Source organism: Polyangium sp. y55x31 (genome assembly GCF_029946505.1).
Classification (GTDB): Bacteria; Myxococcota_A; Polyangia; order Polyangiales; family Polyangiaceae; genus Polyangium.
The window spans coordinates 1-57,671 of record NZ_JARZHG010000036.1 but is presented as its reverse complement, the minus strand read 5'-3'; the positions used below and the strand labels follow the sequence as shown (position 1 = coordinate 57,671).

Annotated in this window: 38 protein-coding genes (1 of these 38 running past the window's edge); 16 read left to right on the top strand and 22 right to left on the bottom strand. The window is 69.7% G+C overall.

Annotation, left to right across the window (positions count from 1 at the left end):
* From QHF84_RS39595 to QHF84_RS39560, 8 genes are all read right to left on the bottom strand, one after another.
* Positions 1 to 800, bottom strand: the start of a protein-coding gene (locus QHF84_RS39595; protein ID WP_281318752.1) for a serine/threonine-protein kinase. It extends 1,804 nt beyond the left edge of the window; 800 of the gene's 2,604 nt are visible here — the first part of the coding sequence; it begins with the start codon at positions 798 to 800; its stop codon lies off the left edge, out of view.
* Between the two features lie 3 nt (positions 801 to 803).
* Entirely contained in the window at positions 804 to 3,527 is a 2,724-nt protein-coding gene (locus QHF84_RS39590; RefSeq protein ID WP_281318751.1) for a protein kinase, read from the bottom strand.
* Positions 3,528 to 3,581: 54 nt separating this feature from the next.
* Positions 3,582 to 4,379, bottom strand: coding sequence for an SAM-dependent methyltransferase (locus QHF84_RS39585; RefSeq protein WP_281318750.1), 798 nt, complete (start codon positions 4,377 to 4,379; stop codon positions 3,582 to 3,584).
* Positions 4,380 to 4,425: 46 nt separating this feature from the next.
* Positions 4,426 to 7,359, bottom strand: a complete 2,934-nt coding sequence (locus tag QHF84_RS39580) for a serine/threonine-protein kinase (RefSeq protein WP_281318749.1) — start codon at positions 7,357 to 7,359, stop codon at positions 4,426 to 4,428.
* A 163-nt stretch (positions 7,360 to 7,522) separates the two neighbouring features.
* On the bottom strand, positions 7,523 to 7,750 hold the full coding sequence (locus tag QHF84_RS39575; RefSeq protein ID WP_281318748.1) for a hypothetical protein: 228 nt from the start codon (positions 7,748 to 7,750) through the stop codon (positions 7,523 to 7,525).
* Between the two features lie 152 nt (positions 7,751 to 7,902).
* Complete coding sequence (locus QHF84_RS39570) at positions 7,903 to 9,654, bottom strand: methylmalonyl-CoA mutase family protein (RefSeq protein ID WP_281318747.1); 1,752 nt, start codon at positions 9,652 to 9,654, stop codon at positions 7,903 to 7,905.
* A gap of 65 nt (positions 9,655 to 9,719) precedes the next feature.
* Entirely contained in the window at positions 9,720 to 10,214 is a 495-nt protein-coding gene (locus tag QHF84_RS39565) for a hypothetical protein (RefSeq protein ID WP_281318746.1), read from the bottom strand.
* Positions 10,215 to 10,353: 139 nt separating this feature from the next.
* Positions 10,354 to 12,240, bottom strand: a complete 1,887-nt coding sequence (locus QHF84_RS39560; protein ID WP_281318745.1) for an OmpA family protein — start codon at positions 12,238 to 12,240, stop codon at positions 10,354 to 10,356.
* Between the two features lie 152 nt (positions 12,241 to 12,392).
* Between QHF84_RS39560 and QHF84_RS39555 the strand changes: the two genes are divergently transcribed.
* The 3 genes from QHF84_RS39555 to QHF84_RS39545 all read left to right on the top strand — a co-directional run bounded on the left by QHF84_RS39555 (position 12,393) and on the right by QHF84_RS39545 (position 16,819).
* Entirely contained in the window at positions 12,393 to 13,790 is a 1,398-nt protein-coding gene (locus tag QHF84_RS39555; protein ID WP_281318744.1) for a hypothetical protein, read from the top strand.
* Positions 13,791 to 13,988: 198 nt separating this feature from the next.
* On the top strand, positions 13,989 to 15,584 hold the full coding sequence (locus tag QHF84_RS39550; RefSeq protein ID WP_281318743.1) for a zinc-ribbon domain-containing protein: 1,596 nt from the start codon (positions 13,989 to 13,991) through the stop codon (positions 15,582 to 15,584).
* Positions 15,585 to 15,631: 47 nt separating this feature from the next.
* Entirely contained in the window at positions 15,632 to 16,819 is a 1,188-nt protein-coding gene (locus QHF84_RS39545; protein WP_281318742.1) for a DUF4384 domain-containing protein, read from the top strand.
* Between the two features lie 17 nt (positions 16,820 to 16,836).
* On the opposite strand, the gene QHF84_RS39540 is transcribed toward QHF84_RS39545, so the two are convergent.
* From QHF84_RS39540 to QHF84_RS39520, 5 genes are all read right to left on the bottom strand, one after another.
* Positions 16,837 to 20,190 carry an AAA family ATPase gene (locus tag QHF84_RS39540; RefSeq protein ID WP_281318741.1) on the bottom strand — a complete coding sequence of 1,118 codons (3,354 nt, stop codon included), beginning with the start codon at positions 20,188 to 20,190 and terminating at the stop codon, positions 16,837 to 16,839.
* Positions 20,191 to 20,242: 52 nt separating this feature from the next.
* Positions 20,243 to 21,388 carry a UDP-N-acetylmuramate dehydrogenase gene (locus tag QHF84_RS39535; protein WP_281318740.1) on the bottom strand — a complete coding sequence of 382 codons (1,146 nt, stop codon included), beginning with the start codon at positions 21,386 to 21,388 and terminating at the stop codon, positions 20,243 to 20,245.
* A gap of 11 nt (positions 21,389 to 21,399) precedes the next feature.
* Positions 21,400 to 25,194, bottom strand: a complete 3,795-nt coding sequence (locus QHF84_RS39530) for a hypothetical protein (protein ID WP_281318739.1) — start codon at positions 25,192 to 25,194, stop codon at positions 21,400 to 21,402.
* A 65-nt stretch (positions 25,195 to 25,259) separates the two neighbouring features.
* Positions 25,260 to 25,574, bottom strand: coding sequence for a DUF962 domain-containing protein (locus tag QHF84_RS39525; RefSeq protein WP_281318738.1), 315 nt, complete (start codon positions 25,572 to 25,574; stop codon positions 25,260 to 25,262).
* Between the two features lie 16 nt (positions 25,575 to 25,590).
* Entirely contained in the window at positions 25,591 to 27,207 is a 1,617-nt protein-coding gene (locus QHF84_RS39520) for a hypothetical protein (protein WP_281318737.1), read from the bottom strand.
* A gap of 140 nt (positions 27,208 to 27,347) precedes the next feature.
* Here QHF84_RS39520 and QHF84_RS39515 point away from each other — a divergent pair, with 140 nt between their 5' ends.
* The 4 genes from QHF84_RS39515 to QHF84_RS39500 all read left to right on the top strand — a co-directional run bounded on the left by QHF84_RS39515 (position 27,348) and on the right by QHF84_RS39500 (position 31,127).
* On the top strand, positions 27,348 to 28,445 hold the full coding sequence (locus QHF84_RS39515) for a hypothetical protein (RefSeq protein ID WP_281318736.1): 1,098 nt from the start codon (positions 27,348 to 27,350) through the stop codon (positions 28,443 to 28,445).
* 5 nt (positions 28,446 to 28,450) lie between these two features.
* Positions 28,451 to 29,050 (top strand): Uma2 family endonuclease, encoded by a 600-nt coding sequence (locus QHF84_RS39510; RefSeq protein ID WP_281318735.1) that lies wholly within the window; start codon positions 28,451 to 28,453, stop codon positions 29,048 to 29,050.
* 168 nt (positions 29,051 to 29,218) lie between these two features.
* Positions 29,219 to 30,421, top strand: a complete 1,203-nt coding sequence (locus tag QHF84_RS39505; RefSeq protein WP_281318734.1) for a DUF3455 domain-containing protein — start codon at positions 29,219 to 29,221, stop codon at positions 30,419 to 30,421.
* Between the two features lie 28 nt (positions 30,422 to 30,449).
* Complete coding sequence (locus QHF84_RS39500; protein ID WP_281318733.1) at positions 30,450 to 31,127, top strand: hypothetical protein; 678 nt, start codon at positions 30,450 to 30,452, stop codon at positions 31,125 to 31,127.
* On the opposite strand, the gene QHF84_RS39495 is transcribed toward QHF84_RS39500, so the two are convergent.
* The 6 genes from QHF84_RS39495 to QHF84_RS39470 form a co-directional block, all read right to left on the bottom strand.
* Positions 31,079 to 33,556 carry a serine/threonine-protein kinase gene (locus QHF84_RS39495; protein ID WP_281318732.1) on the bottom strand — a complete coding sequence of 826 codons (2,478 nt, stop codon included), beginning with the start codon at positions 33,554 to 33,556 and terminating at the stop codon, positions 31,079 to 31,081. The genes QHF84_RS39500 and QHF84_RS39495 overlap by 49 nt on opposite strands.
* 4 nt (positions 33,557 to 33,560) lie before the next feature.
* Positions 33,561 to 34,202, bottom strand: coding sequence for a sigma-70 family RNA polymerase sigma factor (locus tag QHF84_RS39490; protein ID WP_281318731.1), 642 nt, complete (start codon positions 34,200 to 34,202; stop codon positions 33,561 to 33,563).
* 37 nt (positions 34,203 to 34,239) lie between these two features.
* Complete coding sequence (locus QHF84_RS39485; protein WP_281318730.1) at positions 34,240 to 36,738, bottom strand: ATP-binding protein; 2,499 nt, start codon at positions 36,736 to 36,738, stop codon at positions 34,240 to 34,242.
* Positions 36,739 to 37,040: 302 nt separating this feature from the next.
* Positions 37,041 to 39,662 (bottom strand): CehA/McbA family metallohydrolase, encoded by a 2,622-nt coding sequence (locus QHF84_RS39480; protein ID WP_281318729.1) that lies wholly within the window; start codon positions 39,660 to 39,662, stop codon positions 37,041 to 37,043.
* A gap of 104 nt (positions 39,663 to 39,766) precedes the next feature.
* Entirely contained in the window at positions 39,767 to 40,384 is a 618-nt protein-coding gene (locus tag QHF84_RS39475; RefSeq protein WP_281318728.1) for a DUF924 family protein, read from the bottom strand.
* Positions 40,381 to 44,469 carry a transglutaminase-like domain-containing protein gene (locus QHF84_RS39470; RefSeq protein ID WP_281318727.1) on the bottom strand — a complete coding sequence of 1,363 codons (4,089 nt, stop codon included), beginning with the start codon at positions 44,467 to 44,469 and terminating at the stop codon, positions 40,381 to 40,383. Before QHF84_RS39470 ends, QHF84_RS39475 begins: the two co-directional genes overlap by 4 nt.
* 94 nt (positions 44,470 to 44,563) lie before the next feature.
* Here QHF84_RS39470 and QHF84_RS39465 point away from each other — a divergent pair, with 94 nt between their 5' ends.
* The 3 genes from QHF84_RS39465 (at position 44,564) to QHF84_RS39455 (ending at position 47,468) form a co-directional block, all read left to right on the top strand.
* Entirely contained in the window at positions 44,564 to 45,049 is a 486-nt protein-coding gene (locus tag QHF84_RS39465; protein WP_281318726.1) for a hypothetical protein, read from the top strand.
* Positions 45,050 to 45,115: 66 nt separating this feature from the next.
* Entirely contained in the window at positions 45,116 to 45,538 is a 423-nt protein-coding gene (locus tag QHF84_RS39460; protein ID WP_281318725.1) for a hemerythrin domain-containing protein, read from the top strand.
* Positions 45,539 to 45,590: 52 nt separating this feature from the next.
* On the top strand, positions 45,591 to 47,468 hold the full coding sequence (locus tag QHF84_RS39455; RefSeq protein WP_281318724.1) for a serine/threonine protein kinase: 1,878 nt from the start codon (positions 45,591 to 45,593) through the stop codon (positions 47,466 to 47,468).
* Positions 47,469 to 47,568: 100 nt separating this feature from the next.
* Here QHF84_RS39455 and dnaK read toward each other — a convergent pair whose 3' ends face one another.
* On the bottom strand, positions 47,569 to 49,473 hold the full coding sequence (gene dnaK / locus QHF84_RS39450; protein WP_281318723.1) for a molecular chaperone DnaK: 1,905 nt from the start codon (positions 49,471 to 49,473) through the stop codon (positions 47,569 to 47,571).
* Between the two features lie 335 nt (positions 49,474 to 49,808).
* On the opposite strand from dnaK, the gene rpmE reads away from it, so the two are divergent.
* The 6 genes from rpmE (at position 49,809) to QHF84_RS39420 (ending at position 53,809) form a co-directional block, all read left to right on the top strand.
* Positions 49,809 to 50,021, top strand: coding sequence for a 50S ribosomal protein L31 (gene rpmE, locus QHF84_RS39445; RefSeq protein ID WP_136927255.1), 213 nt, complete (start codon positions 49,809 to 49,811; stop codon positions 50,019 to 50,021).
* A gap of 102 nt (positions 50,022 to 50,123) precedes the next feature.
* Positions 50,124 to 51,242: a DUF1385 domain-containing protein gene (locus tag QHF84_RS39440; RefSeq protein WP_281318722.1), complete on the top strand. Its 1,119-nt coding sequence runs from the start codon at positions 50,124 to 50,126 to the stop codon at positions 51,240 to 51,242.
* A 16-nt stretch (positions 51,243 to 51,258) separates the two neighbouring features.
* On the top strand, positions 51,259 to 52,350 hold the full coding sequence (prfA, locus tag QHF84_RS39435; protein ID WP_281318721.1) for a peptide chain release factor 1: 1,092 nt from the start codon (positions 51,259 to 51,261) through the stop codon (positions 52,348 to 52,350).
* The gene (locus QHF84_RS39430) at positions 52,347 to 52,940 is read left to right on the top strand and encodes a hypothetical protein (RefSeq protein ID WP_281318720.1); all 594 of its coding nucleotides are present in this window, start codon (positions 52,347 to 52,349) and stop codon (positions 52,938 to 52,940) included. Before prfA ends, QHF84_RS39430 begins: the two co-directional genes overlap by 4 nt.
* Before the next feature lie 30 nt (positions 52,941 to 52,970).
* Entirely contained in the window at positions 52,971 to 53,309 is a 339-nt protein-coding gene (locus tag QHF84_RS39425; protein ID WP_281318719.1) for a histidine triad nucleotide-binding protein, read from the top strand.
* A 17-nt stretch (positions 53,310 to 53,326) separates the two neighbouring features.
* Positions 53,327 to 53,809 (top strand): dirigent protein, encoded by a 483-nt coding sequence (locus QHF84_RS39420; RefSeq protein WP_281318718.1) that lies wholly within the window; start codon positions 53,327 to 53,329, stop codon positions 53,807 to 53,809.
* Between the two features lie 12 nt (positions 53,810 to 53,821).
* Here the strand turns inward: QHF84_RS39420 and QHF84_RS39415 are convergent, their stop codons facing one another.
* Positions 53,822 to 55,858 (bottom strand): FAD-binding protein, encoded by a 2,037-nt coding sequence (locus tag QHF84_RS39415; protein WP_281318717.1) that lies wholly within the window; start codon positions 55,856 to 55,858, stop codon positions 53,822 to 53,824.
* On the bottom strand, positions 55,855 to 57,671 hold a 1,817-nt coding region (locus QHF84_RS39410), incomplete at its 5' end, for a class I SAM-dependent methyltransferase (protein ID WP_281318716.1). The genes QHF84_RS39415 and QHF84_RS39410, both read right to left, overlap by 4 nt.

The following is a 57,671-nucleotide window of genomic DNA, read 5'->3' as shown; positions in this document are numbered from 1 at the left end:
GCGGGGTCCTTGGCGAGCGCGCGCTGGACGAGGGCGCGGATTCCCTCGGGCGCGCGGGTCATCGGCTTGGGCTCGTCGGCGAGGATCGAGCTCAGGAGGACCGCCGGACCTTTGTCCGCGCGGAACGGGAGCTCGCCCTCGAAGAGCTCGTGCGCGACGACGCCCCAGCCGAACTGATCGGAGCGCGCGTCGAGCGCCTCGCCCGTGAGCTGCTCGGGCGCCGTGTACGCGGGGGTGCCGTGGAACAGCGACTCGGCGGGCTCGACCTCGAGCGTCCGCGCGCCAGGATCGGTCTCGCGATCGAGGCCACGCGCGATGCCGAAATCGAGCACCTTCACGGTGCCCGCGGCGCTCACGACGATGTTCTCGGGTTTGACGTCGCGGTGGACGAGGCCCGCCTTGTGGGCCGCGGCGAGCGCACGCGCGACGTCGTGCAGGATCTGGATCTTGCGTGCGTCGGGCGCGTCCCCGCCGACGAGCGCGCGCAAGGGCTCGCCCTCGGCGATCTCCATGGCGATGAACGCGGTGCCGTCGAGCTCGCCGACGTCGTAGATCGCCACGATGCCGGCGTGCGAGAGCGCCGCGGCCGCGCGCGCCTCGCGGAGCATGCGCGAGGACTCCTCGGCCCAAGCGTCCTCGGAGAGATCGGCGTCCTTGCGCAGGACCTTCAGCGCGATCTTGCGGCCGAGGCGCGTGTCGAGGGCGCGATACACCTCGCCCATGCCCCCCTCGCCGAGAAGGGACTCGACGACGTATCGGCCGAAGGTCTCGCCGCCCGAAAACCGCTTGAAGTCGGTCATGCGTCAACCGGCCTTCGTCTCGCACCCGAGCGCCTTCACGTGCGCGCGGGCCTCGGCCGCGGTGCGCGAGGCGCGCGCCCCGCCCCAGCGCGCGAGGACGCGGCCGAAGGCGTCACAGGCGCCCGAGCGATCGCCGAGGGCCTCACGGACGAGGCCGAGCAGGTGGAGGCTCTTCGTGTGGCGCATGTGCTGCGTGGGCATCATGGGCTCGAAGAGGCCGCTGCACGAGACCGTGGCGGCCACGAGGTGCGGCAGCGCGGCTTTGGGGTTGCCCGCAAGCCAATACGTCCGGCCGAGCGCGCTGTCGAGCACGAGGCCGAAGTGGAGGGAAAAGCTCCGTTTGGCGAGGACCTCCGCCGGCATCACGTCGAGCGCGGCCTTGGCCTCCTCGATGTCGCGGGCGACGAGCGCATAGCCGGTGGCCCACACGCCGATGCGATACAGCGGATCGGAGTGGACCTTCGCCCAGGCCGCGCGCTCGGCCTCGTAGACCTGCCGGGTGATGAGCCCGGCGGCGAGCTCGGCGCGGAGGAGATGCACGGAGACATCCCCGCTCGAAGGATCGGTGATCAGCGCCCCGCGGCGCGCGCGGAAGCTCTGGGCCTCGCGGCCCGCGTCCGCGTCGCGGCCCATTTCTTCGAGCACCTCGACGAGCGTGTTCGCCGCCCAGCCGTGCGCCCCCGCGGCCGGATCGTTCGCGACGAGGCGCTGGTGGTCGCGGAGCATGCGCTCGGCGTTCTCGAACCTGCCCACGGCGATCTCGTGCAGGATGAGGTGCTTCGAGGCCTCGGCCTCGAGCCCCTGCGCGCGGAACTGCGCCGCGGCCGTGTCGACGGCGGTCTTCACGGCGGCCTCGGGCGCGCCGCGCGCATAAAGCGCGGCCGCGAGCTGCATGTGGGCGGTGGGCGCCGTGCCGACCTTGGCGATCCATTCTCGCGCCCCGGCCTCGACGACCGAGCACCGGCCGAGCGCAATGTTCGTGTCGCCGCGATCCATGAGGCAATCGGAGGCGGCCGGGGTCGCCTCGATGCAGCGTTCGAGCGCCGCGAGCCCCTCCTCGATTTGCCCGGTGCGACGGATGAGCATGCGCGCCCGGCCCTGCAAGCAATCGCCGTAGAGCGGATCGATCGCGAGGCATCGATCGACGAGCGGCAGGACGTCGGAGGGCGGCAGGTACGAGTTCGCGAACATCGAATAGTAGTTCGCGATCTCTGCGTTGCCCGGGAATCGCGTCGAGGCGATCGCGAGGCGCCGGGTGGCTTCCCGGACATCACTCGGCGTGCGCTGGATGAGCGGCTCGTGCGCGTCGAGGAGGGCCTGGTCGTGTGGTTCGAGCGTCGCGCGGCCCATGACCGCGCGGCGAAAATGCTCCCGCGCGGTCGTGATGTCGGCGTCCCAGATGACGATGGCCATGCGCAGCCAGGCCGCGGTGAGGCCCGGATCGGCCTGCGTGGCGCGCGCGAACGCGGCATACGCCGTCCTCCAGGCGCCGTCCCGCAACGCCTGGAGCCCTTCCCGATACGCCGAGCGCGCCTCTTCATTGGCGAACGTCGGCAAAGGCAAGGCGGTGACGGCCGTCGGGACCGGCGTGAGCGCGGTCCGCGCGAGCACGGGCGGCGGCGCGGTCCTGGCCTTGCGGGCGAGGAAGACGCCGGCCGTCGCGAGGCCCAGGGTGACGACGGCAGCGAGGCCGAGGAAGCGGCGCGAGCGCGCAGACGCGCGCGTGGTCGCCTGGGGCGTGTGATGCGTGGCGGCGCGGCGCGCGCTCCCGCGGCTCGTCGTGCTGCGCGAGGAGGTGTTCGCGGGCGGGCGCGGCTCCCGCGCGGAAGGACGCGCGGCGGGCGCGGGCTCGTCGTTTCTGCGCACGAGCGTGGTGATCGGCGTGGCGAAGGGCGCGAGCGCGGAGGCGATGGCGTCCATCGAGGCGTGGCGATCGGCGGGCTCCTTGGCGAGCGCGCGCAGGACCACGGCCTCGATCTCCGGCGGCACGCCGTCCATCGGCGGAGGGTCGTCGCTGAGGATCGAGGCGATGAGGCTCACGGGCCCGCGATCCGAGCGAAACGGGAGCTTGCCCATGAGCAGCTCGTACGCGGTCACGCCCCAGGCGAATTGATCGGCCCGCGCGTCGACGGGCTCGCCCTTCACCTGCTCGGGCGCCATGTACGCGGGGGTGCCGATGAACGAGCCGTCGCCGGTGCGCGTCGCGAAATCGTCCTGCCCTTCGGCCACGCTCTCGTCGTCGGTGCGCCGCGCGATGCCGAAATCGAGGACCTTGATGGCGCCGTCCTCGCGGATCATCACGTTCTCGGGCTTGACGTCGCGGTGCACGAGACCTGCGCGATGCGCGACGCAGAGGACCTCTGCGACCGCGGAGAGCATGGCGATCCGCTCGCCGATCGGCGCGTCTTTGCAGATGAGGTCGCGCAGGAGCTTGCCTTGCACGAGCTCCATCGCGATGAAAGGCGTGCCCTCGTGCTCGCCGACGTCGTAGACCGCGACGATGCCGGGATCACTCAAGGCCGCGGCGATCCGCGCCTCGCGCAGCATGCGGCGCACCTGCCGGCCCCAGGTCTCGCTCGCGCCCTGGGCGTCGCGGCGGAGCACCTTGAGCGCGACGGCGCGATCGAGGCGCGTATCGTGCGCGCGATACACCTCGCCCATGCCGCCTTCGCCGAGCAGCGCTTCGACGACGTACCGATCGAACCTGTCTCCAGGCGAAAGGGGCATGGCGCAGCAGGGTAGCGCGGAGGGAGGTTCGCCGGAAGGAGGCGAGGGCGCGATTCAGCGCTTCAGGTGCTCGGATCTGATGCTGAGCGCGCCGCACGTGTCGTCGTCGAGCTCGTCGCGCCGGGCCGGGGGTACATAGAGCGTGGTCGCGGGCGTGAGCTCGGCCTCGACGAGCTTGCCGAGCGGGAGGCGCTCGATACGCGCGGGGCAATTGATGAAGACCGCGGCCTCGTAAAGCGTGACCTCGTGATTCTCGGGGTAATGCTCGAGCAGGCGGTCGACGAGCACGTGAATCCATTTGCCGCGGTTGCCCTGGGGCTGGTAGGTCGGGTCGCCGAAGTTGCCGACCTGCCACAGGATCAGCGCGGACGTGGGATCGACGGGCTTCTTGTACAGGACGAACCGCGTGGCCTCGTGGCTCAGGCAGCCCGGATTCGCGGGGTCGACGCCGAGGTCGGCGAACAGGCAATCCTCGGCCGATACGGCGGGCAGCATGATGGCCTCGTACCCCTCGGCGCGGGCCCTGCGGACGGCCTCGTGCGTCGGAAACGCGAATACGCCGGGATGGCCATACGCCGCGCAGCAGGTCCGATGGCCGTCGCGAACGGCGCTGAGGATCCGCTCGACCATGGCGTCGTACGCCTCTTTTCGCGAGCGACCCAGCCGATAAAAACGGCCGAGCGACTCCGCGGCGGGCTGAATTTGCTTGATCACCTGCTCGCCCACGATGTCGGCGACGAGATAAAACACTTTGCTCGCCGTCTTCAGCCTGGCAATGGTATCACCGGTGAGCTGACCGACCGTCCTGATGCCGGTGCCCACGACGGCGAGCGAACCCTTTTCTTTGATCATCCTGCGCGATGCCTCCCATGCTCGCGAATGCCGCGCGCCGAGCGCATCATTCGCCGCATTTCAATGCTTTCGCCCGAGCAGCGGCCGCCTGGGCCGTGACCGAGCCTTTTGCCCGGCCCCAGCGCCCGAGGACGGTGCGGTACGCGGTGCACGCGCCGGGTTTGTCGTTCCTTTGCTCCCGCACGAGCCCGAGGCGGAAGGTCGCGACGGTATGCTGGATCGGCTCGTCGAGGGCCGTACAGGAGCGAGCTGCGATCTCGAGGTGCGGCAGGGCGCGCTCCGGATCACCGGCCATGCTATGAAGGCCGCCGAGCCACATCTCCACCTTGGGCGCCATTTGCGTGTAGAATGCCGCAGGCTGCAGCGGGGGCTGCACCGCGAGGGCCTCCCGCGCCTCGGCCTCGCTCCGGGCGGGCGCCGCGTATCCGATGAACCAGACGGCCGCCTGCTTCGTATCGCCCGTCCCGTCGACCCAGCCGTTCGCCCACGCCTCGCGCGCCACGGTGTATCCCGCGGCGTCGAGCGCTCCTCCCCGCCGCTTCGCCCCGAGGAAGGCCATCGTCGAATCCCACCACGTGAGCTGAACGACCGGCCTCGTCCACGCCGAGCGTTGCGCGAGGAATCGATCCGCGACCTCGGCGGCCCGTTTCTCCTGCCCGAGCTCCTCGTAAAGCTGGACGAGCGCGAGCGCCGGGACGACGTGTTTTTCCTCCAGCGATTCGCCCGCGATGTCCTTCTCCAGATCGCGGGCGAGCCGCTCGGCGGCCTCGAAATCGCCGAAGACCAGGGCGTGATGAATTCGCAGCCGGCCGGCCTGCTCGATCCGTCCTTGATCCCGGAACCTCTTCGCCGCTTGCTCGACGGCGGCATTCACGGCCGGGGGCGGCTGCCCTCCGGCGTAGAGGGCCACGGCGAGCTCGTTGTGCGCGATCGCCGAGCTCGGATCCTTCGTGATCCAGCGCCGCACGTCCGATTCGAGCAATCCACATTGGCCGAGGTACTTGCGCGCGCGGATCCGCTCGAGCAAGCAATCCACGGACGCCGGCACGAGCTCGACGCATCGATCGAGAGCCGCGAGCGCGTCCTCTTCCCTCGCGATCCGGAAGAGCGAATAGGACCGCACCTGCCAGCAATCGGCGTACCTGGGATCGAGCTCGATGCAGCGGTCCGCGAGCGCGAGGAGCTTCGAGGGGTCCGCGCGTGTCTGGATGTCCATTTGCAGGGAGACGAGCTCGGCGTCGCCCGGGTATCGCCGCGAGGCCACCTCGACGCGCTTGACCGTCTCCGCCACGTCCGGAGGATCCCGCTGCAAGAGCGGCTCGAGGGCGTCGAGCAGGACCTGGTCGCGCTCCGTCAGCGTGCCGCGGAGCTGCACGGCGCGCTGAAAGGCCACCCGCGTCCCGGCGGTATTCGCGCGGAATCGCTCGATCAACGCCAGGCGCAGATATGCCGCGCCAAACCCGTTGTCGGCCTTGGCCGCGCGCTCGAAGGCCCCGTGCGCGACCTCCCAGGACGCGTCCCGCAAGGCCTGCAAACCCTCCCGAAAGGCCGCGATCGCCTCGGGGTTCGACGATCCCGAAATGGGCAAATCCGTGATCGGCGTGGCCGCGGGCGCGGGCGCGGCCATGGCCACCGGTGGGGGCGTGATGTTCTTCCGATACCAGAGCGTCCCCCACACCGCCGCGGCCACGACCCAGATCGCGCCGAGGCCCAGCACGGCCCAGCGTGGCAATCGACGCCCGAGCTTCGGCGGGGGCGTCGTCTGCATGGCGGGCGATTCGAGCGTGGTCACCGCCGTCGTCGTTTTCCCCGCGTTCCCCGGCATCTCCACGCGCACGACGGGCGGGGGCGGCGCCGTGCTCCGCCCGGGCTTGTCGATGTCCGGCGAGCGCATCGTGTGCGTCGGCAGCGCATTTCGCGCAGGCGGCGGCGCGGACTCCGACTTCGCCACGATCGGGATGCTGGGCAGCGTCTTCCGGGCGGGCAGCACACGCGCGTTCGGCGCCACGTCCTCGGGGGCCAAGGTCTCCGGCTGCGTGGAATCCGGCCCCGGGATCAAGACATCGTGCAGGCCGCCCGCGTTCTCGGACGCGACGTAAGGCGCGAGCGCGTCGACCACGAGGTCCATCGAGGAGAATCGGTCGACCTTGCGCTTCGCGACCGTGCGCTTGAGGACGCGCTCGATCACCGCCGGCACGAGGCCTTCGAGCGACGGCGGCTCGTCCTGGAGGATGGCCGAGAGCAGCTTGATGCCTTCGAGGTCGGCGCCGAACGGCACGCGGCCCGTGATGAGCTCGTACGCGAGCACGCCCCACCCGAATTGATCCGTCCGCGCGTCGACCGGATCCCCCGTGAGCTGCTCGGGCGCCATGTACGCCGGGGTGCCGACCATCACGCCTTCGCTCGTGACCGTGTCGGCGCCGCGCATCGACCCGACCTTGCTCAGATCCGCGCCGCGCCGCGTGGAAGCGACGGCCTCGTCGGCGTCGAGGTGCACGCGCCGCGCGATGCCGAAGTCGAGGACCTTGATGGCGCCGTCCTCGCGCAGCATCACGTTTTCCGGCTTCACGTCGCGGTGGACGAGGCCGGCGCGATGCGCGGCGGACAGGGCGCGCGCCACGTCGAGCAGCCACCCGAGCCGCGTGGGGATCGAGGCGCCGCCGCCGATCAAGCGCCGGAGCGACAGGCCGTCGATGAGCTCCATCGCGAGGTAGGGCAGGCCCTCGGCCTCGCCGATGTCGTAGATGGCGACCGTGTTCGGGTGGTTCAGCGCCGCGGCGGCGCGGGCCTCGCGCAGCATGCGGACGAGGGCGCGTTGCCAGCCCTCGGGATCGGCGGCGGCATCTTTGCGCAGGACCTTGAGCGCGACGCGACGTTGGAGGCGGATGTCGCGCGCTTGATACACCTCGCCCATGCCCCCCTCGCCGAGGAGCGCTTCGATCACGTACCGGTCGAAGGTATCGCCCGGGCGCAGGCGCATGGCGTCATGCTACCCCGCTGCGGGCGCAATCGCTAAGAACATGCTACGCGGCAAATTTTGGACAGGCGGCAGCCCGCGCCGGCTCACGTGTAGCCGGGCTGGATGCGATCTCGGACCCGAAGGCCCCTCGCGAGGAGCGAGGGGCACACCCGGGCGGCGCGACTCAAAACATGGCGAGCATCGGACAGTTCCACGGCGCCGAGGCGGGCCCGCCACGCTCCGTGCAAAGCCAGTCCGAAAACAACGCGGGGTTCGCGCTCTGAACGACCAGGCGCTCTTCCTCGCCGAGGTTGACCTTCTTCATGAGCTCCTCGGGATCCTCGAGGAACGCGGCCAAACGGGACGGATCGAGGGCCATATCGGCCAAAAACCGACCAAGAGAAGCTTCCACGTGGGGCTCCGTACGTCGTGCGGCTCTGAATCGACGATGACTCCATCGCCCAATTCGAAGGGACGACAGGCCGGCAGTGTTCCTAGTTTACGTAGGAACGCTCGCCCAAGGCAAGCCTTTTCTGTCTGGTGGGATCTTGCCGGTTCGGGGCGTCAGAACTCGGCGGGATCGGAGTGCGTGCCCATGACCTCGCGCAGGACGTCGCAAATCTCCTGCTCGGTGCAGTAGGCCTTCGCGGCGGCGATGATCGGGGGCATCAGGTTCGACGTGCCACGCGCCGCCTCGCGCACCGCCGCGAGCGCCTCGCGCACGGCGTTCGCGTCGCGGCTCGCCTTCACCTTGGCGAGGTTCTCGCATTGCGTGCGCTGCACCGCCTCGTCGATCTTGAGGAGCGGGATGTTCTTCTCCTCCGACGCGACGTACTTGTTCACGCCGACGATCACGCGCTGCTCGTCCTCCACCTCGCGCTGGAAGCGGTAGGCCGAGGCCGCGATCTCGCGCTGCGGATAGCCCTTCTCCACGGCCGCGACCATGCCGCCCATCTCGTCGATGCGGCGGATGTAGTCGAGCGCCTCGGCCTCGAGCTTGTCGGTCATCCATTCCACGTGATAGCTGCCGCCGAGCGGGTCGATCGTGTTCGCGACGCCGCTCTCCTCCGCGATGATCTGCTGCGTGCGGAGCGCGATCGTGACCGACTCTTCCGTGGGCAGCGCGTACGTCTCGTCGAGCGAGTTCGTGTGCAGCGATTGCGTGCCCCCGAGGACGGCCGCGAGCGCCTGCAGCGCGACGCGCACGACGTTGTTGTACGGCTGCTGCGCCGTGAGCGAGACGCCGGCCGTCTGCGCGTGCGTGCGGAGCTTCAAGCTCTCGGCCTTGCGCGCGCCGTAGCGCTCGCGCATGAAGCGCGCCCACATGCGACGCGCCGCGCGGAACTTCGCGATCTCCTCGAAGAAATCGTTGTGCACGTCGAAGAAGAAGGAGAGGCGCGGCGCGAAGTCGTCCACGTCGAGCCCACGCGCGATGCCGCTCTCCACGTACGCGAGGCCGTCCGCGATCGTGAAGGCGAGCTCCTGGGCGGCCGTCGCCCCGGCCTCGCGGATGTGGTAGCCGCTGATCGAGACCGTGTTCCAGCGCGGCACCTCGCGCGCGCAGAACTCGATCATGTCCGTCACGATGCGCATCGCCGGCCGCGGCCCGACGACCCACGCGTGCTGCGCGATGAACTCCTTCAGGCAGTCGTTCTGTACCGTGCCGCCGATCTTGTCGCGCGGGATGCCTCGCTTGTCGGCGAGCGCGATGTAGAAGGCGAGCAGCACGACGGCCGGACCGTTGATGGTCATCGAGGTCGTGACCTTGTCGAGCGGGATCCCGTCGAAGAGGACCTCCATGTCGCGCAGCGTGTCGACCGCGACGCCGCACATGCCGACCTCGCCGAGCGAGCGGGGCGAGTCGGAGTCGTACCCCATCAAGGTCGGGAAATCGAAGGCGGTCGACAGGCCCGTCTGGCCCTCGGCGAGCAGGTACTTGAAGCGCTGGTTCGTCTGCTCGGGCGTGCCGAAGCCCGCGAACATGCGCATCGTCCAGAGCTTGCCGCGGTACATCGTCGGCTGGACGCCGCGCGTGAACGGGTACTCGCCGGGCAGGCCGAGGTCGGCCTTGTAGTGGATGCGTTTGTCGACCGGCGTGGCGACGTCGAGGACCTCGAGGCCGCTCCAGGTGGTGAACTTTTGCAGGCGCGGCTTGACCTTGCGCTCGGCCTCGGCGACGGGGCCGATACGCCAAGCGGCGACCGCAACGCGCAGCGCGCGCAAGCCCTCGTCATCGAGCCCCAGGCTCTCTCCACCGCCGCCGTTCGTGAAGCGCTTCTCGTCCGATTCGAGCGCGCGTGCGTCGTCGTGTGCCATCGATCGCGAACCTCGCGGCCGCAAATGTAGCGCGCGAAAGCCCGGCTTGTCTTCTTCCTGCGGCTCTACATGCAGCCGGTCGGCTTGAACACGTCGGAGGCGACGGTCGTGGCGCCGACGTCGAGGCTGTCCTGGAGGGTCCCCGCGATCCGGACGCCCGCGGGCAAGCAGAGCGCGTTCTTCGTCTCGTCGGAGATCGTCTTGTCCCCGAGGTCGAAGAAGAAGTCGAGCGTGACCTCGCTGTCCGGCTGCACGGTCACGGGGAACGGCTTCGGGGAGATGAGCGACAAGCCGGACACGACGGACTGCTGGTTCGGCGCGTCGGTGATCGCGAGCGTGCCGAGCTGCACGCTGCTCGGACCACTCGCGCGTGGACCGAGCACGAGCTTCAGCGTGAACGAGCCGGTCACGGTGGCGCCGAGCACGCCGCCCTCGACGTCGGCGGTCGGCGCGACGATGCTCGGCTCGACGAAGACGACGTCCTCGTTCTCGCCGATGCACCCCGCGAGGAGCGCGGACAGGGCAAACACGAGCGGAAGAAACGCGCGCGGCTTCGACATGAGACGACGATAGATCAAGACGGCGTCGAGCGGCTGAAGATGAAGCGCATTGCAGTCGGCTCGATCCCGCCAATACGAGGCGCCGTCGGGGAGCGCAGAACCGCGCTTCGGTCCCGATTTCGATTTTCCGGAGAATGCTTCAGGGCGCCGGCGAGGTGATGCCCTTCGATCGCGCCTTCTCGCAGCCGAGCTCGACGCCCGTCGGACCCGCGTCGGTCCGGACGATCTTGAACTCGACGCGTCGGTTCTTCTCCCACGCGACGGCGTTGTTCGCCGGATCGACGGGGCAGAACGGGCCGTAGCCCACGGCGCGCAGGCGGCTCGCGTCGACGCCGCGCTCGATGAGCGCCTTCACCACGGACTCGGCGCGGGCCTGCGTGAGCTTCACGTTGGCGATCTCGATGCCGCGCACGTCGGCGTGGCCCTGCACTTCGAGCAGCTTCAAGCTCGGGTTGCCCTTCAGCGTGGCGGCGACCGCGTCCACGATCGGGAACGACTGCGCGAGGATCTCGGCGCTGCCCGTCTTGAAGAGGATCTTCTCCAGGATGAGGACGTTGTTGTCCTGCACGATGACGCTGCCCTTGTCGGGGCAGCCGTCTTCGTCGTCCTTGCCGTTGTACGTCTCGGGTTCGTCCGGGCACTTGTCCACGCCGTCGAGGATCCCGTCCGCGTCGTTGTCTTCCTCCGGGCAACCGTCGTCGTCCTTGAAGTTGTCCTTGTCCTCCGGCGTGTTGATGCACTGGTCCTTCACGTCGGGGATGCCGTCCTTGTCGTTGTCCTCCTCGGGGCAGCCGTCCGTGTCCTCGAAGCCGTCCTTGTCCTCGGGGTTGTCCGGACAACCGTCCTCGGCGTCGAGGATGCCGTCGCCGTCGCGATCGCCGCTGCGAACCTGCACGGGCTCGTCGACCGGATCCTGCTCGGGACAGCCGTCGGTGTCCTCGTCGCCGTCCTTGTCCTCGGGTTCGTCGGGGCACTGGTCGACGTCGTCGGGGATGCCGTCCTTGTCTCGGTCCTCCTCGAAGGGCTCGAAGACGAACGCGAGCATGCCGCGCTGCGAGGCAGACTGGAAGCCGGGCAGGTAGCCGACGCCGGCCGCGAGCGAGAGGTAGGAGTTTTTCTGGATGAAGACCTTGAAGCCGCCGAGGACCTCGGCGCTCAGGCGTTGCTTCGCGTCGGAGTCGCCGCCGAGGAGGTAACTCGCGTAGGTCTCGGCCGTGAGGTCGAACTTGTCGCCGATGCGCACGCTCGCCGCGAAGCCGCCGGTGCCGAGGTTCGCATACTGGAAGACGCCCGATTTGAGCTGCGCGAGGCCGGCCTGATCGAGGCCGAAGGTGGGGTTTGTCCCGGTGTGGCCGCGGTAGCCCGCGTTCAGGCCGAGGCGCACGACGTTCGTCTTGCCGAACTGCTTCTCGACGATGAGCTGGGGCCAGTAGAAGAAGCCGGGATCCGCGCCGAAGTTGCGTTGCCCGCCGATGCCGTAGCCGCCCTGGACGAGCAAGGCGAGGCCGATGGGGCCGTCGGGCGAGAGCAGGCGGAGCTTTCCGTGCACGGCGATGTGGCCGAGGGCCTGCGCGGTGAGGCCATCGTCGGCGTAGTTGCCCGCGGCGCCGGGGCCGATGTCCGTGACGCTCGTGCCGTAGTTGAGGACGACGGGCGCGGAGAGGCCGAGGACGAGCCGATCGGCGATGCCGTAGTTGAAGCTCAACGTGCCCTGCAAGGCGTGGTCGACGAGGTAGTCGGTGCCGTGGCCGGGGGCGAGCTCGAGGAGGTTTCTGCCGTAGTCGAGGACGAGGCCGAAGCTGATGGCGTTGCCGGGCAAGACGCTCGCGCCGTTGACCGAGAAGAAGCCACGCGAGTCGACGGCGGGCCGGAAGAGGTGCAGGTCGGCGCCCTCGCCGTTCGACGCGGGGATGCGGTCCGAGTTCTGCGCGGTCGCGGGCGCGGCGTGGGTGAGGAGCGCGGAGAGCGCCACGAGCGTCGCGACAGGGCGGCGACGCAGTCCGGTGAGAAAGCCAAGGGTCGTCATGACTCGGTCCTCGTCAGGCGGATCGTGCAGCGCGATTTTCGCGGAAACCTGAAAAACTCGTATCATCAGCGCAATACGACTGCAAAAGGATCGCAAGGATCACGCGGACCTCTCCGTCCACGTTCCGCATCGATCTGCTACCGTGCCCGGCCGTGCGCCGCCCTCGATCTTTCGCACGTCGCTCGCTCGCGGCCCTCGTGCTCACCGGGACGGTGGCCTACGCAGCGAACGCGAGCGCCCAGGGCAAACCCACGCTGAGCGGGTCCTGGTCGGCAAGCTCCGTATCGGAGAGCTGGTCTTTCGACGGCTGGGTGGACGCGTGCGGGCCGAAGCCGAAGGGTCAAGGCGGAGGCGGCGGATCGGTGCAGATCCGCGAGCAAGGCGGAGAGCTGTCGATCGTGGGCGCGGGGCGCGCCTGGAGCACGGCCGAGTGCTGGGAGCAAGCGCCGGGGCTCGGGCGCGTGAGCCACTCGCAGTCGGGCGGGGGGCGGTTCTGGCGGACGCGGTGCAGCCTCTCGAACGAGAAGGAGCGCATCACCGTGACGACGACGGTGTCGGCGACGGACACGTCGATCACGATGCAAGAGACGTCGGAGCACAAGGTCACGGTGGAAGGCGCGACGTGCACGGCGACGGCGAGCCGGTCGCGATCGTTCGGGCTCGCGAAGCGTGACGGCGAAGATGCGGCTCCGAGCGCATCGGCGAGCGCCTCCGCGAGCGCCGCTCCCTCCAGCCCCCCCGCGAGCCCGCCTCCGAGCGCCGCCGCGAGCGCCGCGGCGCCCGCGCCCAAGGAGCCGCCGAAAGAGTGCAAGGTGGCGGGAGATCCGGCCCGCCTCGAGGTGTACCCGGCGAAAAAGACGCTGCGGCCGGGGGATCGTTTTTCCTTCCGAACGGTGGTCACGGACAGCAAAGGCTGCCTTGCCTTCGTCAGGCCGACGTGGGCGGTGACGCCCGGGCCCTTCGCGGCGAAGGTGACCGTCGACGGGAGCGGGACCGTCACGGTGGCAGAGGGCGCCGAGGAGGGGCGGGTCGAGCTCGTGGCGACGGTGTCCGGCAAGGGCGTGCCCGTCGCCGTGGAGATCACGAGCCCGACGAAGTACGACGCGCTCCTCTCGGCAGGCACGCTCGACCCGCAGGGATCCGAGGAGGGCGCGGTGGCCGTCATCGCCACGGGCGCCGTGGGAGGGGCCAAGGGGGTCGCGGACGACGTCGGCCGAGAACGCAAGCAGACGTTCGTCGCGATCGTGATCGGCCTCGCCTTCGCCCTCGGCTTCGCAGGCCTCGTGCTGATGCGGCGCGGGCGGAGGCCCGCGGAGCCGGACCCGGAGACGGAAGCCGTGCTGAACGAGGAAGCGCAGGCAGAAGCGGAAGCCAAGGCCGAAACAGAGGCCGAGGCAGAGGCGCCGAAGGCCCAAGCCCCGGCACGATCCGCCCCCACACGCGCCGCGGCGCCGTCCGGGAAGGTCTGCCCGACGTGCGGGGAGCGCTACGGCGCGGAGGCGCAGTTCTGTGGGGCAGACGGCACGACGCTCGTGCCGCTGAACCGCTGACGTCCCGTCGGTAGATCCGGGTGGCTGCCTCGCACGTCGGACGAGCACCTGTAGGTAGCTTGATCGCGCTCGTGCGAAACCGTTATGCTTTGTGACGGCGTACGGAGAGGCCGGTAACGACCGGACCCGAGGTCCTCGGCGAGAGAGCAAGACGATCGTTCGTGCACGTGCGCGAGACCCGGAAGGGCAGCTTTCCCCATGAAGATTACGTGTCAGTCGTGCCAGGCGAAGTACACGATCGCCGACGAAAAAGTCGTCGGTAAGACCGTCAAGATCAAGTGCAAGAAGTGCGGATCGGCCATCGTGGTCAACGCGAACGAAGCCGCGTCCGACGCACAAGGCCAGGGGGGCCACTACGAAGACGACGACGACGGGGCGACCCGCGTCTTCTCGGGTGATCCGAACGCAGCCGCGCCAGGCGGCGGCGGCGGTGACGAGTGGACGGTGAACGTCGGCGACGACGATCAACGCACGATGTCGACCGCCGCGATCGCAGCCGCGTACGCGTCGGGCACGGTCACGAACGACACGTACGTCTGGAAGGACGGCATGTCGGACTGGCTGCCGGTGTCGCAGGTCGCCGAGCTCATGGCGGCCGTGGGTCGCAGCAGCGGAGTCGCCGCAGCCGCACCGCCGCCCGCGGACGACATGAACGCGACGCTGATGATGCCCGAAGGCGCAGGCGCCGCGCCCGCCGCACGCAACCAGGCGGCGGCGCGCAAGACGGGCGGTCGTCAGGATCTCTTCGGTTCGTCGAAGGGCGAGCCGGAGCCGGCGCGCGCCTCGGTGCCGCCCGCAGGGCCGAAGGGCAACGCGGTCGGCGAGCGCAACGAGAACTCGGTGCTCTTCTCGCTCTCGGCGCTCACCGCGGCCGAGAAGGCCGCCACCACGAAGGACGAGCCGAAGAAGAAGGACGGCCGCGGCGGCCTCGACGACATCATGAACCTCGGCGGCGGCGGCCTCGGCGGGCCGATGCTCGCGCCGCCTCCGCTCATGGCGCCCGTCGTGGAGCCGCCTCCGCAGCCGATGATGGCTTCGATGCCTGGCATGATGACGGGCACGCAGATGCCGCTCACGGGCACGCAGATCCCGCTGACCGGTACGCAGGTGCCGCAGGTCGTGATGGTGCAGGTGCCCGAGCAGAAGAAGAGCTCGGCGGGCCTCGTCATCGGCATCGCGCTCGGCGTCATCGTCGCAGGCGCGGCCGCGTTCTTCCTCCTGCGCAACCAGCCGCAGAACACGACGACGACCGAGAACACGACGACGAGCGCGACCCCCACGGCGTCCGCCGCGCCCACGACGCCCACGGCCGCGCCCACGGACACGGTCGCGACGGCGCCCACGCCGGCGACCAGCGCTGCGCCCGCGGCCACGGATACGACGAAGGCCGGATCGACCGGCGGCGGCCCGGTCGCAGGGGGCACGGGCCCGAAGCCCAACAACACGGCCGCACCCACGGCGACGACGGCCGCGCCCACGACGACGGCCGCGCCCACGGCGGAGCCCCCGCCTGCGGAGGGCGGCAAGGAGTTCAACCGCGGCGCAGCTTCGTCGGCGCTCGGCTCGGCGGCCGGCGCGGCGAAGAGCTGCAAGACGCCGGACGGCCCGACGGGCACCGGCAAGGTCAAGGTGACGTTCGCGCCGAGCGGCAACGTGACCTCGGCGCAGGTGCAAGGCCCGCCCTTCGCGGGCACCTCGGTCGGCGGCTGCGTGGCCGGCGTCTTCCGCGGCGCGCGCGTCCCGCCCTTCGACGGCGCGCCCGTCAGCGTCACCAAGTCCTTCACGATCAACTGACGGGCTGGGCTCGCAAACGCGGGCCCTTCCCCGTACCCTCGGCAGCCATGTCCCAACGCCGAAGCTTCGTGCACCTCGGCCTCGGTGCGCTCGCCGTGGCTGGCATCGCCCTCACCGGCGCGTCGTGCGTGGCGAAGAGCCCCAGCAGCGTCTCGTGTGGTGAGGAGGTGCGTCCCTCCATCGATTGCTCGAGCGAGATCCCCGAGGGCGACATCGGTGTCCTGAACCTCGCCTCGGAGAAGGCGACGTTCGAGGATGTGGCGATCCGTCGCATCTCGGCGGAGACCGAGAAGTTCGTCGCGGCGCACACGCGCCTCTGCCGCGACTACAACGCGTGCGCGATCGACAAGGCGAAGTACGACGAGGAAAAGAAGGCGCTCCTCAAGCTCCTGAGCCCCGTCGGTTCGCTGGTCGCGGCGGTGAAACAGGCGTCTTCCGAGGAAGAGCGGCAAGCCGCGCTCGACGCGCTCTACCAGCACACGGTGCCGGAGGCGGAGCGCAAGGAAGAGCTGACGCTCACGCTGTCGATGGAGGCGGAGCTGCCGGAGAGCGCGGGCGGCGGGACACGCACCGTGAAGCCGGACGAACCGCTGCCGACGAACGCACGCGTGTTCTTCAAGGTCGAGGTCAAGCCGCGGGCGTACGTCTACATCTTCCAGAACAACGCGAGCAGCGGCCTCACGGTGCTCTTCCCGGACGAGCGGATCGGCACGAAGAACCCGCTCGAGGGCGAGTCACGCATCCCGAACGGGGACCTGCGATTCCGTTTGAACGAGAAGGACCTCGGCTTCGAGGACATCTACATCGCCGCGTCGCGCACGCCGCTGCGAGACCTCGACGAGGCGCTCGCGCGCGTGCGGGACGGCAAGATCACGCGCATCAAGGACGACAAGCTCCTCGACGGGATGAAGCACCTGCCGGTCGAGGGTGCAGGCGCGAAGAAGGACGCGAAGTGCCGCGACGTCGGGCTCGAAAGGTGCCCACGCATCCGTGGGCTCGAGCTCGACCTCGGCGGCGCGTCGGGGCTCAAGCCAGGGAGCAAGCCTCCGTCGCTCATGGCGCGGACGGAGCCCGGAGACGGGCTCCTCATGAAGGTGTTCTCGTTCCAGCACACGGGCGAGGGCGCGGCCTACAAGGACGCGGCGGAGAAGTTCTCGCGGCTGCCGGCGCCGAAGACGCGGGGCGGTGTGATCATCGAGCGCACGCGGACGCGGGGCGGCGTGATCATCGAGTAGAAGGCGTCACACGGCGCTCATGAGGGGCGCGCGGAGCGCACGAGCCGCCACGCTTCGTCGAGGATCCGCTTGGTCGGAGCGCGCAGAGGGGCCTGCCTCGCCTCGACGGAGCGCGCGAGCTCCGCAAGCAACGTGATGCCACCTTCCGCCCCGCTCCGCGCATGGTGCAACGCCGACCAGACCTCGGCGCGCGTGACGAGGTCGACGTCACCGACACCCTCCGCGCGCTTTCGCGCGTGCTCCGCGTCTTCCACAGCGCGCGGATCACCGAGCCGAGAGCGGATCTCGGCGCGACGAAGCAACGTGACGGCAGCGTAATAATCTTGCCCGCCGCTCATCGCGATCTCGATGGCCTCGTCGGCGGCCGCCTTGGCAGCCGTCAAATCACCGACCTGCGTGAGCGCGTCCGCGCGTACGGACTGTGAACCCATGAGCAGATCGGCGTTCCCCGCCGATCGGGCTGCGTCGGCCGCGAGCGCAGCAGCAGCGGCCGCGCGCGCAGGGTCGCCCGAGCGCAGATACGTCGTCGCCGTGTTCACGAGGACCTCGCGCTCGAGCGTCGCGAATTTGAACCGCTTCGCGCGCTCGACGATGCTCTCGAAGAGCGGAATCGCCGCGCTGAAATGGCCCCCGTTCGACTGCGCGATCGCGAGGTAGTTGTCCGCGTCGAGCTCGGCCCACGGAGAGCCGAGCTCCCGCGCGGCGGCGCGCACGAGCTCCGTAGCGCGGGAGAGCCGCGCCTGATCACTCGGGTCGACCTCGATGATCAGCTCCAGGCGCATCGCGAGCGCCCGGTACCGAAGCTCCAGCGGGCTCTCCGCCGCGAGCGTGATCGCCTCCTCGGCCAGCACGAGCCCGCGTCGACCTCGCACGAGCCGCGCCGCTGCGAGCCGTGTCTCGATGCGGAGCAAGAGTTCTCCGTGCGCGTCGGCGTCCGCGACGAGTGAGGGGTCGTGATCGGACGGTAGATGCCGGAGCGTCGCGGCGAGCGCGAGCGTGAGCACGCGGGCTTCGAGGCGAACGTCCATGTCCGTGACGCTGTCGAGGTGGATCCTCGCCAGTCGATCTTTCGCCTCGGCCGCGCGCCCCGCGCGGAAGAGCGCGTCGACCCCATGAAGCTCGGCGCGCGCGCGCTCGGCGCCCTTCGTCACCTGCGCGAGTTTTTCGGCGAGCTCCATCGCCCGTTCGAACTCGCCGCCCGCGAGCGCCTTCGCGACGGCCTTGCCATACCAGCGCGCGGCCTCCTCGCGCTCGCCGAGCGACTCGTGACCGGCCGCGAGAAACGCCGCGTTCTCCTCGGCGACATCGCTCCGCCCCACGGCTTCGAGCAGGCTCCGGTGGACACGCCGGAACCACGGCTTCTGCCGCACGTCTTCGAGCGCCGCCTGCCGCACGATCTCCTGGCCGAACCCGTGCTCCTGCCGCTCGCCGCGCACGATCAGCAGACCCGACTCGACGAGCAATTCGAGCGCCTGCTCCACGCTCCTGGCGTTCGTCCCCGCGGCCTCCACCGCCGCGACGAGCTGCTCCACGGGCAAACCCGAGCCGTAGAGAGCGACGCACGCGAGCACGTGTTGCGCGGCCCGCTCGCCGTCCGAGCCCGGATCGAAGAACGAGTCGAGGCGCGCGCGCAAGAGGTCACGCACGCCCGGCACCGAGGCGCGCAGGATCGATTCGTCGCGCGGTCGCCACGCGGCGTCGCGCCACACGAGCGCGCCGGTCTCGTTCCACACGAGCAAGGGCTGCACGAGGAAAAACGGCACGCCGCCCGCGCCTTCGACCACGACACGCTCGATGTCCTTCGCGATCGGCGCGACGTTCTGCACGAGGAAGGAGGCGTCCTTCGACGAGAGCGCGTCGAGCATGACGCGCGTCGTCCCCGTGCCGATGCCCTGCTCGACGCGGGCCACGAAGCGCCGCAGCGCGACGCTCGGGTTCGGCTCGTCCCGCACGGTCACGATCACGAAGAGGCGCCCGCGTCCCTTGCGGATCGCTCGATCCGTCAGCATGCGCAAGAGCCCGTGCGTGTGCTCGTCCGCCCACTGCGCGTCGTCCATGTCGAGCACCGTGGGCTCTTCGAGGCTCGCCTCCACGAGCGCCTCCTCGATCGCCTCGATCGACGCATCCAGCGCGGCGCGCGTCATCGCGGCCTCGACCGAGAGCGCGCGCTCGATCGCGTCGCGCATGCGGCCGAGCCCCTTCACGCCCTCGATCGCGGTGCGGATCGCGCGGAGCGGCGTCCGGCGTTCGACCGAGCAACGCGCGTCGATCACGCGCCCGAAGCCGTACGCCGCGGCCGCCGCGACGATCTCGTCCGCGACGCGCGTCCTTCCCACGCCGAACGATCCCGTCACGAGCGCGACGCGCACGCTGCCCGCGGCCGCCTCCTCCGCGGCGCGCTCGAGCACCTTCACGGCCGCGTCCCGACCGACGAGGCGTGGCCTGTCCGTGAGCTCCTGCGGCGCGTTCTTGTCCTCGCCCACGAGCTTGCGAACGGCGCGATCGATCGGCTGGTGCTCGCGGTGCTCGCCGATCTCCGGATCGGTGCAGCGCCACGGCTTGCCCGGCGCGTGCGGGCCATCCGCGAAGAGCAGCCGCTTGTCGACGAGCGGCAGGTACGGCGAGACGGGCATCCACGTCCCGTCCTCGCGCACCACGTACGCGACGCCTGCCTCGACGCCCGCGGGCACCGCGCCCTTCGTCTTGCGCCAAACGCCACCCCGGAGCGGCGTGCCCATGCGCGCCTCGTACATCGGCGGATCGAGCGACACCACGCACCGGAGCGACAGCGACAGGAGCGCCTCGGTATTTTCGAGAAGCGCCATCAGCTTCTCCAGCGCGTTGTCGCCGGAGCCGCCACGATGGATGAAGTCGTTACGAGCCGAAACGAGCTCGGTCAGCGGGCGCTGCGAGGTGAACGCGAGCATCTGCGCGAGCGCCGGGTCGTAGGGCTTGAGCGCGTTGCCGACGGTGCGCGTGAGCTCGCACCACATCCCGTCCGAAATCCGCGCCGCCCGCGCGAGCGCTTCGGCCAAAGGCCTTGGCGCCGCCGCGCCGCCGAGCTTCGCCACGAGCGCGGCGAGGCCGAGGGAGAAGCCGTACCGAACGATGCCGATCCCGAGCTCGAAGAGGCGCTTGCGCACGCCGGTCGCGTCCCCCTCGGCCCGCGCGATCTCCACGCCGACCGCGAGCGTCGCGACGGGCTCGGGCATCGTCGCGATGGACGCTGCGAGTTCGTCGAGCTTGTCCTCGTCGAGCGGCTTCGGCGGCCGGAGGCTACGGAAGGTGCGTCGATCCGCGTGCTCCTCGTCGGCGGAGACCTCGTCGCGCGCCTCGTCCGGAGCCTTGCCTTCGTCCAGGGTTTCGACCACGGCGACAGCGTAGCGCGTAGCCGCATTCGCGGCGGCAGAACACGCCGTAAAATCAGGTCGTTGGGTGCCCCACGAGGTCTTCGACCTCTTCAGGCCGGAAGCCGAGCATCACGGGCTCGGGAACGAGCCGCACGCCGAAACGCGCGAGCACGCCGTCGCGGATGCGCCGCGCGAAGCGGAGGATGTCCTCGGCGGTCGCGCCGCCGCGGTTGACGATCGCGAGGGCGTGGCGCGTGGACAGACCGACCGGGCCGTCAACCGTGCCCTTCTTGAATCCGGCACGCTCGATGAGCCACGCAGCGGGGAGTTTTACGCGACCCGGGCCCGCGGCGAACTGCGGAAGGTTCTCGCCGGGCTCGAGCACGTTCGCGGCCTCGATGCGCGCGCGGGCTTCGGCGAAGGCCTCCTCGTCGAGCGTCGGGTTCACGAAAAACGAACCGGCGCTGCGCGCGTTCTCGTCGCCCGCCTCGACGAGCATCGACTTGCGACGACGCAACTCCAGCACGGCCTTGCGTACCTCGGCGAGCGAGGGCGAAGGCCCGGCGCCGGTGTCGCGCAAATACCGATCGAGCTCGGCGTACCGCACGGCCGCCGAGCCGCCGCGCTGAAGGGAAAACGTCACGCCGACGATCACGAACCTGCCGCTCGCCCGGCGCTTGAACACGCTGTCGCGATAGCCGAAGCGGCAGCCGAGCCGATCGATGCCCACGGTCGCGCCGCTGCGCCGATCGATCCCGTAGACGAACGTGATCACGTCGCCCGCTTCCTGACCGTACGCGCCGATGTTCTGGATCGGCGCCGCGCCCACGTCGCCCGGGATGCCCGAGAGGCATTCGAGCCCGGCCCAGCCTTGCTCGACGGTCATCGCGACGAGCGCGTCCCACGGCTCGCCCGCGCCTGCGCTCAGCGTGACGCGATCACCTTCGATCGCGTGGTTGTAGCCGGAGACCGCGACCCGCAAAACGAGCCCGTCGACGCCGCGATCCGCGACGAGCACGTTCGAGCCGCCGCCGAGCACGGTGACGTCGAGGCGCTGGCGGCGCGCCCAGGCGAGCGTCTCGTGCACGGCCTCCTCGGTGCGCGCCTCGACGTAACGCGCGGCCGGTCCGCCGACGCCGAGCGTGGTCCGAGGCGCGAGCGGCACGTCGAAGAGCATGCCCACCGGTGCACGCACCGACTCGGGCGGCTGGGGACGCATGGTACGCAAGCTCAGGGCGCCACCTTCACGCGCGTGCCGGCCATGAACCCGTCGTCCACGGCGCGCACGCGCTCGACGAAGCCTTCGTAATCGTTCGCCGACACCGTGCCCGTCGGCAGATCGAGCAAGAACGACTCCTCGATCACGCCCTCCTTGTACGTGCCCTCGCGGGACGCGGAGAAGCCGTCGTGCGCGACCTTCACGGACGCGGGCGCGCGCGCGATCGTCGCGCCCTTGGGCAACTCGATGCGGCGACGCACGCGGTACTGGAGCGGCCTGTCGATCGTGAGAGCACTCTCGCGGCCCGCGCGCGACGCGTAGAACGAGGCGAGCGTGCTCGAAAAACCTCGCGCGAGGTGCATCGGTTCGAGGCCCGGGAGCAGCCACGTCTTGCCGTCGCGGGTCTCGGGCTGCGAGTAGCCGAAGATCGCGATCTTCGCGCGCACCGAGACCTCCCACGATCCCTCGCTCGATCCGAGCTCGACGTCCTCGACGTCGGCCCACGGCACCCACGTGAGCACCACGTTGCGCAGCATCTCGCGCCGATCCGTGCCCACGACCGTATCGAGCGAGTCCGCGAGCGACTGCGCCTCACGCCCGTGCAGCGCGATCGAGAACGTGCCACGCGCGACGCCCGACGGATCGAGCGCGAGCCGGATCTCGATCTCGTCGCCCTTCTCGCTCGCGTCGCCCTGCACCGTGACGAGGCTGCCGTCGGGCAGGATCGCGTTCCTGCCGCGAAGCTCCGGGCTCACGCGGCCCGGAGGCAAGGGCGGGCCATCGACGTCCGCGTCGATCCAGAGCTCCCCCTCGGGCAAACGCGCGACGACGAGCGGATACCGGAAACGACCCACGTGCGGCGGGAAATCCGCCGCGCCGCTGAACGGCTCGGTCTCGGCGATCGCGAGGCGCGCGTCCACGCCGAGCTCGCGCAGCGCGCGCCACACGACGAGCGCGCGGCTGCCCTGACCGAGCTCGAGCACCGTGCGCGCCGTCGTCTGCTGCGGGCCCGTGCCGTACATCGCCGACACGTCCGAGAGCTCGCCGCCGCCGGGCACCTTCACGCGTTTGCCCACGGCCGTGACCACGCGCTCGACGAGCGCGCGCGACGGCGCCGTGACGGTTCCGGCGGCTTCACGGGCGAACCGCGCGACGTACGGATCCTTGTCTTCGAGCGCGCGGACGTGATCGTCGAGCAAGCGCCCGAGGTTCGCCCAGGTCTGCGTGCCGAAGCTGATCGTCACCGACTGTTCGAGCCGCGGAACGCCGTCCTCGATGCGACGCGGCTCCTTGTTCTCGATGCGCCAGACGCGGATCTCGTCGCCCTTGTCCGTGCGCACCTGGGGCTTGCCGAGCAAGGGATGCGACCAGAGGCCGAGCGCGAGCGAGGCCGGGCGGCGCAGCTCGATCTCGGCCTCGCGCACGCCGGTGCGGGCCGGCAGGAGGTCGGGCCCGTCCACCACGATCTGCCCGCCCGCGTCCGGCACCACGAACCCTTCGAGGATCTGCTCGACGTAGTCGCCCTTTTCGAGCTCCGAAAGATCGCTGTGGCTCTGCGCGGCCATCGCGACCTGATCGGGCTCGACCACGCGGCCGTCGCGCTTGTGGATCCGGCGCCGGAGCAAGCGCTGCGCGGCGTTCGCCTCGATCGCGGGGCCGTACGAGACCGCGCCCTCCGCGACGTCCGTCGTGCCCGACACGCGCCGCAGATCGTAGACGAGGTACCGGAGCACGCCGCCCGCATCCACGGCGTATCGCTCGACGTGCCGCAGCACCGCGGTGCCCGCGCCCGGCATCACGTTCGCCGCGCGATCCGCCGAAACGAGGCGCGCGCCTTCGGCCTCCAGGTCACGCGCTTGATCCGGTTCGAGCGCGAGGATCCGGCGCAGGATCGGGATCGCGTACGGAGCGTCGGTCGCCACGCGTTGATCCCGTTCGAGGCGCGGACGCACGAGGTCGGAGCGATTCTTCCCGGCGGCGAAGCCGAGCGCGTCGAGCAAACGCCTCCGCGCCGGCGGCGTCGCATCGTAGGCCGCGATCGCCGCGTCGAGATCTCCCGCGAGCACGTGAAGCCCGACCTCCGAATCGCGGAACGCATCCGGCGCCGAGCGCAGGCGCCGCACACGACCGAGCTCCTCCAGCGCGGCTCGCGTGTCCCCGCGCTGCTGATGCGCGTACATGCACGCGAGATCCGCGCGGCTCGTCCCTCCCGTACACGCGGCCTTCACCGCATCCGCGCCGACCCGCCCGTGCAGATACGTATCGATCCGCGCGAGCAGCGGCGATCCCGGCACGGCCGTCTCCAGCGCGCGATACGTCTCCTCCGCGACGTCGAGCATCTGCCCACGCTTCGCCGCCGCCGCCACGTACGTGAGCGTCATCGGATCCGTCACGGCCTTCTCGGCGGCGGGTTTGTCCGCGGCTTGCCCCGGCGCCGGCGGATGCACGCCGAGCTCGCCGAGCGCGTCCGCGAGCCCCTCGACCACGCGCCTCCGCTCCGTCAGCGCCGCGCGCGTCACGAGCGCCTCCCAGGCCTTCGGCCACCCCGCGAGCGTCTTCTCCGTGTAGGCGCGCAGCCGCTCGATCTGCTTCGAATCCGGCAGATCGTCGGCCTTCGCCGTCGCGCGCGCGGCCAGCAAAAACAGGCGCGGGCTGCTCGTCCCCGGCAAACCTCGGTCTTCGAGGAGATGCTCGGCCTCGCGCGCCTCGCCGAGCCCGAGCAGCGCGGCCGTCGTGAGCGCGAGCGTCGTCCCGCCGGGCCTCCCCCACGTGACCTCGATCGGCGTCGCGGCTCCGGTCTTGCTCACCGTCGCGACGTCCCCCGCGCTCGGCGCGCGCAGCGGCAAGGGCAGGCCATCGTCGCCCCACACGTCGAGCTCGATCTGCTCCCCGTCGCTCATCTGACCGACCCGCACGACCACACGCGCGCGCCCCGCCGGCAGGTCGATCCGCCCGAGCCGCGTCACGGCCCCGTCGCCGGCCTCGAAGCCGCGACGAAGCACGCGTGTCCCCGCGACGTCCACGACCGCCGCCGACGTCGACGAGAGCGACAAAAACACCTTCTGCGCGCGCGGGTTCTCGATATCGACCACGAGCGCACGCACGCCCGGCAGCGAGAACGTCGCGTTCACGTCGAGCCCGCACGCGTCCGCGCGCACCACGTGCGGCGTCACCTCGGCGAAGAACGGCCGCGCGCCCGGGTACGTCGCGCCAAACGCGCCCGTCGGCGCGACCTGCGAGGGCTCGGCGAGGCCACGCAACGCGGCGAAGTCGAGCGGCGCGATGAGGGCCGCTTCCCGCGCGCATCCGCGCCGCTCGCCCCACACCATCGCGGCCTGCTCTTGCCCCACGTACATCGCGAGCTCGTGCAGCGCCGTCGCCAGCATCCCGCGCATCACCGGGAGCGCACCCGGTTCGTCGCCTCGCGCGAGCCGCTCCCCGGCCTCGGTCCACGCCGCGCGTAGCCCGTCCACGACCGCGGGGATCCCGTCCCGCGAGCGATACGCGACGGCCTGTTCTCCGGGCAACCCGAGCGCATCGACCTCCCGGAACACGAGCGCGTCGAGCGACGCGACGACCGTGGCGAGCGCCTCGGGATCACCCGCGTTCGCGATGGCCCGATGGATCGCGTCGAGATACTCCGACGACGCGAGCGGGTTGATCGCCTCGGCGTCGAGCGCCTCGACGAACGACTCCGCGAGTTTGGCGGACAGCGGCGTCTGCGGCACGACGGGCGTCGAACCAACACAAGCGGCGACGAGGAGCGCCGCGGAGACGAGCCCGAGGCGGGCGGAGGAAAGGCGCATCGGCGGGCTCCATGCTGCCTCATCCACGCGCGCTTGGCACGCGCGGCGAGGTCACGCGCAGGCTGCTAGGCGGCCGGCGATTCTTCGTACACGCGAAGGCCGTACTTCTCCATGCACCAGAGAAGTCCGATGACCAGGCTCCGCTTGTCGTCCACGAACGAAGGTTTTTTCCCTTCGAACGCGTGCCCCACGAACTGGAAACCCCAGCCCACGGTGAACATCGCCCCCGCGAGCGGCAGGCCGACGAGCGTCGCGCCCACGGGGAAGCTCATCGCGATGAGGGGGATGCCGATCTTGTGGCAAGCCTGGTTGCGCGGATCGCGGTGATCGTCCTGGTATTTGTGGAGGAGTCGGGTCCACTCGGCGTTCAGGGAAATCATGGTCGGGGCGCGGAGACTACCACGAGCGCCCCGGGCGCTGCCCCCTCCGCGAGCCCGGGCCGAAGATCCGCGAGGGCGGCCCCGAAGGCGGCTCCGCGCCCGCGAGCAGCAGCGTCGCCTCCTCGCTCACCGCCGCGCCGTCGGACGCCTCGCCGCTCGTCGTGAGCGCATCCCCGAGCCGCCAGAGCGAGTCCGCGAGCTGGTAACGCACCTCCGCGTTCTTCCCGCTCGCAGCGTAGAGCTTCCGATCGATCGCCACCGCCTCGCGATACGCCGCCACCGCGCCGATGACGTCGCTCGCGTGCACACACGCGTCCGCGAGCCGCTTCAGCGAATACGACACCTCGCCGAGCGCCTCCGGCCCTTCGCCCATCGTCGAGAGGACCCGACGCCGCAGCAAGAGACACTCCGAGAACGCCACGGTCGCGTCTGCCGGCTTGTTCGCGGCGAGCCGCGCGTCGCCGATCCGCTCGAGCGCATCCGAGAGCTCGAGCAGCGCATCCTGCCCCTCGTCGCCTTGCCGCATCGCGCGGATCGCCCCGAGCGCGAGCTCCTCGAAGCGCGACGCCGCCACGTGCTCGCGCCGCTCCCGCGCGATCCGCGCCGCCAGGCAATACCAGGCCGGCGGCACCTGCCCTGGCATCCGCGCGCCGTACATCGCGATCGCCTTTTGCGCGTGCACCGCCGCGCGCGACAGATCCTCGTTCTCCGTCGCGATCTCCGCGAGCACCGCGAAGACACGCGCCTCGTCGAGCGCATCACCTCGAACGCGGAGCAGCGTCGCCGCCTCGTCGGCCGCGTCCTTCGCGTCCTGCAGCCGACCTTGCCGCAAGAACCCTTCGGCCGCGTCGACGAGCGCATGCGCGCGGATCACCTCGGGTCGCGGCGGCGGAGGCGGCGGCGTCGGCCGCGAGCCCATCGAGGCGGGCGCGAACGGCGCTGCCGGGGGCGTCGACGCGCGCGCCGAGTTCTCCGCTTGCCAGGCCTTGAGCCGCTCCGGGTTCTGCGAGATCGCCACGAGGTCGTCCGGATCGACCGACGCGGCGCGCATCGAGCTCGTCGACGGTCGCGACCCGCGCACCGGCGGCGGCGTGCTCGAACGAACCGGGCCTGCATTGCGCGGCGTGATCAGGAACGACAGCGCCTTCACCTGCCAGAGATCCGGCGCGGCCTTCGACACGGGGTCGACGACGCCCGGCGGCGCGGCGAGCACGATGCCTCCGAGCAGGACGCCGCGCAGCTCCTCGAAGAGCGCTTCGATCTCGATCACGGTCTGCTCCCAGGCGCGCGTCCACGGTGTCTCGGGCGCGCCGGGCGCCTCGGCGTGCAGCGCCTCGATCCACACGAGCGACGCGTTCGCGAGGCTGCGATCTTCGAGCAGACGCGTGGGCAGGCCGAGCAGCTCTTCGGGTGTGCTCGGCACGAGCGTCACCATCACGTGATTCTCGGCCGTCACGTGCCGCTCGACCCGCTGCCGCAGGGTGCGTATCTCCACCGGCACGGGGGAGAACACGAAGCCGACCCAGAATCCGATCACGTTGTCGAGGCGGTCGCGGAGGAAGTCCCACGCCACTTCGCCGCGGATCGCCGGTGCTTTCGGCGCCGGTTGTTCTCCCTGTCCCCAGGCTGTCATCGGTTCGTGATGCGCGCGAGCCGCCCTCGAGCGGCCTCCGGCTCCCAGCAAAACCTTATCACCATCGGGGCGACATCGCCCTGTCACGCGCACGAACCTTTACGCCCTCGCCCACCATGCCCTACCCTACCCCCACCTTCATGCTGCGCCGAGTCACTCGATTTCTTCGTTCCGTCCCGCACGCGGGGCTCGCGGTCGTCCTCCTCGCCTCTGCGTGCGGCGGTCAGCAAACGCAGACCAAGCCGAAGCAGGCAACGAATACGAAAACCGAGGCCACGGAGCCCGAGGACGACGGCCCCGCGCTCGGCCCCCTGACGCTCACCCTCCCCGACGCGCCGGCGTCGGCGTGGGTGGGACAGCGCGGCAACTACGTCGATACGCTGAGCGGCATCTGGGGCCTCGACAAGCTCGTGATCGCCGTCGGCGGCAGCGGCACGATCCTGCGCAGCGAGGACGCCGGCATCAACTGGACGCGTCAGGCCTCGCCGAAGGACGCGTGGCTGCGTTGCGTCTGGGGCAGCGGACCGGACGACATCTACGTCGTGGGCGGCAATGCGATCATGCACTCGACGGACGGCGGCATCACGTGGTCGCCGCAAAAGGTCCCGATCACGGGCACCTTTTTCATGGCGGTCTGGGGGAGCGGCCGCGATGACGTCTACGTCGTGGGCGGCGATGGAAACATCCTGAACACGACGGACGGCGGAAAGACGTGGACGAAGGACAACAGCGGCGTGGTCGGCACGCTCTACGACGTATGGGGCTCGGGCGCGGACGACATTTACGTCGTGGGCCAGGCGAGCAAGGACGGCGCGCCGATCGTGCTGCAATCGAAGATCGGCGGGCACCTCTGGGCGAAGCTGCCGGTGGACTCGCTCGACTCGCCGCTCAGGCAGATCGACGGGGCGAGCGTCGATTACCTGTACGCGGTGAGCGCGAAGGGCACGGTGTACGAATCGAACGACCGCGCGGCGAGCTGGAAATCGATCGGGAGCTTCGACGGCGACGAGCTCCTCGGCATTCGCGTGGTGGGCAGGGGTGACCTCTACGTGGTCGGCCGCAACCAGCAGTTCCAGCACACGACGGACGGCGGCAAGACCTGGAAAGACGAGCTCAACTGGCCCCACGGCGCCGCGGGGATTCAGGGCATCTGGGGCAAGGGCCCCACGGAGCTGTTCCTCGTCGGCGAGGGGACGCTCGAAGCCGGGCAGAAGGGGAGCCTCGTGCGGCGGAGGTGACGGCGATGGCGGACGCGCGTGCTACCCTTGGCAGCATCATGGGCACGGCCGAGCGTGTTGTCCCGAACCAGCGCATGACCTTCGAAGAGGCGGCCCGTCTCGATCCTGACGAGCAGGCGGGCGAGATCGTCGATGGGGAGTGGGTTCCGATGACCAGGGGCACGTGGCGACACGGAGAGCTCGTTCTCTCGATCGGCTTCTTGCTGAGGCTTTATGTACGCGAGCAGCCTGGCTGGAGCGTGTCCGTTGCCGATCCGGGGGTGAAGCTCGCGCGAAACCCTGATCGCCTACGCGGCCCCGACGTCGCCATGGTGCGAAAAGAGCGGGTGCCCACGGGCAAAGGCGTGGACGGCTGGCTCGAAGGGGCGCCGGACATCGCCGTGGAAGTGGTCAGCGACAGCCAATCCATTTCGGAAATGACCAAGAAGGCGCTCGAATACATCGCCGGCGGGTCACAAATGGTTTGGCTCGTCGATCCGGAGCCCCGCCGCATCGTGCTCTTCACGCCCCCCAATCAAGTGAAGATCCTCGGCCCCGACGACACGCTCGACGGCGGCGACGTGCTGCCTGGCTTCTCCTGCCAGGTCGCGGACATGTTCACGTGAGCTAGCGCACCGTATCTGGCCTCATCTTTTTTTCGTTCACATCCCGGAACCTCCGCAACCACCGGTCGAAAGGCAGGACGAAGCGGCCCTCGTGCCGCGCTTCGCCTGCGCTCCCCGACCTTTTCTGTGGCCACGCCGACGACGGCGTGCCGGACGGAGGATTCCATCATGCGCACCACGACTTCGCTCTCGCTCTTCGCCCTCCCGCTCGCGCTCGGCGCCTGCGTCGACCAGGGCGCCTTGCCCGGCGATCTCGAAGGCGACGACCTCGCCGAGGAGACCGCCACCATTCGGATCACGGTCCTCGATCACGACGACAATGGCGAGCAGACCGAGAAGGTCGTCGACATGGACGCGCGTGAATTCGCGGCCCTCACGGCGAAGCGCCGCGGCGCGCCCGCGGGATCCGCTCCCGTGGCGGAGGGCGAAGGCGACGTGGGCACGTCCGCGCAGGCGCTCACGGTGCAGAGCAATGCGGCGAATTGCACGTCGAAGGGGCTCCTCATCTACTCGCAACCGAACCGCGGCGGTGAGGTCCTCTGCTTGATGACCGTGGGTCACGAAGCCGCGGGCACCACCGGCTTCTCGCTCCCGGCCGATTGGCGCCGCGAGAACGGCGGTAAGTATCCGATGAGTTACTGGTCCGGCGACGACGCCGGCCGGTTCGCGGCGTATTTCTCGGAGATCGCGTTCGGCCCCTGGATGGTCGTGAATTACGCGCCTTATCCGGCCACCGACGCCGTGTACGTGTACATGCAGCGCTTGCTCGGCGCGCCGGCGACGGATCCGTCGATCGCCGTCCCCTCGAATCATCCTCTCGTCCACAAGATGGCCGCGAAGGGGCACCAGATCTACGTCTGCGACGGCTCGCAATGGGTCCTCTCGGCGCCCTCGGCCGTGCTGCTCGACCCGCACACGCCCTTCGACGTCCTCGGCCACCATTATGCCGGTCCGCAATGGCGCGGCACGGACGGCAGCACCATCCGCGGCCGGAAGGTCTCCGAGGTCCCGTCGCCCGATCCGAATGCGATCCCCTGGCTCAAGATCGAGGTCATCGAGCGCTCGGGCAGCGGCGTCTTCTCGCCGATCGCCTTCATCCAGCGCGTGAACACGACCTCCGGCAAGGCGCCGTCCTCGACGTGCAGCGCGGCGAACCGCAATCAGCTCGTCTGGGTCGACTACACGGCCGACTACTACTTCTACGCCTCCCCGACGGCGCCCGCGGGCTGGGCCTGCTCGCCCTCGTACTACAACGGAAATGATGGCTGCGACTGCAACTGCGGCATGCCGGATCCGGACTGCGTCAAGGAGAATCAGACGCTTTATGGTTGCGGCGGGCAGTGCACCATCTCCGGGACTTGTGTACCTTGATTCCCTCGCGGAAAGGACGGTGAATGCCATGATCATGCACATCGAGGATGGCAAATACTCTCTCCACCACGGCGACAAGGTGGAGGTCGGACGCGTCGTGGTCACGGGCGGCGTCGAGCACTGGTATCTCTACACGACCCGGTCCACCACGCACGGCGTCTACACGGCGCCGAGCGGGCGACGCGAGTATCGCGGCAGGTTCCCCATCTCGAGGACGAGCGTGCTCGAATTCGAGTACGATGGCACATTCAGCCTCGCAGGTTTCGATCCGACGGTCTATGCGAGGAGCATTCCGACGACCGCGAACCATCTCTACATCAAGGCGACGTGCGCCGATCTCGGCGAGGTCACGCCGATTGCGCGCCCCTCCTCCAGGCGCCTCGGCGAGGGGCCCTCCGATGCGGGGCAAATCGACTGGGGTGTTTGGAGGATCTTGCAGAAGGGGCTCCACGTCGGATATGTCGACGTGGCCCCCTATCGAGAAGCCGATGCCACGAGCGATCGCGCGCGCGAGACCTGGATGCTCTTCACGTCGGAATCGAGCGGGTATGGCAAGTACACGCCCCCCAGCGCCTCCGGCGGATCGTACGAGATCGAATACGACCGCGAGTACACGCCGACACGGCCCGGGGCCACCAGCATCCCGAGAGATTTGGCCTACCGCACGATCCTCGCCGATTGCAACATCCCCACGCTCGACCCCTGAACGAGCCGCGCGAGCGCCTCCTCGATCGAAAGCACGTCGAGCCGGCAGGACACATGCTCCGCCGGCACCACGCTCGCCATCTCGGAAAGCGCCGCCTCCTCCACCTCCACGGAAACCCCGCCCTCCGCGAGCAACGCGAGCACCTGAATCCCCACGCTCGGCACGGGACAGGTGCGCGCCTTCGAGAGGATCGCCTCGACGTTGTCCTCCGACAAACGCTCGCCCGCCGCGACGAGCAAGGCCCCCGCGAGCAATCTCCCGAGCGGATGCCCCGTCCCCGAAAAACACCGAAATGCCCGCCCGGCGAGCGCCCGCGTGGCCTCGGGATCCCCCTTCCGATACGCCACCGCCGCCTCCGCGACCGCCACGAGCCCCTCGACGTGCAGGCTCCCGAGCCGCGACGCAGCCTCGACGAGCTCCTCGTCCGGCCCCTCGCCGTCCGTCTTCCCCGCGCGATACTCGATGCAACGACGCAGCCATTCGGCCCTCGCCTCGAAGAGCGGCAATCGAAACCTCCGCGCGACCTCCATCGCCGCCGCCGCGCCCGCGGCCGCCCGCTCCAGCCGAAACGCCTCCATCCACGCCGACGCCGCATCGAGCCGCGCCGCGATTTCCATCGATCGAAACGGCGCTCCGTCCGCCGCCTCCTCTTCGAGCCGCGCAGCCTCCTCGAATCGATTCTGGCAATACCTGAGCCTGCCGAGCCACGCCGCGTGCGCCGCCCGCGCCGCCCGAGCCCCGCTCGCAGAAGCCCAGACCCGCGCCTCTTCGATCACGGCCTCCTCGCGCGCGAGCGACACGCGCCGCGCCGAAAGCACCCGCACCCCGTAACGCAATCGTTCGAGGCGTGGATCCGAAAACGAAGGCAAACCCTCCGCCAGCTCGGCCGCGCGCTCGGTCCACGCATTCACCGCGAGCGCCACGCGAACGAGCCGCTCGAGCGCGCGCCTGCGCTCCGTCCCCGGCCCCGGCCGGCATAGCTCGTACAGCGCCCGATCGAGCCCTTGCGGCGAACCCTCGGTGAGCGCGATCTCGACCCATTGCGAGAGCAATCGATCGAAGGCGTCCACAGGCACCTCCGAAAGGCCCCGCAATGCCCGCAATCCCTCTTCGAGATGGAGAATGGCCCGCGCGAGCCGTCCTTCCGCCGCGAGCGCCGCCGCCGAGCCCATCGCCTCCTCCGCAATGGCGAGCGCCGACGGCGCCCCCTCGGCCGCGAGCATACCTGCGAGCCGCACCGGTGCTTCGAGCGCGTCGATCGCCTCGCGATTCATCGCGAGCATTTCCCCATCCCAGCGGCAGAGCCCCGCGCCCGTCCAGCCCTCGATCTCTTGCTCGATTCGAGCCGGATCGCCGCCCGTGCGCGAAAACAAAAGCCGCGCCGCGTCCTCGCGCAGGTGCAGCAGCCGATCCGGTCCCGCGAAGAGCGCCCGCAGGCTCACCTCGTCGATGGGTTTGTCGGCGGCGATGATTGCGTGTACGGTCGACGGCGCCCGCGAAACGCCCCCTCCCCGAAACACCGCGGCGACCTCGGCGGCCGAGCGCGGGCGCTCGTCGGGGTTTGTCGCGAGCAGCCGATCCACGATGGCCGCCACATGCGCGGGCACATCTTCCACGAGCGAAGCGAGCGCGGGCGGCCGCTCCGTGAGCTTTCCGCGCAAGAGCTCCGCGAGATCCTCCGATGCGTGCGGAAATCGGCCCGTGAGCGCATGAAACGCCATCACGCCGACGGCATAGAGATCCGTTCGCGCGGAGAGCGGGCGCTCGGAGATCTGCTCCGGCGCGAGATACGCCGCCGTGCCCACGACCATCCCCACGCCCGTGATCCGCTCGGCTGTCGCCGCGCTCAGGCACGAGAGCCCGAAATCGAGGATCGTCGGCCGCCCCGCGCCGTCGACGAGCACATTGCCCGGCTTGAGATCCCGATGCAAAAGCCCCACGGCGTGCACCCGCGCGAGCGCCTCGCAGAGCTTTCCGAGCGGCCCTTCGAGCGCAGACCACGCGCACGGCACGGCCACGCCCGGAAAAGGCGTGCCTTCCGCGCGTTCCATCACGACGAACGGATGTTCGTCCTCGATTCCCTCGTCGATGAGCCGCACGATCCCAGGGAGCCGGAGGAGCCGGAGCGACGCGACCTCCCGGCAAGCACGCGCGGCGAGCTCCCCCGTCCCGGGCCGCAGGATCTTCAAAGCTACCCGCTCGCCCGACAGGCGATCATGCGCGTCCCACACCTCGCCATAACCGCCGCGCCCGAGGCGCCCATCGAGCCGATATCGACCCGCGATCCACGCTCCTTCCCGCGCGAATTGTGGCAATGGCAGAACACCGCTCACGTGCGCGGCGGCCCGCAGAAATGCGTCCGATTCGCCGACGTCGTCGAGCCCTTCGAGATCGAGCGTATCGAGCGATTCGCCCGGCGCGGCCTTCATACGATCACCGGTCGTCGTCGTCCTCGGGGATCAACCCCTCGCGGCGCGCCCGCTCGCGGAGGCCGTCCTTGACGAGCTGAAATCGCTTCCGGAGCCGCGCGGCTTCACGCTTGAGCATCTCGCCTTCGAGCGGCGCCTCGTCCTCACCGCGCAGGACCTCGGCGAGCTCGAGCCACGAGAGCTGCCGATCCACGCGCAGCACGAGCAGCTCCTGGTCCTCCTCGGGCAATTCGGCGCGAAGCTCGGCGATGCGGTTCTTCACCTCGGAGCGCAGCATCGGCGCGGTCGCGCTGCGAATCGCGGCGGCGACGTGCGACACCACGGATCCGCCGTCGATCGGCGCCTCGCGCTTGCGCCGCCGATGCGCCTCGCGGCGATGGTAGAGCGACGTTCGTCGCGCCACGGCATATACGAACGTGCGAAGCGACGACATCCAGGCGAAGCCCGGCAGGCTCTTCCAGAGCGCCTCGGCGAACTGCGCGAATACGTCGTCCGCCTCGTCGCGATCGAGGTGCCGCGCCCCGAGGAACGTGTAGACCTCGGAGCCGTACCCCTTCAGCGCGAGGGTCGCGGCCCCCTCGAAGTCCCCGCGATCGCAGAGGATCTTCGCCTCGAACTCCACGTCGTCGCGTTTCCGTGCCTCCATGGACACCCAAGGATACACGCTTTGCGCGAGCGCGCGACTACATCGGCACGGCTGGCAGCCACATGCGGACCGTCGTCCCTTCGCCGAGCTTGCTCGCCACCTGGAGGCGTCCGCCATGGTCCATGACAAACCTTTGCGTGAGCGTGAGCCCGAGGCCCGTCCCCTGCCCCGGCGGCTTCGTGGTGAAGAATGGGTCGAAGATGCGATCGAGGTTCTCCGCGGGAATCCCACATCCAGTGTCGCGCACCTCGATTTCCACGCCGGGCGCGGCGGCATCCTCCCCCGATGGCCGCGGCCGCGCGAGGACGGAGACGGCGCCGCCCTCGGAGACGGAATCGAGCGCATTGCCGACCACGTTGAGCAAAGCCGCGTCGAGCTGCGACACGTTCGCGAGCACCGCCGGCGGCGCCCCGGGATCCTGCGATACCTCGAGACGCACGCCGCGCGCGCGCGCCTGGGCCGCGGTGAATTCACGCACGCGGTCGAGCGCCGCCCGCACGTCGCACGGCTCCTCCTCCGTCGGATGGCCGCGTGAATAGTCGAGCAGCGTGTGCACGAGGCCCGAGCAACGTGTCGCCTGCGTTTCGATGGTGCGCAGCGCCTTGCGGAGCGAGGCCTCGTCGAGGCGCGACTCCTCGGCCGCGCCGAGCCTCCGGAGCGAGAGCTGCGCATTCATCAGGATGATGGCGAGGGGATTGTTGATCTCGTGCGAGAGGCCCGCCAGCATGGTGCCCACCGCGGCCATCTTTCCGGCCTGCACGAGCTCCTCCTGCGTCTCCGACAGCCTCTGCAACGTCCGCGCGAGCTCGCGGTTTTTCTCGGCCAGCTCCGTATGCGCGCGATGCAGCCGCTCCGCCGCGCGCACACGCGCCGAAAGCTCGGCCGGATCGAACGGTTTGGCCAGGTAATCGTCCGCGCCGGTGTCGAGACCCACGGCCGCCGCGGCGCAGCCTGCCCGGGCCGTGAGCAGGAGGATCGGAATGTCCCGCAATGCGGAATCCTGCTTGAGCCGGCGGACGAGCTCGAAGCCGTCCATCTCGGGCATCATCACGTCCGACACGATGACATCGGGCCGCCTCGCCTCCACGGCTTCGAGGGCCGCGCGGCCGTTCGTCACGAGCTCGACCTCGTATTCGGCGGAGAGGATATCCAGCAGGTACGAGCCCATGTCCGGATTGTCCTCGGCCACGAGCACACGCGGGCGGTGCACGTTCGTCCGGACGCACCGGGCACACGCTGCGGCCGGCGGCGCGGACGCCTCGAAATGGCCCGCATGCGGCGCGGACGACCGCGCATTCGTAGGCACGATCGGAGGCTGCGGCACGACGACATCATCCGAAGCGCACGGGAGACGCACGAAGAAACGCGAGCCCACGCCGACCGCGCTCTCCACACAGGCCTTGCCACCCATGAGCTCTGCGAGCTCTTTGACGAGCGAGAGCCCGACCCCCGTCCCTTCGTGCTTGCGCGTCGCCGACGTGTCGATCTGCTGGAATCGTCGAAAGAGCAGGTGTTGCTTGTCCGCCGGAATGCCCGGCCCCGTATCCTCGACCGAGAGCTCGAGCTCTTCGCCGACCTTCTGCAAGCGCACCACGATGCGCCCCCCCTGCGGGGTGAACTTCAGGGCATTGCCGAGCAAATTCAGCACGATCTTCTCGAATTTACGCCGATCGAGCGGGATGAGCTCCCGCGCCGTGGCCTCCAGCAAAAGCGCCACGCCGGCGCGCTCGGCCGCGGGGCGCGCGGCGTCGACGATATCGGCGCAGAGCTCGGCGGCGTCGACGGCCTCCCAGTCGACCGTGAGCTTGTCGGCCTCGATTTTTTGATGATCGAGGATGTCGTCGACGAGGCGATGGAGCCTGCGCGCGTTGCGCTGGATGCGCTCGAGGTCCGCGCGCACCCGCGGCGCGAGGGGCGCGCCATCACTCGTGTCGCTCGAGAGCAGCGAGGCGAGCGGGCCCAGGATCAGCGCGAGCGGCGTGCGCAGCTCGTGGCTCATGACCGTGAGGAACTGTCCCTTGGCGCGGGCCGCGTCGTCGGCGACCTCCTTGGCATTCTGCAGATCGATCTCCATCTGCTTGCGCTCGGTGATGTCCGCGTAAATGCCGAGCAGCCCGGTCACCTCGCCTCGCTCGTCGCGAATCGGGACCTTGCTCGTGAGCAGCACGCGTTGCGCTCCATCCGTGCGGAGGACGGGTTCTTCGATGTCGAGGATGGGCGTGCCGCTCTCCATCACCTCACGGTCGACCTTGACGAATGCATCCGCGTCCTCGCGCCGGCTCCAGATGTCGTAATCGGTCTTTCCGACGAGGTTCTCCAGCGTCTTCGTGCCGGAGTCATTCAGAAAATTCTGGTTCCCGCCCAGGAACCTCCCCTCGCGATCCTTCCAGAAAATGGCGTGAGGGACGTTCGCGATGACGTACTTGAGCACCGCTTGCTGCTGCTCGAGCGCGTCCTGCGCGCGCCTGCGCGCGGTGATGTCCGTGGCGACGCCGAGCATGCCCGAGCTCCTGGTCTCCGGTATTCGATGCGGCATAGAATGAACCTCGCACCACGCGCCCTGAACCCCCCGACCGCGCGCACGTTCTCCCGAGCGAGCGCTCGTCGCCTCGGCCCCTGCACGCGGCCTTGCCGCTGGGACCCTGCGCCTTTGCCAGGCGGGCCGTCTCCGACATCGGACGGCACGATGACGATATGGGTGCATGATGGCAGGCTCAGTATATACAATGCCTGCAACGCGCGTGGGGACGATCGGCTCCCGTCCCGCTCGTTTTCGGGCTGCCGGACAGGTTCGTCAGGAACGGATCACGCCGCACGAGGTCGGCGCGCGTGGCCGCATCACGGTTTCAAGAAGAACGGATTCGATGCCGCGAACGGCCGCCTCCCTGGATGCAACGGAGCGAGGTCCCCGCCGCCCTTCGCGTGGAATAGCACCCAGTTCCTCGACCGCGAAGGGTCCAGCGTCACCGTGACCTGATTGACGAATTTTTTCGACGGACCGGCCCAGCCATCCACCGGCACCAGCGCCTCCGTCGATACCGTCTTTCCATTCACGATCGTCTCCAGCATGCTCGCGTCGACCCAGCTCGCCGCCTCGATCGTCAGCGTGAACGTCGCCATCCCGCCCGCGCCGGTTTGCACCATCTGGCCGGGTTTTTCCCCGTTCGGGCCGGTCGCCGTCATGAAGAGGCCGCCGCTGATCGTCGACCCGCCGCTCGCGATCGCGTCACGCACCAGCTCTTTCGTCAGCTTCGTCGGATCGTCGTGCCCGAAAGACAGACACGTCCGCGGATACCCCACCGGGCTCGTCCGTATATGATGGCTGTCCGAGCTGCCCACGGCCCAGACCGTCATGCCCGCCTCGAGGAGCGCGAACCAGTCCGCGATCGATTCGTCCCGGTTCGCCTCGAAATCGGAGTCGTTGAAGACCTCGACCGCGTCGAAATCGTCGCTCCAGAACCCGTCCCGGCCCTTGCCCGTCTTCCGATCGAGCGCCGCGGCGCTGAAATACGCCTGGAACCCGCCGCCGCTCGGATGGTTCACGATGAGCACGGGGTTATCGGGCAAGGCGCGCACGAGCGCGAAGACGTCCTTCGGGTCCTTGCCGATCCAGTCGACCGCGCCGTTGTTCGCCTTCTTCGGGTCCGGCGTCATCGGCACGACCCCGAAATGCCCCCACGAGAACGTGGTCAGCTCCTCCGACGCCATCCCGAACGCCCATTGCGTGAGCCCCATGTTCTGGATCAAGGGCTGGAAATCCGCGACCCACTCGTGCTCGCTCGACACGGGGATGTCGAGCCCGTCCGCGATCGCCCCGCGCACCTTGTGCTCGATCCGGTCATTCGAATCCGCCGAGAACTGCGAATGAATGTGAAAATCGGCGCACATGACGCCCGTCGAGTCGACCGAATGCGCGAGGCTCGCCGGGACCTCCAGCGTCTCGCCCGCCGCGACCGTGACGTCCGTGCGGAGGAGCTCCCATTCGTAGCCGCGCGACACGATCACCGTATGCTCGCCCGGCGGCACCGCGACCGTCGCATTGCCATCCATCGCGAAGACCTGGTGCAATCGCCCGTTCGCCTCGTCGGCGACGCCGAAGGCCTCGGGCGAGGCGGCGAACGTATCCTTCGGCACGACCTGCACGCGCACCGGCAGCGCCGCGCCGGATGCCGTATCCTTCGCGACCACGTGAATCGTGCCGTTCGGATCGAGCGGAATGGTCGCCGTCGCCTCGTCCGCGCCGACCCCGAAGCCCGCGTGCGGCGCATATCCCTGCTTTTGCGGCACGAGCGTCACGGGCGCGCCCGGCGGCACGTGCACCACGAACGAGCCGTCCGAATCGGTCCGCGTCCGGCTCAAATATTCGCCTTCCGCGCTCGTCGCGTGCAGCCACGCGCCCGCGACGCCATTGCCTTGCGCGTCCTCGACCTTGCCCTTGATCTCGCGCCACGGCGCCTCGCCCGAGACGCGCCGCACCGCCTCGCGCAGGCCGTCGTAATCGGGCCCGCCCGCGATGATCTCCGCCCGATCGATGGTCTTCGCCGAGCAAGCATCCACGACGAACCCGGGGCCGTAAAAGAGGGAAAAACCGCTGACCGTGAGGCCGTACGCGAGCTCGTGGTCCGGGATGCGGAACGCGAAGCCGAAATCGCCGCCGTCGAAGCCCGCCCACGCGACCTTCCCCGAGGGCTCGGCGAAGCCGGACTCGGGCGTGACGAGCTGCGCATTCGAATAATGGAAGAAGCCGAAGAGCTCGTCCGGATCCGGCCGTTCCACGCCGAGATCGATGGGCTCGTTCGTCGCATTGACGAGGCCCACGCGCATCGTGACGCGCTCCTCCCCCGGCCGGAGCACGTAATCGTAGGCGGCCTCGACCTCGTACGACCGCGGGAACAGATACGAGAGCGGCCCCTGCATGAACGGGATTTTCGAAAGCTTTCCCGCGACCCGCACGATGGCCTCGCCGCCGTCCGAGCCGTCCTTCAGCACCGTGACGCTCGTCGGATCGATCATCTCGATCGAGAGCCCGGTGAGCGTCTCGTTGTACTTCGAGACGCCCGTGGGCTTGCCGTCGGCGTTCGCCTTGTCGATCGAGAGGATCTCGCCGCCGAAGCGCGCATACCCATCGGAGAAATCTTTGTCCTCGATGAACACGACGATCTTGTCGTTCGCGAGGACGAAATCCCCCGGCTCGATCTGCTGCCGGCCATGCCCCGGCTGCGCGATGCCCGAGAGGTCGGTCACCCGGCCCGCGCGCGCCTGCCCCGCCGCCTTGGCGCCGAACGGGTCCTTGTGCCCGTTCGGATCGCCGGCGTCGAATTTCAGGGCCGACGCGACGCAGTCGGTGGCCCCGGGCGGCGGCTCCTCATCGGGGCCGCTGCACGCAGCGACGAGCGGCACCTGGACGAGGACGCAGAGAAGAGCACGAAAGGAAGGCGCGGCAAGCGAAGGACAACGCATGAGACCTCCTCGCGAGGCGGGATGACCCACCTCCATGGATATCTCTTACGTTTCGGTGACGGCCTTGTGAAGCCCCCAAGGCAGCGCGCGGCGATCGTTTGGGCTCAAAACGACGAGAAGGGCTCCTTCAGGAACGCGATCTCCTCGTCGGTCGAGGCGCGCCCGAGGATCACGTTGCGGTGCGGGAAGCGGCCGAAGCGCTGGATGATGTCGCGATGGCGCACGGCGTAATCGAAGAACGACGCGAAGGCGCCCCGCGCCTGCCCGGTCACGACGTCGAGGAGTTTTTCGAACCGCGCGACCACGAGCTCCTGCACGGCGAGGTCCTCGGCGTGTTCGAGCGGCAAGTACACGAAGAGCCGCTCGACGGGCCGGAGCGCGAGATCCTCGTCCGCCGTGATCATCCCCCGCGCCGTCGCGAGCGCGATGGGATCACCCTCGAACGCGCGCGGCGTGCCGCGAAAGATGTTCCGCGTGAGCTGATCACAAACCACGAGGAGCGCGATCCGGCCGCGCTGCGTTTCCCCCCACGAAGCGAGCTCGCCGCGCAGGGCACGCACGACGAGATCGCCGAACGTCTCGCGCAGGAATCGATCGGTCGCGTCGCTCCGACCAAACCACAACGCGTGCTGCCGCTGCACGATCATGGCTTCGTCCGCGTCCGGGCCGAACCACGCCCCGAGGACGTTCGCGATCGCGTCCACGCCCCCCTCGCCGCTCATCGTGACGCCTTCTCCGCGGTCTTCTGCGGCGCCGTCTTGCTCGCGTCTCCGGGCACGAGCCGCACGAGCCGGTGCATGAGCCCATCGACCCGCTGCAGCCACGCGCGCCACTTCGTGTACTTGTCGACCGGGATCGTCGACATGTCGAACACGAGCGTGCGCTTCACGACGACCGCGCCGCCCTCGCCCGGGGAAAACTCGATCTTCGCGCGCCCGAACTCACCACCCGCCTCCTCGCCGCCCGGCGGCAGCTCCGCGAAGACGTAGCCCTCGGGCGGCACGATCGTGATCGCGCGCGTCTCGTGCCGCGGCGCGAGGAACGGCGGCAGCACGACGGGAAGCGTGCGTGACGAGAGCGGCGCGAGCTGCGACGTGAGCGTCGCCGTGTCGCTCACCGGCACCACGAGCTCATTGCCTTCGCGCCGCGCGATGCCCTGGCTCGTCGCCTCGTACGAGAGCTTCGCCGCGCCGCCGGGCAACGCGCCGTCGAAGCCGACCTCGCCCTTGAGCTCCACGCCGGGCACCCACTTGCCCGTCAGGTACGTCTCGGCCCATTGCTTGCGCGCGTCGGGCTCGACGAGGTTCGTGCGCGCCTCGAAGGCCGCGTCGCCGACGTGCCGCTCGTTCGCGGTGAGCTTGCCGCGGCCGCTCACGTCGAGCTCGATCCGCCACTCGGCGTCGATGCCGTGATCGTCGGGCGAGCTCGCGGGCGTCTCGATCATCTTCGCGGGGCCGTCGTCGATGAAGAACGCGAGCGTGCGCGCATCCATCGCCGGCAGCGGTCCGAGGCGGCTCTGCGGGCTCGTCGCGTCGAGCCACATCGCCGGCGCGCCGTCCTTCGCGGGCAGGTACGCGATGCCGTGATCGAACATCGGCACCGCCACCTTCTCGCTGCGCAGGAGCATCGACTGCCCCGTGTAACGCGTCTGCACGAGCACCTCGGTCGCCTCGATGCCGATCGCCTTGAGCAGCGTGATGAGCAGCATCGCCTTGTCGTCGCAGTCGCCTTGTTTCCTCGCGAGCGAGATCTGCGGGCGGTTCGGCAGCCACGCCTCGCCCGAGACGTAGTTCACGTACCGGATCGAGTCGGCGACGTAGTCGAAGACCGCGCGGATCTTCTCGTCGCGTGTCTTCTTGCCCTTCGTGAGCTCGGCCGCGAGCTCCTTGATGCGCTCGTCGGGCGTGGAAAAACCCTCGACCGCGCTCTTGTACCAGGTGCGGAAATCGCCCCAGCCCGCGAACGTCGAGCCCACCACGACCGGCACCGTCTCCGCGATCGGCGGCGCGAGCGGCTCGTCACGCACGTTCGTCGGGTTGTCCCAGACGAACCGCTGGATCACGCGATCACCGACGGTCTTCGTCTCCTGTCGATCGGCCTTGCCGTTGATCACGTCGACGGCGAGCGGCGAGGCCGCGGGCGAGTCCACGATGACCTCGTTGAACAGGATCGGCCGCGTATCCATCGAGCCCACGTAGTCGATGAAGTAGAACGGCGCGTCGCCGCGACGGCCCACGGGATCACGCGTCCACGAGCGCACCGCGATCTCCACGACGTCGCCCGCCCCGAGCTTCGGCCAGCGCACGTACGCGCCGCGCCCGCCGCCGCCTTGCTCTTCGGGCAGCGCGATCGAGCCGTCCTTCCTGTGCACGCGCGCGAAGAGCAGCTCCGTGCGATCGCCCTCGGCCGGGATGTCCGGCTCGTAGAGGTCCATCTCCGTGCGCGGCTCGACCACGATCTCGCGCGCGTAATGCATGAGCTGCGAGACGCGTCGATCCGGGTGGTACGTCACGACACGCGTCCAGTGGAGCTGCCGATCGAAGACCTCGCCCTTCTTCGCCGGGTTCGCCTTGGCCCGCGCGAGAAAGACGCTCGGCTGCACGATCGCCTGCTCGTCGGGCATCGCCGTCTTGCCCTGCGGCGTGCGCGTGCGGAGCGCGATCTCCGCCTTGCGTTGCTGATCCGTCGGTTCGAGCGCGAGCGCGCGCGTGAGCGCCTCGGTCACGCGCTCCGCCGGCTCCGACGGCGGTTTGCCCTGCCGAAGCTCGTCCGCGAGCACCGCCTTGCGCGCGGCCGCGAGGCCGTCGAACGCCGACGCCTTGTTCGGCGAGAGCAAGGTCGCCACATAAAACACCTCGCGCGCCCACGCGTTCCTGCCCGCGTCGAGGAGCTGCCGCCCGATCGCCACGAGCTCGTCGGCCGATCGCTGATGCGGAAGGCTCTCGGCCGCGGCCCGCTCGAGCTCCGCGCCGCCCTGCACCCGGAACGCCGATACGTAGCGGCTGTCCCGCGCGCCCGCGCGTTGCTCGACGAGCTTGCGCGCCGCGAGGAGCGCCGTCTGCGGATCGGCGCGCGTCACCGAGGAGAGCTCGGCCCACACGGCCGTCGGCGCGCGCCCGCGCTCCTCGCCCGTCATCGCCATGAGCTCGTCGCGATGCGCCCGGTACGCGCCCTGCGCGCCCATCTGCGAGCGCCCCGCGATCTTGAGCAGCCGCGCTTCGAGGTCCGTCGCCGTCGCGAGCGGCGCCTCGCGGACGCGCGCGATCGCCCAGTCGGGATAACGCGCCGCGAGCGACGATTCGAAGAGCCGCCGCTGCGCGAACGCCGCCGTCGCCTCGTCGTTCGCCGCCTTGCCGCGCTCGAACGCGAGGTTCAGCCGCTCGCTCCGCTCCGCGCCGAACGGCGAGACGTACCCCGCGAGCGCGAGCACATCGGGCGGCGTGTCCTTGCCTCGCAAGGCTGCTTCGAGCAGCCCCGGCGCGCGCGGCGAACGCGCGTCCTCCGCGCCCCCGAGCGTCCGCAGGATCGCCGCCCGCAGCGCGGAATCCGGGCTCGGATTCGCGCCCACGTCGAGGCCCACTTCGAGCTGCGTCTTTACACGCGTGACCCCTTTTGGCGGTTTGATCTCCGCTGCGACACGCGCGTCCTTCGCCGGATCCGCCTTGCCCTGCTTCTTCTCCGCGGCCGCGGGCAGCACCACGCTCGTGATGTCCGACGACGACGACACCGTGATCATCGCGCCCGCTTCATCCGTGAACCGCAAGCGCACGCGCCCCTCGTCCGAGGTCGCGCCCGAGCAGACCTTCACCGCGACGAGGTGCGGCCCCGGCGTCGGCTCGATCCGCGCGGCCAGCCGATCCAGCACGAGGCGCGGATGCACCTCCTCGCTCATCGCGACATCGGCGCCGTCCCAGAGCAGACGCACCTTGCCCGTCGACGCCACGTGCACGAGCACGGGCTTCTGCGCCTGGCCCGCGGGCGGGTTCGCGAAGACGACCTTCGACGCGAGATACGTGCAGCTCTCGGCGCGCGGGTGCACGTAGAGATCGAGCGGAACGCCGCGCCACGTCGACGACTGCGGCAGGATGCGCCGCCACGCGACGTCGTAGACGCCCCACGAGTACCGCGCCGACGTGTCGTTGAACTTCTGCCCCGGCGCCTCCGGACCTTCCTTGTCGCGAATCCCTTCGCCCTTGTCCTGGAACGGACCGAGGATCGCGAAGGACCGCACGAGCCCAGTCGTGTCGGGCGCGACGTCGTACGAAATCGTCTTCGACGAAGCCCACGCAGGCCCCGTCGGAGCCGGCGTCAGCCACGCCGCGAGCGCCCGCGCATCCCCCGCGACCGGCGACTTCGTCGTGGCCACCGTGCGCAGCGCTCCGCGCACTTTTCCGAACGTCGCGCGCTCGTCCAGCGTCGTCGCCACGAGCAGCCCCGCGAGCGCATCCGGCCCGCCCGCCGTCGCGCGCTGGATCGCGAGATCCACCATCGGATCCGGCTGCGCCGCCGTCCACCGCGAAGGCGCCTTCGGCAGCGGTTGCGCCGCCGCGGCCTTGTCCTTCGCCGGCTCCGATTTCGCGGGCGCCTTGTCCTTCGCGGTTTGTCCCTTCCCCGCCGCGCCCGGTGCGCCCGCGGCGGGCTTCTTCGCCCCGCCTGGATCGGCCTTTTTCCCGGGCGATTGCGCGAGCGCCGTGCCCGAGACGAGCCCCAGCGTGATCACCCACGCGATGCCCCGCCTCCACGACGCCCCCGCGCGCAGACGTCGTGTTCCCTCGCCGATGGCCTGCGCGATCGAAGACCTTTCCATGGGTACCTCGATGGATAGCGCGGCCCGTTCGGGGGAGCGAGCCCCTCGGTCCGGTTCTTGGCCCACCTCGCCGCGCGCCTCTACCCTCCCGCGCATGCGCCGCGTCTCTCGTTTGATCGCCGCCTTCGCGCTCGCCTTGACCGCCTCGCTCGCGCCCGCTTCGAGCGCGTTTGCGCGTGGCAAGGCCACCGTGGAGTGGACCCGCGTCGACGCCCCGGAAGGAAAAGACGGCGACCGGATCGCCCGCACCCTGCGCGGCCTCCTCAAAGAGGCCAGCCGCAAGGCCGATTTCGGCAAATCCGGCAAGGTCGCGCTCCGCGCCAAGATCACGGAGTACGTCGTCGAGAAGAGGGGCGACGTCCTGCGCATCCGCTGCACCGTCATCGGCCGCGTCGAGGGCGGGGCCAGCGCGAAGAGCCGCATCTCCTTCGGCGGCGACCCGAACGACCCGCGCGCCCTCGAAAAGCAAGTCCTCACGATGGTCGCGCACGGCGTCACGAGCCGCCTGGCCGCGATCGCCCGCTCCCGCGCCGAGGCCGAGGAAAAGAAGAAAAACGCGGCTCGTGAGGCCGAGGACTAGAACACGTCGGCTTTCGGAATCGCCTCTCGACCCTCGCGGCAAATTGATTTAGTCCAGGGAGTCGACATGGAATACGACCGCATGCTCGCGACGCTCTTCGAGGAAGAAGACCGCGCGCGCGAGATGGCGAGCAAGCTGATGAAGGTCTCCCAGGAGTCGCGCGAGGCGGCCTCCGCGGAGCGCCAGAGCCTCGTCGCCTTCCTCAAGGGCCCGATGGAGCGGCACATGGCGTACGAGGAGCGCGCCGTCTTCCCGCAGCTCGACCGCCGCGGCCTCGGCGCCGAAGTGCAAGTCGCGCTGCGTCACCACGCGATGATCCGCGAGGACGCCGAGAAGCTCTCCGCCGCGAGGCCCGGTGACGACGTGAGCCAGCTCATCTTCGACGTGGCGCGCCGCATGCTGCACCACACGAACTTCGAGGGAGATTACATCTACCCCGAGCTCACGTACGAAGCGTGGCGTGATCTCATGAAGGAGACCGCGGGGTGAACGCCGCGCTCTCGACATCTGCCCCGGGCGCCACGTACTCTGTGGGTTCCTGATGAGCCTCGAGGCAGGCCGCGTCCTCAGCACCCGCTACCGGCTGGTCCGACCCCTCGGGCAGGGCTCGCAAGGGGCCGTGTGGATCGCGGACCACCTCGCCCTCAACACGGAAGTCGCGGTCAAGCTCATCGACCCCGAGCTCGCCAAGCGCGAAGACGCGGTCGAGCGCTTCAAGCGCGAAGCCACCGCCGCCGCGCAGCTCCGCTCCGCCCACGTCGTCCAGATCCTCGATCACGGCATCGACGAAGGGCAGCCCTTCATCGTGATGGAGCTGCTCGACGGCGAAGACCTCTTCGAGCGGCTCAACAAACGCGGTCGACTCTCGCTGCGCGAGACCTCCAAGGTGATCACGCAGGTCTGCCGCGCCCTCGCGCGCGCGCACGCCGCGGGCATCGTGCATCGCGATCTCAAGCCCGAGAACGTCTTCCTCTGCAACAACGAGGACGACGAGGTCGTGAAGGTGCTCGACTTCGGCGTCGCGAAGGTGACCGACCCGGCCAAGGCCACCATGCAGCGCACCAACGTCGGTACGCTCATCGGCACGCCGCACTACATGAGCCCCGAGCAGGTCAAGGGCATCTCCGAGATCGATTATCGCACCGATCTCTGGGCGATCGGCGTCATCGCCTACCAGTGCGTCGTCGGCGAGTTGCCCTTCGACAGCGAAGGCGTCGGCGATCTGCTCATCAAGATCTCGGTCGCCGAGCCGCCCGTGCCCTCGAAGGTCTGGAAAGGCGTCCCGCCCCAGTTCGACACGTGGTTCGCCAAGGCCTGCGACAAGGACCCGAACAAACGCTTCCAGAGCGCGCGTGAGCTCGCCGAGGCCCTCGCCCGCGTGGTCGCCTCCGTGCCCGAAGCGATGCGCGGCGAGCTGCCTCCGCGGCCCGCGTCGATCCGCCCGCCGCCCGTCGCGCCGACCTCGGCGCCCGGCACGCCCGCGAGCGCGAAGCCGAAGAGCGCGAAGGCCCCGGCGCTTCCCCCGCGCGCCACGGCGTCCCCGGCAAAACCGCCCCCGCGCGCCGAGCGCGCAAAGACGGAGCTGCTCGATCCCGCCGACGTCGAGGTCCTCGCCGATACGACGACGACGACGCGCGGCCCGGCCTCCGAGGACATCGACGACTTCGAGTTCGACTTCGACGACGAGCCGCCGGTCGTCGTCTCCACGGCGCCTCCCGGGGTCGTCGCGAAAGCACCCGCAGCGGTAACACCCGCGCCCGCGACAAAGCTCTCGTCCGGCGTGCATGCGGCCGTCGCGACGCCGCTGCCCGCCGCGGCGCCCGCGCAACGCGTGAGCGCGACGCCGCCCCTCGCGCCGTCCGCGAATCCGTTCCTCTCCGACCTCGGCGCGCCCGTGCTTCCCGCAGGCCTGCTCGACGCGCCTCCGCCCCGGCCCTCGGCCCCGGCGCCGGAGCCCGTGCAGGCGGCTTACCCGCGTCACCCCGCGCCGATCACGGCGCCCGGCGTGGACAGTGGCGATCGCATCTCCGCGCCGCCCGAGATCGACGGCTCGCGCCGCAAGCGCGTGCTCGCGTTCGTCGGCGTGGCGTTCGTCCTGGCCGCGGGCGGCATCGCGTACATGGTGGTCCGGTCGAACATGATCCCGCCCGGCCCGGTCCCGGCCGCATCGGCGCCGCCTCCGCCCGAGCCCATCGAACCGCCGGCCGTGGTCGCCCTCCCCTCGCCCACGGCGAGCTTCGGCACGCCGGTCCCGACCACGAAAAAGGGCACCGGCAAGACGGGCACGACGACGAAGAAGACGACGACGAACACGTCCAAGACGCCCGCGACGGCGACGGCCAAGCAGCCCGAGCCTCCGCCCGACGACGGCACGATCGTCATCCCGGATCCGCCGAGCGAAGTCCCGCCCGCGGACTGAACTCGAAAAAGAAAAACCCCGCGGGCTGCTGGTCGCAGCGCGGGGTTTTTCCTTCAGGAACGCCCCGGCGCATGTGCCGGGGCGTCCTCGTTTTTACGGATCAGGAGCCCTCTTCGAACTCCGCGTCGATGACGCCGTCCTTGCCCTTGCCACCGGCGGGCGGGGGCGGCGCGCCGCCGTTGCCGGGCGGCGGACCGGCCTGCGGACCGGCCTTCTCGTACATCACGCTCGCGATGCGGTGCATCTCCTTCTCGAGCTTCTCGAGCGAGGCCTGCACGGCCGCGTCGTCCTGCTTCTCGATCGCCTGGCGCGCCTCGGCCACGATGCCGTTCAGCGCGGACACGTCGCTCTCGGGCAGCTTTTCCTTGTTGTCGGCAACCGTCTTCTCGATCTGGTAGCAGAGGTTGTCGAGCTTGTTGCGCCGCTCGATCTCCTCGCGACGACGCTTGTCCTCGGCCTCGTGCTCGGAGGCCTCACGGACCATGCGCTGGATCTCGTCCTCCTTGAGGCCGCCGGAGGCCGTGATCGTGATGCGCTGATCCTTGCCCGTCGCCATGTCCTTCGCGTGCACGCTGAGGATGCCGTTCGCGTCGATGTCGAACGTCACCTCGATCTTCGGCACGCCGCGCGGCGCTGGCATGATGCCTTCCAGGTGGAAGCGGCCGAGCGTGCGGTTGTACCGCGCCTCGGTGCGCTCGCCTTGCAGCACGTGCACCTCGACCGAGGGCTGGCTGTCGGTCGCGGTCGAGAACGTCTCCTTCTTCTGCGTCGGGATCGTCGTGTTGCGCGGGATCATCACCGTCATCACGCCGCCGAGCGTCTCGACGCCGAGCGAGAGCGGCGTGACGTCGAGCAGCACGAGGTCCTTCACGTCGCCGGAGAGCACGCCCGCCTGCACCGCGGCGCCGACGGCCACGACCTCGTCCGGGTTCACGCCCTTGTGCGGCTCTTTGCCGAAGAACTTCTTCACCGTCTCCTGCACGAGCGGGATACGCGTCGAGCCGCCGACGAGCACGACCTCGTCGATCTGCTGCGGCGTCTTCTTCGCGTCCGCGAGCGCCTTGCGCACGGGCTCCATCGTCCGCTCGATGAGCGGCCGGATCATCTGCTCGAGCTTCGCGCGGCTGAGCTGCTTCTGCAGGTGCTTCGGGCCCGACGCGTCGGCCGTGAGGAACGGCAGGTTGATCGTCGTCTCCTGCACGTTCGACAGCTCGATCTTCGCCTGCTCTGCCGCGTCCTTCAGGCGCTGCACGACCATCTTGTCGTTCGAGACGTCGATGCCCGTGTCCTTCTTGAACTCGGCGATCAGCCAATCCATCACGAGGTGGTCGACGTCGTCGCCGCCGAGGTGCGTGTCGCCGTTCGTCGAGATGACCTGCACGACGTTGTCGCCGACCTCGAGGATCGAGATGTCGAACGTGCCGCCGCCGAAGTCGTAGACCGCGATGACCTCGTCGTTCTTCTTGTCGAGACCGTACGCGAGCGCGGCCGCGGTCGGCTCGTTGACGATGCGCTTGACGTCGAGGCCGGCGATACGACCGGCGTCCTTCGTCGCCTGGCGCTGCGAGTCGTTGAAGTACGCGGGGACCGTGATGACCGCCTCGGTCACCTTCTCGCCGAGGTAGTCCTCTGCTGCCTTCTTCAGCTTCTGCAGAACCTTCGCCGAGATCTCCGGCGGCGAGTTTTGCTTGCCGCGGATCTCGATGATGGCGTCGCCGTTCTTGCCCTTCACGACCTTGTACGGGACGCGCTTGACCTCTTCGGTCACCTCCTCGAAACGGCGGCCCACGAAGCGCTTGGCCGAGTAGATCGTGTTGAGGGGGTTCGTGACGGCCTGGCGCTTCGCGATCTGCCCGACGAGCACCTCGCCCTTGTCGTCGAACGCGACGACCGACGGCGTGATCCGTGAGCCCTCCTCGTTGACGATGACCTTGGGCTCCTTGCCCTCCATCACCGCGACAACGCTGTTCGTCGTGCCGAGATCGATGCCGATGATCTTGCCCATGGAACCTTTTCCTCCGAGACGGTCGCGCACGAAATTCGGCGCATGCGAGGCAGAGCGGCCAGGGAGAGCCTGCCTGGAAAACGCTACGTAGATGAGCCGGAAACCTCTGAAATGCTTCCTGTTTTTCGAGTCGCTCCGGCTTCGCGGGTCGCTTCGGGGTCGAAAGTAACCACACCCCCCTCCACGTCAACGGAAGCGCTGGCAGAACTCGGAAAAATCCATGCCCGAGCCGGCCCGTCCCGGAAGAACCTGCCGGCCCGAGATCCCGTCCCTTGCGATCTCCGGGAGGTGCGTGCTAAGAGGCTCGGCCCTTCTTCGGAGGAAGGACCTGCGCCATGAAGCAAGGCATCCACCCCAATTACGTCATGTCGACGATCAACTGCGCCTGCGGCTCGGTCGTCGTCACCCGTTCGACCCGCGGCAGCTTCACCACCGACATCTGCTCCGCGTGCCACCCCTTCTACACGGGCAAGGCGAAGGTCATGGACGTCGCCGGCCGCGTCGACCGCTTCCGCAAGAAGTACGCGCAGACGCAAAAGGCGACCTGATCCCGCGCGGAATTTCCCATTCCGCCGGTCTCCCCCCGTGGGGCGCCCGCTCTGCGGGGGGGCGCCTCCCACTCGGGTACTTCCCGCGCTAGAGTCTTCCCGATGAGCCAGGAAGTCGCGCGCCCGTACATCGGCGGGCAAGCCGTGATCGAGGGGGTCATGATGCGATCCCCTCGCTCGCTCTCCATCGTGTGCCGTAGACGCTCGGGCGAGCTCGTGGTCCGTGAAAGGGCCGCGCCCACGCTCGCGCAAGGGCCACGCACCTGGCCGCTCGTGCGCGGCATCGTCACCGTCGTCGAGTCCCTCAAGCTCGGCTCGCAAGCCCTGCGCTGGTCGGCCGATCTCTACGAGCAAGACTTGGATGACGATGACAAGCCGAAGTCGGCGAAAAAGCCGCCGACCGCGAGCAACGTCCTCACGGCGCTCTCGCTGCCCATCCTCTCGCTCGTCACCTCGGGCGGAGAGGCGGCCCCGTCCACGGGCAGCAAGGGCGCGGGCGGGTTCGGGTTCATCTCGATCCTGTTCGCCGTGGGCTTGTTCGTCGCGGCACCGCAGGCCGGCGCCGAGGGCATCAACAAGCTCCTGAAGCTCAACCTCGACGTCGGCTCGCCCGGCTTCCAGGCGCTCACGGGCGCGGCGAAGCTCCTCATCGTCGTCGGCTACATGCTGCTCATCCGGCAGGTCGCCGAGATCCGCCGCGTGTTCCAGTACCACGGCGCCGAACACAAGGCGATTTCGACCTACGAGGCCCAGGAAGAGCTCACGGTCGAGAACGCGGCCAAGAAGACCACGCTCCACGCGCGTTGCGGCACCACGTTCCTCGTGATGGTCGCGCTCGTGTCGATCCTCGTCTTCTCGGCCATCGGCGCGTTCCTCCCGACGATCCCCGGCGGACGTCTCGCGCAGAGCGTGGGCTTCTTCTTCATGAAGCTGCCCTTCCTGCCGTTCATCGCCGCCATCACCTACGAGCTGCAGCGCTTCTTCGCGCGCTTCTGCACGGTGGGCCCGCTGCAGGTGCTGCTCTGGCCGGGCTTCCTCGTCCAGAAGATCACGACCGCGGAGCCCGAGCCCGCGCAGCTCGAGGTGGCGCTCGCGTCGCTCCGCGCGACGCTCTGGCGCGAAGCCGCGGCCACGAGCGCGCCTGCCGAGGTGCCCGACCGCGTCTTCCCCGATTACGGCCGACTCCTCGCGGACCCGGGTTACGTCGGCGCGCGCGTCTGAACTCGGACCTTACCCCATGTTGCCGATCGCGAAGCTCGAAGCCGTGGCGCGGCGCTTCCGGGAGCTCGAGCACCTGCTCTGCTCGCCCGAGGTGCTCGCCGATCACGCGAAGCTGCAGAAGCTCAACAAGGAGCGCACGGACCTCGAGCCCGTCGTGGCGCAGTTCGCGCGCCTGAACGACGTCGAGCGTCGCATCGCAGAAGACCGCGAGGTGCTCGCCGATCCCGATCTCGGCGAGCTCGCGCGCGCGGAGCTGCCCGAGCTCGAAGCCGAGCGCGAGGTGATCGCGAACGAGCTCGAGCTGCTGCTTTTGCCGAAGGATCCGAACGACGCGAAGAACACGATCGTCGAGATCCGCAGCGGCGAAGGCGGCGAGGAGGCGGCGCTCTTCGCGGCCGACGTCTTCCGCATGATCGTCCGGTACGCCGAGACGAAGCGCTGGAAGGTCGAGATCCTCAGCGTGAGCGAGGCCTCGGCGGGCGGGTACAAAGAGGTCATCGCGCTCGTCACGGGCCAGGACGTCTACTCGCACCTTCGTTACGAGGGCGGCGTGCATCGCGTGCAGCGTGTGCCCGCGACCGAGGCGCAGGGCCGCATCCACACGTCGACCGCGACCGTCGCCGTGCTGCCCGAGGCCGACGACGTCGACGTGCAGATCGACGACAAGGACCTCGACATCTCGATCGCGGCCTCCGGCGGCCCCGGCGGACAGGGCGTGAACACGACGAACAGCGCCGTGCAGATCCGCCACATCCCGACGGGGATCATCGTGAAGTGCCAGGACGAGCGCTCCCAGCTCAAGAACAAGGCGAAGGCGCTCAAGGTGCTGAAGAGCCGCCTGCTCGACATCGAGCGCAAGCGGCAGGAAGACGCGCTCTCTGCCGAGCGGCGCACGATGGTCGGCTCGGCCGAGCGGTCGCAGAAGATCCGCACCTACAACTACCCGCAGAACCGCGTCACCGATCACCGCATCGGCCTCACGCTGCACAAGCTCGACCGCATCATGGACGGTGACATCGACGAGCTCATCGCCGCGCTGCGCACGCATCGCCAGGCCGAGCTCCTGAAGAAGGGCGGCGCGGAGGATCGCCCGGCCGAGATCGAATGATCGCGCGGCCCGACCTCGAGGCGCTGCTCGTCGCGCTCGTGCTCGTCCCGGGGACGTACTCGCGCAATCGCTTCTTCGCGCTCTACACCGATCCCGAGGCGGCCCGCGTCCGCCGCCGCGCCAAGCTCCTGCGCAGCGTCATCGCCGAGGTCACGCAGAGCGATCCCGCGCGCCGCGGGCACATCGTCGCGATCGACGAACAGAAGGACGGCGGCGCGACCTTCACGTACGTCGTCCCCTCGCTGAACCTGCGCCGCACGACGACGCTCTCGGAGCTCGAGCTCTCGATCGTTCGTTACGCCCTGGCGTGCCGCGCGGGCGCGATCGCGCCTGCGACGCCGCCGGACGAGAAGGCGTTCGCGCCGCTCGGCGAGGACGATCCGGTGCGCGCGCGTATCGAGGACACGCTGCGCAAGCTCGCGCCGGACCTCGCTGCGCTCACGTCGAGCGGCCCGCTCGCCGCGGACGAGGCCTGTGACCTCGACGAACCGGATGATCCGGACGAACGGGACGATCCCTCGGAATCTTGCGCGCCCTCCCCCGCGCCTTCCGGTCTTTCTTCTTTACCCGAGGGGGCGACCGAGCGATAACGCGAGCTTCGTGCATCCGGGGAGGACGAGATGTGCATCTTCTGCAAGGTCGCGAAGAAAGAGATCCCGGCGAGGATCGTGCTCGAGGACGATGACCTCGTAGCGTTCCACGACATCAACCCCGTAGCGCCGATCCACGTCCTCGTGATTCCCAAGCAGCACATCACGGGGATCGGCGACGTGACCGCCGAGCACGCCGAGGTGCTCGGCAAGCTGCTCGTCGCGGCGCGTCGCGTGGCCGAGGACGCGGGGCTTTTGCATTCGGGTTTCCGCGTGGTCATCAATCACGGCCAGCACGCGGGGCAGACCGTGCATCACGTCCACGTGCACGTGCTCGGGGGACGGCCGCTCGCGTGGCCGCCCGGCTGATCGAGGCGAGGAACACGATGCGCAAAGCATTCTTCCTGGGTTGCGTGGTCGCGTCCGCGGCGCTCGTGGGCTGCGGCGACGAGAGCAACGGCCAGCCGGCGCCGGACTACGTCACGAGGACGATCGAGCTCGTCGAGCACGCCGACAACGAGACCGTCACGCACACCGACGCGGCGATGATGGATTCAGTCGGCGACATCCTCACGTTCGCGAATCCGGTGTTCGACAAGGCGAATGCGAACCAGGTCGGCACGGACCAGGGGTATTGCCTCCGGACCGAGGTCGGGAAGTCCTGGGAGTGCGAGTGGACGGTGTTCCTCGCCGACGGTCAGATCTCGGTCGCCGGGCCGTTTTTCGATACGGAGGAGTCCGAGCTCGCCATCACCGGCGGCACGGGCGCCTACGAGCAGGCGAGCGGCGAGATGCACCTCGGCTTCCGCGACGTGCCGGCGCCGAAGGTCGAATACGATTTCGTGTACCACGTGATCGTCCCCTATTGAGGGACGTCTCCGTCAATCGATGCGCGCGGCGGCCTCGGCCATTCGGTCGATCCAGGCCGCCTCGGTTTCGCCGAGCGGCGGATTGCGCTCGAGGCGCGCTTCGAGCGGGCGCGGGCGGGTGAGCGGATCTTTCGAATGCGCTCGCAAATGCGCCGAGCGAATCACGCCGGCGCGGCCGTTCATGCCGAAGAAGAGCGCGAAGAGGTCGGGACCGACGGCGCGGCGCGGAGAGGGGCGCACGTCGAATTCGGCGCCGGAGCGGAGACGCGCGGTGAAGCCGGCGACGAGGTGATCGGCCGGATCGAGCCATGGATCGGGCGCGCCGGGGGCGCCGCGCGAGAGCCACGCATCGACGGTCGTCTTCGTGAGGTCGGGCGCGCCGCTGCCGAGCCCGAGCGTGAGCCCTGACCGGGCGAGAAACGTCTCCACCTCGGCGAGCGTGGCCTCGCCGCTCGCGTGTACGAGGAGCGATGCGCGGTCGAGCGTGGGGCTTTGGGGCGGCGGCGGGACGGGGCGGCGCTCGGGCGGGTCGCGCGGCAAAAGGTTCCCGGGGTTCATGATGCCGCGCGGGTCGAGGACGTGCCGCAGGGCGTGCACGACATCGATGCCGCGCCCGAGCTCGGCCCCGAGGCGCGGCGCCTTGCTACGCCCCACGCCGTGGTGGTGCGAGAGCGTGCCGCCCGCGCCAATGGCCGCGTCGAGCGCGGTGCGCCAGGTCCAATCGTAGACGGACTCCATCGCGGCGGGCGTGGGCGCGCTGCCGGCGAACGTGAAATAGATGCTGCAGCCGTCCGGATAGGCGTGCGAGAGGTGCGCCATGACGAACACGTTCTTGCCGAGCGCCTCGCGCACCGCGCGGTAAAGCTCGCCGAGGCGCGACCACGGGGCCGCGACCTCCATCGTGTCGCTGAAGGCGCCGGCCATGAAGACCGGCGATTGCCGATAGCTCACGCTGTACCGATGCGAGAGCCAATGCCGCGCCGGCCCCTCGCCGAGGTCACGCGCGCCGCTCGAAAGCGCGATTTGCTTCGCCCGAGCGAGATCCGCCTCGCTCTCCGCGGCCTGCCCCTCGAAGACCAGGATCAACGTGGCCCCGCCGAGCCAATCCGAGGGGGCGGCATCCACGATTCGATTGAGCACGCCCGGACGGCGCAGGATCCGCCGCAGGACGGCCGCGCCAAACCCGGCGCCCTCGCCCCGCTCTTCGAGCGTCTTTTTCGGCCCGGCATGTTTGCGCCGACGAACCGAGCCGAGCCGGGCGATGAACGAATCGAACACGTCGTACAGGCGCGCGACCGCGGGGCGGATCCCGCTCTGGAACATCTGTCGCATCGCCTCCCAGCCGGCCTCGACCGTGGGGAACGAAAAGGCGCCGAACGCGCGCGCCGCGGGCGCCGGGTGGAGCCGGAGCTGCGCCGAGGTGACCACGCCGAGCACGCCCTCGCTGCCGATGATCAGCGGCGTCGCGTCGGGCCCGTGGAGGCGGCGATCGAATCGGACGATCTCGCCCTCGCCGACCACACATTCGAGCGAGGCGACCATGTCCTCGATCTTGCCGTAGAGCCCCGAGCATTGCCCCGCGCTGCGGGCGGCGACCCAGCCGCCGACGGTCGAGCAGAGAATGGACGAAGGAAAATGCCCGAGGGTATGGCCCGCGGCATTGAGATCCTCTTCGAGCCGTATCCCCAGCGCGCCGGCCTCGACGTCGAGCACGCCCGCCTCCGCGTCGAGCCGCCGGACGCGGTCGAGGCGCTTCAGATCGAGGACGACCGTGCGTTCGTCCGGTAAAACACCACCACACACGCCCGAGCCCGCGCCGAAAGGAACGAGCGGAATGCCCTCCTTGGCGCAGAAGCGGACGACGGCGGCGACGTCCTCCGTGGTGTTTGGCCAGACGACCACGCCCGGCCGGTGGTCGGCGATGCGGCCGTCGGAGACGGCGAGGTGGTGGCGTGGCCAGAGGTCACGCGCGTACGCGATTCGATCGACCGGCGAGGCCGAGACCGTGAGGTTCGGCAGGGCCTGACCGAGCGCCGCTTCGAGGTTCACTTGCGCTCGGCCACGATGACGAGCCGCGGCGACTCCGAGCCGAAGAAGACGCCCGGATGCGCGGGATGACCGGTGACCTCGACGACCTTGAAATCGGCGTCGTGCATCATTTTGCCGATCTCGTGCAAGGCGTAGAGGCGGATCGAATACTCGATTTCACGCGCGCGGCCGTCGTCGAACATGGCCGTGCGCTTGACCTTGAGGCGGCTCGAGAAGAAATCGACCTGCATCTCATCCATGCACACGCAGCCGTCGCCCTCGAACCAGACGAGGCTCGGCTGGCGAGGCGCCACGTAATCACGGTTGATGATGTCGAGCACGAGGATGCCGCCGATGCGCAACGCGCGGTGCATCCGGCGCAGGACGTCGAGGTTCTTCTCGTCGTCGAAATAGCCGAAGCTCGTCGACCAGCAATACAGGCCGTCGAAGACCTGGTCGAACGCCATCTCCCGCATGTCGCCCTGCAGGAAATTGAGTTTTTGTGCGCGGCCCTGCGCCTCGTCCGCCGCGAGCGCGAGCATGTTGAGCGAGAGGTCGTAGCCGACGACGCCATACCCGCGGCTCGCGAGCTCGACGGCGTGCTGGCCCGTGCCGCAGGCGAGGTCGAGGATCGTCGCGCCTTTCTCCAGGCCGAGGCACGATTCGATGAAATCGGCCTCGCGACGGATCACCTTGGCGTCGGTGCGATCCATCGTGCGGATCATGTCGTCGTCGAAGAGGTCCTCCCACCAGGGGCGCTGCCTTCGGCGGCTCGGCTCGGGGAGGCTCGGCGGCTTGGAAGGCGCCGATGCCGCAGGCGGCGGGGTCGCCTGCGCGGCGGCAGGCGGCGGAGGCGGGGCCTTGGGCGGCGGGAGCGATGTCGCCGAGGTGGCCGGCACGACGCCGGGGTCGGGGACCGTCGGCGCCTGACGCCTCGGCGGCGGCGGCGGCGGCGGGGGCTTCTTGGGCGCGGCCGCCTGCTGCGCGTCCGACGGCGGAGACGCCTTCCGCTCGGACTCGGAGACACGCTCGGGCTCGATCTCCTCGATCGCCTCGACCTCGTCCGCCCGCGATTCCTCGGCGACGGCGGAGACGAGCTCCTCGTCCGCCTCCTCCTCGGCCACCTCGACCACGAGCTCCGGCGCCGATTCGAGCGGCTTCGCGCGCGGGGCCGCCTCGAGCTTCTCGATCGGCGTGACCGGCGTATCCATCACGGGGCGCGGCGGGGCCGCGGGCGGCGGCGCGAACGCCACGGTCTGCGCCTGCTCGGCCGCGAACTGCGCGGTGATGGCCGCGACCTCGGGCGGGCGCGGCGTCCAGCCCTCCTCGACGACCTCGTCCGCGGGGAGCTTGGACGGCGGGACCCACGAGCCCCGCGGCTTCGGCGCCGCCTCCGCCGCAGGCATCGCCGGCGGCGGCTCCGAATAAACCTTGACGGGCGGCAGATCGTCGCCGACCGAAAGGATCCGCATCGGCTGGATGACCCCGGCGTCGCTCGCATCCGGCTGCGGCTCGGGCGGCGGCGCGGCTTCGGCGACGGGCTCCGGTGCCGGCGTCGCGGTGTCGTCCGGAAGCGCGACTTGCCCCTCGGACGCGGGCATCGTGTCGTCCTCGGTCTTCACGGCGCGGCGCGAGCGACGGCGCGGCAGCGGCGGAGGCGCAGCGCGCTCCGGCTCCGCGGCGGCGGCGGCCGGCGTCTCCGTGGGCGTCTCGATCTGGGGCACCGCGGGCGCGGGCGGCACCACGGGCACGGCGGGCGCCGCGGGCGGGTTCGACGCGCGCGGCGGCGGGACGTTGGTGTTCGGGCGCGGCGGCGGGGACGAGCCGCTCACGG

Excerpts from the sequence above, each read along its gene's own strand:
- QHF84_RS39590 (WP_281318751.1), bottom strand. The coding sequence starts at position 3,527 with ATGCCCCTTTCGCCTGGAGACAGGTTCGATCGGTACGTCGTCGAAGCG.
- QHF84_RS39585 (WP_281318750.1), bottom strand. The coding sequence starts at position 4,379 with ATGATCAAAGAAAAGGGTTCGCTCGCCGTCGTGGGCACCGGCATCAGG.
- QHF84_RS39580 (WP_281318749.1), bottom strand. The coding sequence starts at position 7,359 with ATGCGCCTGCGCCCGGGCGATACCTTCGACCGGTACGTGATCGAAGCG.
- QHF84_RS39570 (WP_281318747.1), bottom strand. The coding sequence starts at position 9,654 with ATGGCACACGACGACGCACGCGCGCTCGAATCGGACGAGAAGCGCTTC.
- QHF84_RS39565 (WP_281318746.1), bottom strand. The coding sequence starts at position 10,214 with ATGTCGAAGCCGCGCGCGTTTCTTCCGCTCGTGTTTGCCCTGTCCGCG.
- QHF84_RS39560 (WP_281318745.1), bottom strand. The coding sequence starts at position 12,240 with ATGACGACCCTTGGCTTTCTCACCGGACTGCGTCGCCGCCCTGTCGCG.
- QHF84_RS39550 (WP_281318743.1), top strand. The coding sequence starts at position 13,989 with ATGAAGATTACGTGTCAGTCGTGCCAGGCGAAGTACACGATCGCCGAC.
- QHF84_RS39545 (WP_281318742.1), top strand. The coding sequence starts at position 15,632 with ATGTCCCAACGCCGAAGCTTCGTGCACCTCGGCCTCGGTGCGCTCGCC.
- QHF84_RS39535 (WP_281318740.1), bottom strand. The coding sequence starts at position 21,388 with ATGCGTCCCCAGCCGCCCGAGTCGGTGCGTGCACCGGTGGGCATGCTC.
- QHF84_RS39530 (WP_281318739.1), bottom strand. The coding sequence starts at position 25,194 with ATGCGCCTTTCCTCCGCCCGCCTCGGGCTCGTCTCCGCGGCGCTCCTC.
- QHF84_RS39525 (WP_281318738.1), bottom strand. The coding sequence starts at position 25,574 with ATGATTTCCCTGAACGCCGAGTGGACCCGACTCCTCCACAAATACCAG.
- QHF84_RS39520 (WP_281318737.1), bottom strand. The coding sequence starts at position 27,207 with ATGACAGCCTGGGGACAGGGAGAACAACCGGCGCCGAAAGCACCGGCG.
- QHF84_RS39515 (WP_281318736.1), top strand. The coding sequence starts at position 27,348 with ATGCTGCGCCGAGTCACTCGATTTCTTCGTTCCGTCCCGCACGCGGGG.
- QHF84_RS39510 (WP_281318735.1), top strand. The coding sequence starts at position 28,451 with ATGGCGGACGCGCGTGCTACCCTTGGCAGCATCATGGGCACGGCCGAG.
- QHF84_RS39505 (WP_281318734.1), top strand. The coding sequence starts at position 29,219 with ATGCGCACCACGACTTCGCTCTCGCTCTTCGCCCTCCCGCTCGCGCTC.
- QHF84_RS39500 (WP_281318733.1), top strand. The coding sequence starts at position 30,450 with ATGATCATGCACATCGAGGATGGCAAATACTCTCTCCACCACGGCGAC.
- QHF84_RS39495 (WP_281318732.1), bottom strand. The coding sequence starts at position 33,556 with ATGAAGGCCGCGCCGGGCGAATCGCTCGATACGCTCGATCTCGAAGGG.
- QHF84_RS39490 (WP_281318731.1), bottom strand. The coding sequence starts at position 34,202 with ATGGAGGCACGGAAACGCGACGACGTGGAGTTCGAGGCGAAGATCCTC.
- QHF84_RS39485 (WP_281318730.1), bottom strand. The coding sequence starts at position 36,738 with ATGCCGCATCGAATACCGGAGACCAGGAGCTCGGGCATGCTCGGCGTC.
- QHF84_RS39480 (WP_281318729.1), bottom strand. The coding sequence starts at position 39,662 with ATGCGTTGTCCTTCGCTTGCCGCGCCTTCCTTTCGTGCTCTTCTCTGC.
- QHF84_RS39475 (WP_281318728.1), bottom strand. The coding sequence starts at position 40,384 with ATGAGCGGCGAGGGGGGCGTGGACGCGATCGCGAACGTCCTCGGGGCG.
- QHF84_RS39470 (WP_281318727.1), bottom strand. The coding sequence starts at position 44,469 with ATGGAAAGGTCTTCGATCGCGCAGGCCATCGGCGAGGGAACACGACGT.
- QHF84_RS39465 (WP_281318726.1), top strand. The coding sequence starts at position 44,564 with ATGCGCCGCGTCTCTCGTTTGATCGCCGCCTTCGCGCTCGCCTTGACC.
- QHF84_RS39460 (WP_281318725.1), top strand. The coding sequence starts at position 45,116 with ATGGAATACGACCGCATGCTCGCGACGCTCTTCGAGGAAGAAGACCGC.
- QHF84_RS39455 (WP_281318724.1), top strand. The coding sequence starts at position 45,591 with ATGAGCCTCGAGGCAGGCCGCGTCCTCAGCACCCGCTACCGGCTGGTC.
- dnaK (WP_281318723.1), bottom strand. The coding sequence starts at position 49,473 with ATGGGCAAGATCATCGGCATCGATCTCGGCACGACGAACAGCGTTGTC.
- rpmE (WP_136927255.1), top strand. The coding sequence starts at position 49,809 with ATGAAGCAAGGCATCCACCCCAATTACGTCATGTCGACGATCAACTGC.
- QHF84_RS39440 (WP_281318722.1), top strand. The coding sequence starts at position 50,124 with ATGAGCCAGGAAGTCGCGCGCCCGTACATCGGCGGGCAAGCCGTGATC.
- prfA (WP_281318721.1), top strand. The coding sequence starts at position 51,259 with ATGTTGCCGATCGCGAAGCTCGAAGCCGTGGCGCGGCGCTTCCGGGAG.
- QHF84_RS39430 (WP_281318720.1), top strand. The coding sequence starts at position 52,347 with ATGATCGCGCGGCCCGACCTCGAGGCGCTGCTCGTCGCGCTCGTGCTC.
- QHF84_RS39425 (WP_281318719.1), top strand. The coding sequence starts at position 52,971 with ATGTGCATCTTCTGCAAGGTCGCGAAGAAAGAGATCCCGGCGAGGATC.
- QHF84_RS39420 (WP_281318718.1), top strand. The coding sequence starts at position 53,327 with ATGCGCAAAGCATTCTTCCTGGGTTGCGTGGTCGCGTCCGCGGCGCTC.